The organism is Pseudomonas fluorescens (assembly GCF_902497855.1).
GTDB lineage: Bacteria > Pseudomonadota > Gammaproteobacteria > Pseudomonadales > Pseudomonadaceae > Aquipseudomonas > Aquipseudomonas fluorescens_BI.
This window is the reverse complement of sequence record NZ_CABVHU010000008.1, coordinates 173,015-230,567: the sequence shown is the minus strand read 5'-3', so window position 1 is coordinate 230,567 and position 57,553 is coordinate 173,015. Positions and strand designations below refer to the sequence as shown.

The following is a 57,553-nucleotide window of genomic DNA, read 5'->3' as shown; positions in this document are numbered from 1 at the left end:
TATCCACAGCGCCGTGCATGAAGTGCGTCATGATGTCGTTTGCGTACTGCACACTCACACGGCGGCCGGCGTCGCGGTGTCGGCGCAGAAGCAGGGCGTGTTGCCGATCAGCCAGCAGGCATTGTTTGTCCTGTCGAGCCTGGCTTATCACGCCTATGAAGGCGTTGCGCTCAACCATGAAGAGAAAGCCCGCCTGCAAGCGGACCTCGGTGACAACCATTTCCTGATGCTGCATAACCATGGTCTGCTGACCTGTGGCAGCACCATCGCCGACACCTTCCTGATGATGTTCAACTTTCAGCGCGCCTGCGATATCCAGGTGCTGGCGCAGAACGGTGGTGCCGAGCTGATCGCCATCGAGCCGCAGATTCTGGCGGGCGCCAAGGCGATGATCGCCGGCGTAACCAAAAGTGCTCAAGGAATGGGTGGCGCGCTGGCCTGGCCGGCGCTGCTGCGCAAACTCGATAAACTCGACCCGGGTTATAAACTCTGATGCCACTCGCCGAGATCCCCCTGTGTGTCTGGCGCAAGCGCGGCCAGTCTTTCGTGTTTCGTGGCCAGACCCTCCGTTACTGGACGGCGGGGCAGGGTGAGCCGCTGTTGCTCATTCATGGCTTCCCGACCGCCAGTTGGGACTGGCATTACCTGTGGCAACCCCTGGTCCAGCGGTATCGGGTGATTGCCTGTGACATGCTCGGCTTTGGCGACTCCGCCAAGCCGCAGCACCATGAATACAGCCTGCTCGAGCAGGCCGATCTGCAGCAGGCGCTACTGGCTCATTTGAACGTCGAGGAGCCGGTGCATGTGCTCGCCCACGATTATGGTGACAGCGTCGCCCAGGAACTGTTGGCCCGGCATTACGAAGCGCGCGTTCATATCGCCAGCTGCGTATTCCTCAACGGAGGCCTGTTTCCCGAAACCCATCGCCCTGTCCTGATGCAAAAACTATTGCTCAGCCCCTTGGGCTGGATGATTGGGCGGGCCTTTTCCCGGGAGGGGCTGGTGAAGAGTTTCCGACAGATCTTCGGTCCGCAGAGCCGCCCCACCGAGAGCGAAATGGATGATTTCTGGAGCCTGATCGAGAGCAATCAGGGGACACGGGTCATACACAAGCTGATCGGCTATATCCCCGAGCGGCGTGTGCAGCGTGAGCGCTGGGTCGGCGCGATGCAGCGCGGTGAAGTGCCGTTGCGGGTGATCGATGGCGAGGTCGATCCGGTCTCCGGAGGGCACATGGTCGAGCGCTATCGGGAGTTGATCCCGAACCCGGATACGGTGCTGTTGCCCGGTATAGGCCACTACCCGCAGACCGAAGCACCGGGGCTGGTGCTCAAGCACTATCTGGAGTTTCGCGATCAGCAGATATCGCCGCCGCGCAAGGTGGCATGTTCCTGAGTCATTATCCCCCAGCCTTATCGCACACCATTCAGCCTCCCCGTGTTCATTGTGACCAGCATCGCCGTGCCTGACACTCGGACCCATTGTCCCTGGCCTGCTGGAGTCCCCCCAATGAACGAGTCTGTGCGCTTCGAAGATAAAGTCGTGATTATTACGGGTGCAGGCGGTGGCCTGGGACGGGCGCATGCGCTGTTGTTCGCAAAACAAGGCGCCAAAGTGCTGGTCAACGACCTCGGTGGCTCGACCCAGGGCGAAGGCGCAAACGCTTCGGCGGCGGATCGGGTGGTGGCCGAAATCCGCGAGGCCGGCGGCATTGCCGAGGCCAACCATGACTCTGTCACCGATGGCGACAAAATCGTCCAGAACGCCCTCGACGCATTTGGCCGGGTCGACGTCGTGGTCAACAACGCCGGGATCCTGCGGGACAAGACCTTCCATAAAATGGACGACGGCGACTGGGACCTGGTTTACCGGGTGCACGTCGAAGGCGCCTACAAGGTCACCCGCGCCGCCTGGCCGCACCTGCGCGAGCAGAACTACGGTCGGGTGATCTTCACTGCCTCGACCTCGGGCATCTACGGCAATTTCGGCCAGTCCAACTACGGCATGGCCAAACTCGGCCTCTACGGCCTGACCCGCACCCTGGCCATCGAAGGCCGCAAGAACAACATCCTGGTCAACGCCATCGCCCCCACCGGCGGCACCCGCATGACCGAAGGCCTGATCCCGCCGCAAGTGTTCGAACAACTCAAGCCGGAACTGGTCAGCCCGCTGGTGGTGTACCTGGCCAGCGAAAACTGCCAGGAAACCTCCGGTCTGTTTGAAGTCGGTGGCGGCTGGATGGGCAAGGTCCGCTGGGAACGCAGCCTGGGCGCCGGGTTCGATCCGCGGGTGGGGTTCTCACCAGAGGATGTGGCGGCGCATTGGCAGCAGATCTGTGATTTCGAGGGGGCGGCGCATCCTAAGGACAATATTGAGGCGTTGAAGGAGATGATGGGGAATTTGCAGAGGTATTCGATTTAAAGACTGTGACACCCCAAGCCGCCTAAGACGGCTTGGGGGTATTGCTTTTTACTCGACGTAGCGTTTTTCTGTGACAAATTGAGGGGCTTTCCAGTTGGGTCCTTTTATTGGGACCGGTCCTTCTCCGTTAGCAAGCACACCTTCTTTGAAAAGTTGAGCATAGGTGCTCAGAAGTTCTCCACTGGCGATGACCTCAAACCGATATCGACTGAACATTCTGTCTAACGAAGGATATGCGAGGCCGACGCCGAACGCTGTCACGATATCCACAATGGGCTCATTTTTTACAATTTGCTCGATAGAGTTCACTGAAACTCTCCTTTAAGAAGATTTTTGTAAATTTGGTCGATCTGCTTGTTTCCGACCTCAATTGCCTCCTCGGAATACAGCAGTGACTCACTTGCACTAAGCTTAAAGTCTTCTAATGTGGCTGTATGAGTGTTATTCCATTCAGGCGAGCCTTCCTCAGGCATAAAATTGTCACTAAGTTCCATGGCTCTGAACCTTTCCAGTTCCCTAATTTCATGAGTATAGTATCGCCGATCTGTATCGGATATATCTAAAGCGCCTTTCAGTATATTTTCTAGACGTTGAATCATCACTTCATTGGCATCAGATTGATCGAGTCGCGCAATATGCAATTTAACTAAGTCAATCCCTTGTCGGGTGATCACTGCTGTTCGCCAGTCCAAATGAAGAATAGGTCCACCCGCTTGCTCCGGGTTGAAATCGCGCCCGCTGTATTTACCTTTGACAGTCGCCCCATCATAAGGACTGTTGAACACGATATAAAGAGGTGGAATGCCCGAATCAGCTGGGAATACATAGATGAATCCACCAAAGCTGTACAAATCCAATGCTGGAAAGGCATCAACTCTTCCTTCCAACGCGGTCGCGCTAGCGCCGTCATAGACGGCAATCTTCCGCTCACCCGCTGGCAACGTAGTGGACGCATCGTTCGGCTTCACGATTGGCGTCCATGTCATGCCAATGGACGGCACATCCGGGTTGTAGGTCTGGTAGGCGTTCAGACCTGGATCGAAAGCCGGGAGACGCACCGGCACTTTGGCAGGTACTGTCGTGCCGTTTGTGGCGGCAACGAAGAACTCCGTTGTGTTACCCACAGTCCTGGAGCCAATCGCGACTGGCAGTGCGATTTCCCCATTGGCCTGGGCAATCGCATGCAAGTCTTGGGAGTCGCGGGATGTGAGGTCCGTTAGCGGCACGCTCAGGGCGTAGCGATCGCTATTACCTAGCGGCGAGGGCCACAACAGTGCTGCGAATCCGCCGACAACCGCACCTGCCGATGCTGCCGCTGCCTCAAGCACAGCTAAGACTGCTGCGCGCAAACTGGTCTGGATGGCCAAGGTGCTCGCCGTGCTAGTGGCGATGGCTCCCGCCGCTACGGTAAATACCGGGCCATTTGCCGCCGCGGCGCCCGACACTGGAAACGGGCGATCACCTTGGGCAGCCTTCGCGGCCTCAACTGCATCACGGAGCGCTTTTTCTTCCGCTTGCCGTTGATTTTCAAGGAACAGTTGGTCGGCTTGTCGTTGGGCTTCGGCCTCGGCTTCGAGGCGAGCCTGTTCGGCAGCGAAATACTGTGCGGTAACCTCCGCGGCAATCCGGGCTTTCTCGAAGGCCAATCGTTCGGCCTCTGCCATCGCGGCTAGCCGAGCCTGCTCCTGTGCATGGGCCAGAGCGTTAGCTTCCGCCCTGAGGCGTGCCTGCTCAGCGGCGACACGCTGTGCTTCCTGTTCTGCTGCCAATCGCGCTGTTTCAGCGGCCTGCAACGTATTGAGGGTTTGCGTCAGATGGAGGTTGCGCTGGCCAAGCGAATGAAGGGTTAGCGACAACAATCTTGCATCGTTCGCGGCATTGAGTGATTGGTTCAAGGCCTGCGTGGCTAAACCGTTCGGCCCCGGCCATTGTTCCATTTTCGTGGCTTTTAACATGTAATCGTGAATATTCCAGTTAAAAGGATCACCTCCATAAAACGCGTTGGCAGTCGTTGTTTTATGATGGAGTTCAGCGGTTTTTCGCTGATGAAGTTTATTTAAAACCTGTAGCTCGCGAATGATTGACTGTATGGGTGCAACTGGATCACTAGGACCTTCTGATCGAACCGCAGCCAGATCTGCCTCGATGGATTGTGGCAGTTGACTGCTCCTGCTCTGATAGTCCTGTTCCAGTTCGTTGATTCTACGTACGATAACTGCCCGATTTTGAACGAAACTTTCTGCGCGGGCGATGCCAAATGGCCCGGCTTTAAGGTGACTTGATCCTCGAGGTGGGAGAGTAACGTGATCAGGCGCAATACCTCTTATGTCAACATAGGTGTCGATCTCAAGATATCCAGGCCTTGATGGATTTGGACGTGGCGGTCCAGGTGGCTTTTGCATATTCATATCCTTTTGAATTTGTGCGCAATTTGACGTGTGATTTTGTTGGTGTGCTTTAGCCGGCCGATGGTGACCGGTTTATTAAAATTTACATCAAAGTTTATAGCGGTGGGTCTGAGAGATGTGTAAGGCTTTACTTCGAGTTGCGAAGGATGTTTCCACAAGTATTGAATGGAGGCGATGTTGCTCTTCGCATAAAAATAAAATTCTTACACTGGTATAGGGAATCTCTTGTAGGATCGACTTGGATAGCAGCTTTCCGGCACTATCAATGCAGTCGAAATATTAGAAAAAGATCGCAGTGAATTCTGCGGTCAAGTCAACCGTTCATCAAGCAAAATACTTACGAACCAACGCCGCCAGATTCGCAGCCGTTTGCGCATCCATGACCCCATCATATTTTTCCGGGCGAAAGTGCAACTGAAACGCCCGGACAAGCTGGGTGAAGCCTTGTTCGATCTTCACGTCGGGCACGCCGGTCACGCCGGACACGTCGTACCCGTAAGTCTTGAACATCTTCAGCAGTTCCGCGCGGGCAGGAATGCCGGATTTGACATATTGCTGCTCAATGGCATTTCGAGTGGCATCGTCGAACCAGGCGCCGATACCTTTCAAGTACAGTGCATGCCACGGAAATTGTGGCCCCGGGTCACTCTTGCGGCCGATCGCAATATCGGAATGGCCAAGCACTTGGGTCGGAGTTATATCGGGATAGCGTTCAAGGATGTTCAGCGCCAGCGCTTCAATCGCCGTGATTTGTTTTGGATGATAGGGTGGAAAGGTGAACTTTCCTTGGTTGAAAGAAGCCACATTGACAATCTCTATGCCGATAGAGGTGTCATTCAGATTGCTCCGACTGCCCCATTGGCTGGGGCCCGCATGCCACGCGCGCTGAGTTTCATCGACAAGATTGAAGATTACCTGGTCGGAACGACCCGCTTTGAGATAGCTCTGATCCGTAATGTCAGGGACCAGATAGTGGGCACTGACATTCGGGCCGGTCAGGGCATTGACCGAACTGGAGAAGTTGCCAGCTGTGTAGTGAAGAATCAGAAAGCGGACCCGGCTGTTAAAGCCTTTGAGGGAGCGATAGGTGGTGGCATCAATAGGTATCATGAGGAAACGCTCTGAATTGAATAAGGTTGAAGTAGCATGCGATGCATACGAGTGCTTGCAGCTACTACCTTTAATCATCAGGTGCTTCGTATGTTTACCGATTCCTGTAGTCACTTTCCGAAAATAGTGTAGGCGCTAAAAACTCCGCCCATAAAAAAGGCCGCTGCAAACGCAGCGGCCAAAGGAAGACGTTGGATCAAGGAGCTACAAATCAACGTCAGTGAACATAGGGCGATGAGTTGAAAATTTCAATTCATCTAAAAATTGTCGCCAATGGAATGGAAGGATCACAGGCCATTCGCCGTGCTTTCAGGCCGTTTGCCGTGAAAGCCTGGCAAGAATAAGCCCTTGGCGGCAAATGAGGAATAGCGATTGCGGACATGCACTGTTGCAGTTTGTGTAACAGTCGCTGCCGCTGTGCCGGTGCACGCATGCTTTGCGTGATAACCCGCCATCCAGCTCATCCATATCCCGGGCAAAACCCCACCTGTTGCAGCCATTCATCCTTTAGAGCGACACCACGAATACCTCCTTGGTGCGCTTATCGCCTTCGGGATGCGGCAGTAGGGTGTGGCCTTCTGTCACTCACCGGGGAAGACGCATGACAAAAACAACAATGCGCGCCATCTTCACACCGCATGCGCTGGCCGCCGCGGTGGCCTTGGGTTGCTGCGCCCAGGCGCAGGCCGTTTCATTCAATATTGGCGAAATCGAGGGGACCTTCGATTCCTCGTTGTCCGTCGGCGCGAGCTGGGGCATGCGCGATGCCGACAAGGCGCTGGTGGGGACCGTCAATGGTGGGACAGGCCAGGCGTCGACCGGTGACGACGGGCGGCTGAACTTCAAGAAGGGCGAAACCTTTTCCAAGATCTTCAAGGGGATCCACGATCTCGAGCTGAAGTATGGCGACACCGGGGTATTTGTCCGTGGCAAGTATTGGTACGACTTCGAACTCAAGGACGAAGACCGCGAGTTCAAGCCGATCAGCGATAAAAATCGCAAGGAAGGTTCCAAGTCTGCCGGCGCGCAGATCCTCGACGCCTTTGTCTATCACAACTACTCCATTGCCGACCTGCCGGGCACTGTGCGTGCAGGTAAGCAGGTGGTCAGCTGGGGTGAAAGCACCTTCATCGGCAACTCGATCAACAGCATCAACCCGGTCGATGTGTCGGCGTTCCGCCGCCCTGGGGCGGAGATCAAGGAAGGTCTGATCCCGGTGAACATGCTGTTCGCCTCCCAGGGCCTTACCGACAAACTTACCGTGGAAGGCTTCTACCAACTGGAGTGGGACCAGACCGTTCTCGACAACTGCGGCACCTTCTTCGGCGGTGACGTCGCCGCAGACGGCTGCACCACGGGCTACACCGTGGGCAGCCCTGCCATCGCGCCATTGCAACCGATCGCCGCCGCGTTTGGCCAGGGTTTCCAGGTCGGCAAGGAAGGGGTGATTGTGCCCCGTGGCGGTGACCGCGACGCCCGCGACTCGGGGCAATGGGGCACGGCGCTGCGCTGGTTGGGCGACGATACCGAATACGGCCTGTACTTCATGAACTACCACAGCCGCACACCGAACGTCGGCACCACCACGGCCGGCCTGGGCACGTTGTCGCAAATCCCGGCCATCGTCGGTGCCGCCAATGCTGTTGCGCCCGGCACCGGATCGGCGCTGGCCCAGAGCGTGATGCTCGGTCGCGGCCAGTACTACCTCGAGTACCCGGAAGACATACGCCTCTATGGTGCGAGCTTCTCCACCACCTTGCCGACTGGCACCGCGTGGACCGGCGAAATCAGCTATCGCCCCAATGCGCCGGTGCAGCTCAACAGCACCGACCTGACGCTGGCGATGCTCAACCCGATCGCCGGTGGCGCGGCATCCCCGATCGCGTCTGCGGCTGGGGCGGACAACAAAGGCTATCGCCGCAAGGAAGTGACGCAGATCCAGAGCACCCTGACCCACTTCGTCGATCAGGTGATGGGCGCGGACCGGCTGACCCTGGTGGGTGAGGCGGCGGTTGTCCACGTTGGCGGGCTGGAGGGTCGCTCCAGGTTGCGTTACGGCCGCGACTCGGTGTACGGCCAATACGGTTTCGGCGGCGATACCGACGGCTTCGTCACATCGACCTCCTGGGGATACCGCGCCCGCGCCATCCTTGACTACAACAATGTCATCGCCGGGATCAATTTCAAACCCAACCTGTCCTGGTCCCATGACGTCGCCGGTTACGGCCCCAACGGGCTGTTCAACGAAGGCGCCAAGGCGATCAGCCTCGGCGTCGATGCCGACTACCGCAATACCTATACCGCGAGCTTGAGTTACACCGATTTCTTCGGCGGTGACTACAACATCCTGGAAGACCGCGACTTCCTGGCGTTGAGCTTTGGCGTGAACTTCTGATCTGGCTGAGAGGATGAAATCAATGCGCAAGACGATCCTGCAATGTGGCGCCCTGGCCCTGAGCCTGCTGGCCGTCAACGTCATGGCCGCGGTGTCGCCGGAAGAGGCGAACAAGCTCGGCACCAGCCTGACCCCGCTGGGCGGCGAGAAGGCCGGCAACGCCGATGGCTCGATCCCGGCCTGGACCGGTGGCCTGCCGAAAAACGCCGGTGCCGTGGACAGCAAGGGTTTCCTGGCGGACCCGTTCGCCAATGAAAAGCCGTTGTTCACCATTACCGCGGCGACCGTGGACAAGTACAAGGACAAGCTCTCCGATGGCCAGATAGCGATGTTCAAGCGCTATCCCGAGACCTACAGAATCCCGGTGTATCCAACCCACCGTACCGTGGCCGTGCCCGCTGACATCAATGAGTCGGCCAAGCGCAGCGCCCTGAACGTGACGCCGATCAATGACGGGAACGGTCTGGCCAATTTCACCGGCAATCGCTACTACGCCTTTCCGATCCCGAAGAACGGCGTCGAGGTGATCTGGAACCACGTCACCCGTTACCACGGCGGTAACCTGCGCCGCACCATCACCCAGGCAACCCCTCAGTCCAATGGTGATTTCACCGTCATCCGCTTCAAGGATGAGGTCGCGGTGCCCTCGCTGCTGGGGGACCTGAAACCGGGCAGCGACGAGAACGTGCTCAGCTATTTCAAGCAGGAAGTCACCGCCCCGGCGCGGCTGGCGGGCAACGTATTGCTGGTTCACGAGACCCTCGATCAGGTCCAGGAGCCGCGCAAGGCCTGGATCTACAACGCCGGCCAGCGCCGTGTGCGACGTGCGCCGCAAGTCGCCTATGACGGCGTGGGCACCTCGTCCGACGGGCTGCGGACCACCGACAACTTCGACATGTTTTCCGGTGCTCCGGATCGCTACGACTGGAAGCTGGTCGGCAAGAAGGAAATGTACATCCCGTACAACAGCTACAAGCTCGACTCGCCCAATCTCAAGTACACCGACGTGATCCGGGCCGGGCACATCAATCAGGACCTGACCCGGTATGAGTTGCACCGGGTCTGGGAGGTGGTCGCGACGGTCAAGCCGAACGAGCGGCACGTGTATGCCAAGCGTCACATGTACATCGACGAAGACAGCTGGCAAGTCGCACTGGCCGACCACTACGACGGTCGCGGCCAGCTGTGGCGTGTCGCCGAAGGGCATGCGCAGTTCTACTACGATCACCAGGTCCCGGCGTATACCGTTGAAGCGCTGTATGACCTGATTGCCGGTCGCTACATTGCCCTGGGGATGAAGAACGAGGAGAAGCGCAGCTTCGAATTCGGTGTCGTCGCCAAAGCAGGGGACTACACGCCGGCAGCCTTGCGGAGTACAGGGGTGAGGTAAGCTTTCCTACAGTCCTCCTACAGAAAAAGGTGACATAAGTCACCTTTTTTATAGGGGTCGATCAGTGTGTTGAATACTTCTTCAACAAGCTGTCGGGACAGGGCTAGGGTGGCGCCACAATTATAAAAAGGCGCACCACTATGACTGCCATGACGCTGTGTCTGGACCGTCCGGGACTCCTGCCCCGTTTGTCTTGCCACCACCAGTCGCGCGACCGCTTGATCGAACCCTTGCTGGCATCGACCGCACGGGTGAGATTGCTCTGCGCACCGGCGGGCAGTGGCAAGAGTGCGCTGCTCGTCGAATGCCTGTTGCAGGCGCCCGCGCAGTGTCAGGTCCATTGGCTGTCGATGGCGGGGGAGGCGATCAGCGTGGCCGATTTTCGCCAGCGCCTGGCGCAAACCCTGGGGCTGCCCACCTCGGATGAGCCCGCATTGCTGGCGCATCTGGCTCGACTGCAAACAGCCACCTGGCTGTTTCTCGATGACTATTGCCGTGTTCCCCATCTGGATCTGGATCTGTTGCTCGACCGGTTGCTGGCCATCAGCAGCCCGCGGGTCATCTGGTGGCTGAGCGGTCGGCGGCGTCCGCAATGCAATTGGCCACGCCTGCTGCTGGATGACGAACTGTACGATTGCGAACGCTCCACGCTGGCGTTCACCCAGGGTGAAATCCAACAACTGCTGCATCACCTGGAACCGACCCAGGCGGCGAAAGCCGCCGAGCGGATTTTCCAGCAAAGTGGTGGCTGGTGCGCCGGGGTACGGATGGCGCTGCTGCAAAAATGCGACTGGTCACGCAGCGACACACTCGACGGTCGGCCGGACACCCTGCACGATTACCTGGAACATGAGCTCTTCGCCGGCCTGACCCCGGAGCTTGCCGAAGCCTGGCGGGTGCTGGCCCATTTGCCACGCTTCAATGCCCGGCTTTGCGATCACCTGTTCGGCGCGGGCGAGGGCGCTCAATACTTGAGCGCGCTGCAGGAACTGGGCTGCTTCATCGAGCCCTGGCGAGACTCGACAGACTGGCTGCGGATGTTCGCGCCCCTGACCCGGTTGATGCGCGACGAGCGATGGCCGGCCGGGCGCTCCTGGCATCGACGTGCCTGTCAGTGGTTCGCCGCCGAGCTGGACTGGAAAGCCGCGTTCGAACAGGCCTTGCTGGCCGAAGAGTTCGAGGTCGCCGTCAGCCTGTTGCAGCATTTCAGTTTCGAGCAGCTGTTCGAAGAGCAGACCGTGGTGCTGCTGTTGCGTTTGCATGAACAACAAGGCGCGGAGCTGATGCTCGGCTCGCCCCAATTGGTCGGGCTGATCACTGCGGCCTTGTTGTTTGCCGGACGCTTCGAGCAGGCGGATGAATGCATCGGCCATTTGTCCCGCTTCCTGCCCCAGCCGTCAGCGTTCCATCAACGGCAATTGATCGCTCGCTGGCAGGCGCAACAAGGTTGGTTGCTGCACTTGCAGGGACGCATGGATGCTTCCCGGGCACACTTGCTCGAGGCGCTCGGCGAACTCGGTCCGCAGTTCTGGCCCGTCCGGCTGATGTGCCTGTCCGGATTGACGCAACAGGCGCTGGTGCGGGGCGAACTCGAGGTGGCGCAGGCGCTCAACCGTGACGCGTTGTGCCTGGCCCGGGCGCAAGGTTCGCTGGTGTTCGAGGGCCTGCTGGAACTCGATCACGCCCAGTTGCTAGAGCAACGGGGGGCCTGCGGCAGAGCCGAGCACGTGCTCGCCAACATGAACGGCCTGCTCATCCGGCAGCAACCGCTGGCCGAACCCTTGCTGGGAAGGATTGCCCTGCGTCGTGGGCGCCTGAGCCTGAGTCAGGGCCGGGAAACGGAGGCGGCGGGGTATTTTGAGAGCGGCCTGCGAATCTGCCGGCGCAACCAGGATAAACGAGCGCTGTATGGGTTCCTCGGCCTGGCACAATTGGCGGCCAACCGGCTGGATTATGCTCAAGCCTTCGTCCTGCTGCGTGACGCCGAACGGTTGATGCAGCAACGACGGATTCCAGACACGGTGTACCGCGGTGTCCTACTGCAAATGAGCTGCCATTTCTGGCTGCAGCAGGGCAGGCCGCACTTGGCTCACGAAGCCCTGACCCGGGTGCTCCGTCACTATCAGGGCCCCCTCGCACGTCAGGCGCCGCCGGCGACGCTGGAGCTGATTCCGATCCTGGAATATCTGCTGGTGTTGACCGAGGTTTATCTGGAACAGGCGCACAAGCCTTTGGCCCGGCTCGAGGCGCAATTGCAGTGGGCAAGGCAACGGGGGATGTCGGGGCTGCAGGCGCAATTGCACCTGGCGCTGGCCGAAGTCGCCTGGCTGATCGACAACCCGGCCGTTGCCCGGCAATCGTTGCAGGAAGGCCTGGCCCTGGTCGAGCGTTGCAGCCTGCAACAGGCCTTGCGCGATTTGCAGTTGCGCCAGCCGCGTTTGTCGCAGGCCATTGGACAGGCCGAAGAGGGTAAGGATCCTGAGGTGGTGGCCGCCACCGGGAGCCGATTGAGTCAACGTGAAATCGAAGTCCTCACGTTAGTGGCGCAGGGCAACTCGAACCAGCAAATTGCCGATCTGCTGTTCATCTCGCTGCATACGGTGAAAACCCACGCGCGACGCATCAATGGCAAGTTGGGGGTGGAACGCAGGACTCAAGCGGTGGCCAGGGCGAAAGTTCTGGGGATCGTTAGTTGAAGGCGGGTGACTCGTAGCCCATTCGCCAACTCACGGCCCGTGTCGCCGCCAGCAATCGCTGCGCCGCCGGGCCGTTTTCGTCGGCATGGAACAAGGACGCAGGGCCGACAATAGTCATGACCGCCGCCACCTGTCCGACCGCGTTGAACACCGGCGCCGACAATGCATCGACCCCCGGCATCAGCAAACCATGCACATGATGCAAGCCGCGCTCACGGATCTGCCCGAACAGGGTTTCGTAGGTCTGATCGTCGGCGAGGGCGTGTGCGCTGTCGTTTTGCAGTTCCTGCTCGCGCAAATCCACGGTTTCACGCTTGGGCAGGTAGGCGCCGAACACCAGCCCGGTCGATGAGCTGAGCAATGGCAGCACCGATCCCAATTGCGTGACCACCGTCACCGCGCGCACCGCCGGCTCGATATGCACCACGGTTGCACCCTGATTGCCCCACACCGCCAGAAAGCAGGTTTCGTTCAGTTCATCGCGCAACTCGGCCAGGGGCAGGGCCGCGACTTTCAGCACGTCCATACTGTTGAGTGCGGCCAATCCCACGCGCAAGGCTTCGCGGCCCAGACCGTAATGGTTGGTGGTGGTGTTCTGCTCGGCAAAACCGCTGGCGATCAAGGCCTGCAAATAGCGGTGAACCTTGCTCGCCGGCATCTGCACGTGTTCGGCCAAACGCGAAAGGGACGTCGAGGGTGACAATTGCGCCAATGCCTTGAGGATGTCTGTCCCCACCTCGGCCGAGCGGACTTTCTGTTTGCCGTTGCTTTCGCTGCCCATGGAGGTGATCCCGTTACAAATGGACGTCTTTATAGCTTGACGGTCAATACCAATCAAATTACGTTATGCGTAATCGAATTACGATAAAAATAACCCGGGCGCGCCGAGACCTCTTCAACGAAGCGACGGACGATTGCCCTCTCCCTGTTCAGGAGGCTCCATGAACTTCGATTCAACGGCGCCCGCGCTGGCTTATCAGTCAGGCTTTGGCAATGAATTCAGCAGCGAGGCGTTGCCCGGCGCACTGCCCGTCGGCCAGAACTCCCCGCAGAAAGCCCCCTATGGCCTATTCACCGAATTGTTCTCCGGCACTGCGTTCACCATGGCCCGCAGCGAAGCGCGGCGCACCTGGATGTACCGCATTCAGCCATCGGCCAATCACCCGGCGTTCGTCAAACTGGATCGGCAACTGGCCGGCGGCCCCCTGGGTGAAGTGACCCCCAACCGCCTGCGCTGGAACCCATTGGAGATCCCGAGCGAGCCCACCGATTTCATCGACGGGCTGGTGAGCATGGCGGCCAACTCGGGTGCGGAAAAACCGTCCGGGATCAGCATCTACAGCTACCGCGCCAACCGTTCCATGGAGCGGGTGTTTTTCAACGCCGACGGCGAACTGCTGCTGGTACCGCAACTGGGCCGCCTGCGCATCGCCACCGAGCTGGGCATACTGGACTTGGAGCCGCTGGAAATCGCCGTGTTGCCGCGCGGCCTGAAATTCCGTGTCGAGCTGCTCGACCCGCAAGCCCGCGGCTACATCGCCGAAAACCACGGCGCGCCATTGCGCCTGCCGGACCTGGGGCCGATCGGCAGCAATGGCCTGGCCAATGCGCGGGACTTCCTGACCCCGGTCGCCCATTACGAAAACCTCACGCAACCGACTACCCTGGTGCAGAAGTTCCTGGGGGAATTGTGGGGGTGCGAGCTCAATCATTCGCCGCTGAACGTGGTCGCCTGGCACGGTAATAACGTGCCCTACAAATACGACCTGCGCCGTTTCAACACCATTGGCACGGTGAGCTTCGATCACCCGGATCCGTCGATCTTCACCGTCCTGACCTCGCCCACCAGCGTGCACGGCCTGGCCAACCTCGACTTCGTGATCTTCCCGCCACGCTGGATGGTGGCCGAGAACACCTTCCGTCCACCCTGGTTCCACCGCAACCTGATGAACGAATTCATGGGCCTGATCCAGGGCGAATACGACGCCAAGGCTGAAGGCTTTCTGCCCGGTGGCGCGTCGTTGCACAGCTGCATGAGCGCCCACGGCCCGGACGGCGAAACCTGCACCCGGGCGATCAACGCCGAACTGGCGCCGGCGAAAATCGACAACACCATGGCCTTCATGTTCGAGACCAGCCAGGTGTTGCGCCCGAGCCGTTTCGCCCTGGATTGCCCACAATTGCAAACCACCTACGATGCCTGCTGGGCCACGCTGCCCGCCACTTTCGACCCGACCCGGAGATAAGCCATGACTCAGACTTCCATCACTCGCAGCTGGGTTGCCTCCGCCAACGGCCATGCTGATTTCCCGCTGCAGAACCTGCCATTGGGCGTATTCAGCGTGAAAGGCTCGGCGCCTCGCAGTGGAGTGGCCATCGGCGAACATATTTTCGACCTGGAAGCGGCACTCGATGCCGGGCTGTTCGACGGCGCGGCAAAAACTGCCGTCGAAGCCGCCCGTGGCGGCCAGCTGAATGCGTTCTTCGAATTGGGCCGCGACGCTCGTGTTGCCCTGCGCGAACGTCTGCTGGAACTGTTCACCGAAGGCAGCACCCTGCACGGCAAGATCGAAGCCCAAGGCGCGAAACTGCTGCCGCCGGCGGCGAATTGCGAGATGCACCTGCCGGCGAAAATCAATGACTACACCGACTTCTACGTGGGTATCGAGCACGCGCAAAACGTCGGCAAACTGTTCCGCCCGGACAACCCCCTGCTGCCGAACTACAAGTACGTGCCGATCGGCTACCACGGCCGCGCCTCGACCATTCGCCCGTCGGGCACCGACGTGCGCCGTCCGAAAGGCCAGACCCTGCCGGCCGGCCAGGCCGAACCGACCTTTGGCCCCTGCGCACGCCTGGATTATGAGTTGGAACTGGGCATCTGGATCGGTCAGGGCAACGAGATGGGCGAGGCGATCGCCATCGGCGACGCCGCCGATCACATCGCCGGTTTCTGCCTGCTCAACGACTGGTCGGCGCGGGACATCCAGGCCTGGGAATACCAGCCACTGGGGCCATTCCTGTCGAAAAGCTTCATCACCAGCATTTCGCCGTGGGTGGTGACCGCCGAAGCGCTGGAGCCGTTCCGTCGCGCGCAACCAGCCCGTCCCGAAGGCGATCCACAGCCGCTGCCCTACCTGTTCGACAAGCGCGATCAGGCTGCGGGTGCCTTCGACATCGAGCTGGAAGTGCTGCTGCTCACCGAAGCCATGCGCGAGCAGAACCTGCCGGCCCATCGCCTGACCCTGAGCAACACCCGGCACATGTACTGGACCGCGGCGCAACTGGTCGCCCACCACAGCGTCAACGGTTGCCAGCTGCAGGCCGGTGACCTGTTTGGTTCGGGCACCCTGTCGGGGCCGGAAAGCGGTCAGTTCGGCAGCCTGCTGGAAATCACCGAGGGCGGCAAAAAGCCGATCGAACTGGCGTCGGGCGAGGTGCGTAAATTTCTCGAAGACGGCGACGAAATCATCCTGCGTGCCCGTTGCAGTCGCGAGGGCTTTGCCTCCATCGGTTTCGGCGAATGCCGCGGCAAAGTACTGCCGGCGCGCTGAGAGGATCGGTTCATGGAACTCTATACCTACTACCGTTCGACCTCGTCCTATCGGGTGCGGATCGCATTGGCGTTGAAGGGCCTGGATTACCAGGCCCTGCCGGTCAACCTGATCGCACCGCCGGGTGGCGAGCACCGCCAGCCGCCGTACCTGGGCATCAATCCGCAAGGCCGGGTGCCGGCGTTGCGTACCGACGAAGGTGACCTGCTGATCCAGTCACCGGCGATCATCGAGTACCTGGAAGAACGTTATCCGCAGGTGCCGCTGTTGTCCAAGGACCTCACTGCACGCGCCCGTGAACGCGGCGTCGCGGCACTGATCGGTTGCGATGTGCACCCGCTGCATAACGTCAGCGTGCTCAACAGGTTGCGGCAGCTGGGCCAGGATGAAACCCAGGTGGTCGAGTGGATCGGCCACTGGATCAGCCAGGGGCTGGCGACGGTGGAGCAGTTGATCGGCGATGAAGGTTTTTGCTTTGGTCCGCAGCCCGGATTGGCGGATACCTACCTGATCCCGCAGCTCTACGCCGCCGAACGCTTCAACATCTCGCTTGAGGCCTATCCGCGGATTCGTCGAGTGGCGTCACTGGCCGCGACACACCCGGCGTTCATCAAGGCGCACCCGGCGAACCAGCCCGACACCCCGTGAAGCCTTCACGCTATCCCTTGTGGGAGCGAGCCTGCTCGCGAAGAGGGAGCATCAGTGACATTGATGTAGCTGACACACCGCATTCGCGAGCAGGCTCGCTCCCACAAGGTTTCTGAGATCAATGGACTATGGAGTTGGGCCCTTACAAGGGACCTGCGTTCAATGGACGATAGAGTTGGGCGGAAGGTGCCCCAGCCGTTCCGTCAGCCGAATCCGCTGGATCGGGTCGTCGCTGAGCAGCAGCGCATGCTCAAGGTCGAAGCGCTCGGCGTTCGGGCAATCCAGTCGTTGATAAAGGCTGGCCCGGGCCAGGTAATCGGCGGCGCTGGCGTTGCCCAATTCCAGCACCCGTTCGGCATCGATCAGGGCGCCGATGTAGTCATCGTTGGAAAGGTGCAACTGGCGCAGGTTGCGTGACAGCCGTTGCAGCATGTGCACCGGCTCGGCGGTCAGCAAGTGCTCGGCGCTGAGTTTCATGTTCGGGCCATATTGGCGCAGCAGCAATTCCCGGCAATCGTTGGGGTACAGGCGCCGGCCACCGCAGGGGTCGAGCAGGTGATCGGCACCCGGTACGCGCAGCAGGAAATGCCCGGGAAAGTTGACCCCGACCATGGGGATCTCCAACCTCCTGGCCAGCTCCAGCGCGATCAACCCCAGGGCCAGCGGCTGCCCGCGCCGGCGTTCCAGCACCTTGTTGACCAAGGCCACGTGCGGGCGCAAGGGCGTGAAGTCATCCTGGGCGAAGCCCAGGTCATTCATGCGGCGCAACAGCGGCTGGGCCAATTCGCTGACCGGTAACATCGGCAGGCCATAACTGACCCGCTGCTGCAGATCCTTGAAATCGTTGAGAACCGCCTCGGCATTCACCCCATTGTCGTGTTCGGCCGCGATCCACAGCGCCGCCTCGAACAGCGCGGGCGGTGATCGTTGCAGGCAGGCGAAGAAACTTTGGCGCGGCGTCATCAAAATCTCCGGGGTATGCCTCGTTTTAGCCTCGTCTGCGACATTCGTCCAGTACCCCACGCAAGCCACCTCAGGTTATTTCCGAAAGCCTGCTTGGCGGCTGTGCTTATTCCGGTGCGCTTCTGCAATTTTTGAGCGCAAGCCTATACTGGCGACTACGAGTAGTCATTCGGGAGCCCTGCAATGTTCGCTCTCATGCAAAGCACTCGCCTTGAATCGCTGCATTTGAGCGTCGACTCGGTCACCGGGTTGAAGGCGGTGATTGCCATTCATAACAGCCGTCTCGGACCTGCCCTGGGAGGCTGTCGTTACCTCGCCTATCCTGACGACGAGTCCGCGGTCGAGGACGCTGTTCGCCTGGCGCAAGGCATGAGTTACAAGGCGGCGCTCGCTGGCCTGGCTCAGGGCGGTGGCGTGGCGGTGATCATGCGACCGGTGCATGTGGAAAGCCGCGCCGCGTTGTTCGAGGCCTTCGGGCGCTGCATCAATCAGCTCGACGGCCGCTACATCACGGCCATCGACAGCGGCACCTCGGTGGCGGACATGGATTGCATCGCCCAACAGACTCAACACGTCACCAGCACCACCTCGGCGGGCGACCCTGCACCCCACGCGGCCATGGGTGTGTTCACCGGCATTCGTGCCACTGCCATGGCACGCCTGGGCAGCGATAACCTCGAAGGCCTGCGGGTGGCGATCCAGGGGCTGGGCAATGTCGGTTACGCCCTTGCCGAGCAGCTGCATGCCGCCGGTGCCGAACTGTTGGTCAGCGACATCGATCACGGCAAGGTGCAATTGGCGATGGAGCAGCTGGGCGCTCACCCGATCGCCAACGATGCGTTGCTCAGCACACCCTGCGACATCCTCGCGCCCTGCGGCCTGGGCGGCGTGCTCAACAGCAACAGTGTGACGCAACTGCGCTGCGCGGCGGTGGCCGGCTCCGCCAACAACCAATTGATCCACCTGGACGTTGCCGATCAACTGGAGCGGCGGGGCATCCTGTATGCGCCGGACTATGTGATCAATGCCGGCGGGCTGATCTACGTCTCGCTCAAGCACCGCGGCGAAGCGCTGACGACCATCACCGCACACCTGTCGAAAATCAGCTCGCGCCTGACCGAAGTCTTCGCCCATGCCCAGGCGGAAAAACGTTCCCCGGCGCGTGTGGCGGACGAGTTGGCGGAGAAAGTGCTTTACCGCTAACCGCTGAATGATGGAAAAAGCCCCCTGTAGGAGCCGGCTTGCCGGCGAAGGCGGCCTTGAGCCTTGCATCTCCCCAGAGGACGTCTTCGCTGGCAAGCCAGCTCCTACATGATCACCTGCATACCGCTGCTTTGTGAGAAACGCCACCCTTGTAGGAGCCGGCTTGCCGGCGAAGGCGTCGTCATGGGCGCTGCAGGCTCAAGACAGGGTACAGACGATCTTTTGATTTTCGGACATTAAAAAGGCCCTGAGCCATTCGACTCAGGGCCTATTCAATTCGGGCGCTGCTTACTTCGGCGTCTTGGCAGCTTTGGCTGGCTTGGTCGGCGCAGCGCTCGGCACGTCGGCCGGTGCAGTCGCTTCAACAGGTGCTACCGCTTTAACAGGTGCAGTCACTTCGACAGGCTCAGCGACTTCAGCAGGCGCATTCAGCAATTCGGACAACGCATCCGGCTGGCTCTTGAACGCCTTGGCGAACACGTCGCGATTTTTCGCCATGTAGATCCCGGCTTCTTCCACTTGCTGTTCAGTCAGGGACGGAACGGCTTTTTGCAACACCTCGGCCAGCAACTCAGCCAGTTCGAGCATTTTGTCATGACGGTCAGCTTCGGCTTTATCCATGAACAAACGCTCCAGATCTCGGCTGCTGCGGTATACCACTTCGACGGCCATTCACCACCTCACATGCCTTCACATTAAGTTGTCTGTATCGACTACTGTATCTATATACAGCGAAAGGATAAGCGAATCCTGTCGCTTTGGGTAGTAGCTTTTCAATTTAGACCGGATTCAGGGTTTTTCAGGTAAACCGCGTCAAGCGGTTCGCGGGCAAGCCTCGCTCCTACAGCGAAGGCGTCCGTCCAGACACCACAGACGTGCCTCGTTTCACGCAGCCATCATCTCACCCAACATCCCTGGCCTTTTTTCTGCATGCAGAACAACCGTCACGTCCAACCCGCATCATCCGCTCGAACCGAGCTAAGGAAGAATCATCGTGAAAATCAACTGGGCCGAGAAGCTGCGGCAGAACGTGCACCAACTGGCCGAGTCCCTGGGCAACCTGTTTGTCGAAACCTTCCACTACCTGGCGCTGTTCGCCATCGGTGCGGTGACCGCGTGGGCGGCGGTGATGGAGTTTCTGGGGATGCTCGAAGAAGGGCACATCAAGATCGATGACATCTTGCTGCTGTTCATCTACCTGGAGCTGGGGGCGATGGTCGGGATTTACTTCAAGACCAACCACATGCCGGTGCGCTTCCTGATCTATGTGGCGATCACCGCGCTGACGCGGCTGCTGATCTCCAACGTCTCGCACCACAATCCGCCGGACGTGGGGATCATCTACCTGTGCGGCGGGATTTTGCTGCTGGCGTTTTCGATCCTGGTGGTGCGGTATGCCTCGTCGCAATTCCCTTCGGTGAAGATCGAGCACCCGCAGCGCAAGATCGGTGCGGGTTCCGGTGAACATCCCGAAGTGGAGAAGGGCGAGATCTAAAGCCCCATGGCCGGCCGGCCGTGGCTTTTGACCGTGGGTGGCGGCAGGTTGCGATTGTCGCCGTCGGTCATGGCTTCGAGGATGGCGACGGCGCTGTGGCCCTGTTCGATGGCAATGCCGAACTGAATGCTTTCCACCAGGCGTTTGAGGCGCTTGGGGTCATTGCGTTGTTCGGTGCTGATCATCCGTTTGGCGACCACGTGGCCGTTGTTGGACAGGGTCAGCATGATGCTGCCGTCCAGCCCCTGAATGCTCAGGTTGATCTGGTAATCCGGTGCAAAGGCATCGGTAATGAGCTGAAAGGGATTGTCCATGATGCGTCACCGCCTGATTTGAACGTGCAGTTGTTGACCGGCCGGGATCGGATTGGTTCGCAACACCGGACCATTGGCATTCCATTGCCATGAAGCAAAGCAAGGGGCATGCCGGGAACATTGTCGGACAATGAGTGCGGCGGGGGACTGTTGGTTGATTCCTGTAGGAGCGAGGCTTGCCCGCGAAGAACGATAACGCGGTGCATCAGGTACACCGCGTTATCGTTCTTCGCGGGCAAGCCTCGCTCCTACAGGGGAGCTGCCCGTTTCAGGGCATGAATGAATAAATGATCGCAGACAGTGCAATCAGACCGATCAGCACCACGAACACGTTCGAGACCTGGCCCGAGTACTGGCGCAATGCCGGCACGCGACGGATGGCGTACATCGGCATCAGGAACAACAGGCACGCGATGATCGGCCCGCCGAGGGTTTCGATCATGCCCAGGATGCTCGGGTTGAAGGTCGCCACGGCCCAGCAGCTGAGGATCATGAACAGCGCCGTCACGCGGTTCAGCCAGCTCGACGACATTACCCGGCCACGGCCGCGCAGGCTCTTCACGATCAGGCCCTGGAAGCCTTCGCTGGCACCGATGTAATGGCCGAGGAAGGATTTGGTGATTGCCACCAGCGCAATCAGCGGCGCTGCGTAAGCAATGACCGGGGTCTGGAAGTGGTTGGCCAGGTACGACAGGATCGAGATGTTCTGTGCCTTCGCCGCAGCCAGGTCGGCCGGGGACAGCGCCAGCACGCAGCTGAAGCAGAAGAACATCACGGTAACGACCATCATCCCGTGGGCGATGGCCAGGATGCCGCTGCTCTTGCGCTCGGCCTGTTCGCCGTAGCGTTGCTTCTGGTCGACGGCGAAGGCGGAAATGATCGGCGAGTGGTTGAACGAGAACACCATCACCGGGATCGCCAGCCACAGCGTCTGGAAGAACATCGGCAGCGGCATGCCTTCACTGGCGGTGGCGAAGAAGGCGCCGTTCCAGTTCGGGATCAGGCTCAGGCCGAGCAGCAACAACGCCGCAACGAACGGGTAAACCAGCACGCTCATGCATTTGACGATGACACCCTGGCCGCAACGCACGATGGCCATCAGGCCTAGGATCAACCCCAGCGACAGAATCGCCCGCGGTGGCGGGGCGATGTGCAACTGATGCTCCATGAAACTGCTCAGGGTGTTGGTCAGCGCCACGCTGTACACCAGCAGGATCGGGAAGATGGCGAAGAAGTACAGCAGGGTGATCAGCTTGCCGGCGCCGATGCCGAAGTGCTCTTCCACCACTTCGGTGATGTCCCCGGAGCGGCCGGACAACACGAAACGGGTCAGGCCACGGTGGGCGAAAAAGGTCATCGGAAACGCAAGGACGGCCAGGATCAGCAAGGGCCAGAAACCACCGACCCCGGCATTGATCGGCAGGAACAGCGTACCGGCGCCGATGGCCGTGCCGTAGAGCCCGAGCATCCAGGTGGTGTCGTGTTTGCTCCAGCCCTTGTGGGTTATTTCGCGATTGCGTGTCAGGTCTACAGCGGGATTTTCGGCAACAGGTGTACGTACATCGGTCATCGTTCAGGCCTCGTTATTGTTCTTGCTCGGGCTCACGCGTTGCGGACGGTCAGGGAATGCGCCTCAGCATTCCACCCAGCTCACCGCCAAACCGCCCCGTGAAGTCTCTTTGTATTTGTCATGCATGTCGGCGCCGGTATCGCGCATGGTGCGGATCACCCGGTCCAGGGAAATGAAGTGCTTGCCATCGCCGCGCAGGGCCATTTGCGTGGCATTGATCGCCTTCACCGCGGCGATTGCATTGCGCTCGATGCAGGGCACCTGCACCAGGCCGCCGACCGGATCGCAGGTCAGGCCGAGGTTGTGTTCCAGGCCGATTTCAGCGGCGTTCTCCAGTTGCTCCGGGGTGGCGCCAAGCACGTCTGCCAGGCCGGCGGCGGCCATCGCGCAAGCTGAGCCGACTTCGCCCTGGCAGCCGACTTCGGCGCCGGAGATCGACGCGTTTTTCTTGCAAAGGATGCCGACCGCAGCAGCGCCCAGAAAGAACGCGACCACGTCGTCGTCCGACGCGTCCGGGTTGAATTTCATGTAATAGTGCAGCACCGCCGGGATGATCCCGGCCGCGCCGTTGGTCGGTGCCGTGACCATGCGTCCGCCGGCGGCGTTTTCTTCGTTCACGGCGAGGGCGAACAGGTTGACCCACTCCATGGCGGACAGGGTCGAGGTGATGACATTCGGCTTGCCGATTTCCAACAGGCTGCGATGCAGTTTCGCCGCGCGACGCGGCACATTCAGACCGCCGGGCAAGATGCCTTCGTGAATCAAGCCTTGCTCTACGCATTCGCGCATCACCGACCAGATGTGCAGCAGGCCCTGGCGGATTTCACTTTCGCTGCGCCAGGCCAATTCATTGGCCATCATCAACTCGGAAACCCGCAACCCATGTTGGTTGCAGAGCTTGAGCAGTTCGGCGGCGCTGGAAAAATCGTACGGCAGCACTACATCGCTGGCCGGCGCGATGCCAGATTCGGCTTCGGCCGCCTCGATGATGAAACCGCCGCCGATCGAGTAATAGGTTTGTTCCCACAGCTCACCGGTGTCGCCGAAGGCGCTCAGGGACATGGCGTTGGGGTGATAGGGCAGGCTTTCGTCCAGCAGCAGGAGATCGTGCTGCCAGCTGAAGGCGATGGTGGTTTTGCCGGCCAGGTTTAGCTCGCCGGTTTCGCGCAGGGTCTGGATTCGGCTATCAATGGACGCGGGGTCGATGCTGTCCGGCCATTCGCCCATCAGGCCCATGACACAGGCGCGGTCGGTGGCGTGACCGACGCCGGTTGCCGACAGGGAGCCATAAAGACGGATTTCTACCCGCCGTACGTCGTCCAGTAGGCGCTGGTCAATCAGAGCCTGGGCGAAGGTCGCGGCGGCGCGCATCGGACCGACGGTGTGGGAACTGGAGGGACCGATGCCCACTTTGAAAAGATCGAAAACACTGATAGCCATGCTAAAGCCTATACAAGCAATGGAGGAGAAATCGCTGCCATTTTTGTAGGACAAGCGCAATCTCGGTGATACTGCCTCCCTCGGTCCTACATGACCAACGAAACTTCCTAAGACAGCCTTTAGCAGGACTAAACGATGAGTCGTCAATTGCACGCCCAGACTTATGTCTGGCTGCACGTGTTTTCCTGTGCCGCGCGGCACTTGTCGTTCACCCGATGCGCCGAAGAACTGCACATCACGCCGGGTGCGGTCAGTCAGCAAATCCGACAGCTGGAAGAGCGGCTGGGTTTTCGCCTGTTCCATCGGCGCGCGCGCGGTGTGGAATTGAGCGCCGAAGGCCAGCGACTGGCCATCACCGTCAACGAGGCTTACGGCAGCATCGATGCGGAGCTACGCCGACTGGACGCGGGAATGATCAGCGGGATTTTGCGGCTGCGCTCGATCCCCTCCTTCCTGAGCAAGTGGTTGACGCCGCGGTTACCGCGTTTACAGCAGCGTTTCCCGGATGTTCAATTGCGCCTGGTGGCCGAGGACAGCAGCGTGCCCTTGCACGAGGGCGACTTCGACCTGGCCATCGACCTGAACGACGGCAGTTATCCTGGCTTGTTATCCACAGCCTTGCTCGACGAGCAGATCTTTCCGGTGTGTGCCCCGAGCCTGTTGCGGGGCCGTCCGCCGCTGCATGGCCCGGCGAGCCTGGTGCACTTTCCGTTGCTGCACGACATCACCGCCTGGCGCGGCAGCTACGAGTACGCGGAATGGGAGTTCTATCTCAATGCCATCGGTTTTGAAGGCGCGGACGTCCGGCGCGGGCATACCTTCAATCGCAATCACCTGACCATCGAAGCGGCGATTGCCGGCATGGGCGTGGCGATTGCGCGGCGAACGCTGCTCAACGATGAGCTGGAGCGCGGGACGCTGATCGTGCCGTTTGGCCTGGCGGTGCCCAATCACAAACGGTACGTGCTGCTCTATGCGCCGGGCGCGTTGAGTCATCCTGGCGTGCGTGCGGTGCATGACTGGCTGGTGGAAGAGGCGGGGATGTTTCGGAGCCTGCACCCGCTGGGGGAGGGGCAGATGTGAGCCGTTCGGGACATCGAGCGACGCGACCCAACTCCCGACCTTAGCAGCGCTTTTACCGGTTGTCCGACTTTTTTTGCAAATCCATATTTATCTTTATTCAGGGGTTGAATTGTTTCGCGCGCACACCGATTGTGTAAGTAAGAGGTCACGGTGATGACGCCCAAGGGCCAGCCGATGTGCCTCTCGCGAGCTAGCTGAAATAAGGGATGAACTATGCAAATCCAAGTCAACAGCGATAACCATATTCAAAGCAGCATCCGACTGGAGGAGTGGGTACGTACTACCATTGAGAGCACGCTCGAACGTTATGAAGAGGACCTGACCCGTGTCGAGGTTCACCTGCGGGACGAAAACGGCGACAAGCCCGGACCGCACGACATGCGCTGCCAGCTGGAAGCGCGGCCAAAAGGCCACCAACCGATTTCTGTAACCCATAAAGCCGCTAACCTGGAACTGGCCATCGATGGCGCGGCTGAAAAACTCGAACATGCGCTGGAACATCTATTCGGCAAACTGCGGGGCAAACCGCGTGCCGCCGTGGTGCCGTTCGAGCGACCAACTGCCGATGCGCTGCTGGAAGACGAGTTTCTCGAGAACGAACAGGCTGCGCAAAACGGCTGAAGCCTGATTCACTTTTACCGTCCCACACAGAACGGGCCTGCTGATGCAGGCCCGTTCGCGTTTGTGCGCCATGCATGATCGTGACTTGTCTTTCAAAACGCCCAGGATCCACTGATCGACAGTGACGATCTCATCGGATCTGTTTTGCGTATGAGAATATTTATCATTAATATTGCGACCTTGCAGGTCCCGTGACTTCACGCGATCCCACCCTCGCTTCAAGGTCGAAACATGAAAGGCAAAAGTCTCCCCGTTTCCTATCGACTGGCGGTCACTTCGCGGGTGCTGGCCGCCGTGTTGGGCGGTTACCTCGTGGCGGCGCTGGCCAGTGTCAGCCTGAGCCTGTGGTTGCCTATGGCCCGCGCCGAAGCCGTGGTGATCGGGATGATGACCTCGTTTCTGGCCTACCTCGTCGCGGTGCTGTGGTGTTTTGCCTGTCGCAGCGCATGGCAGGCCTGGCTGGGACTGATCGTGCCGAGCCTGGTGCTGGCAGCGTTGTCGGGCCTGGCGTACTGGGTGGGCCATTGATGAAAGAGGGCTTTCGTCAGGCCATGGCCTGGCTGCACACCTGGGCCGGGCTGATCTTCGGCTGGCTGCTGTTTGCCATTTTCCTGACCGGCACCCTGGCCTATTTCAAGGACGAGATCAGTCACTGGATGCAGCCGGAAATTCCCGCCCGATCCGTTAGCTCCGAGGCCAGCCTGACGCTGGCCCAGGACTATCTGCAGCAACACGCCGCCGGTGCTTCGCGCTGGCTTATCGATCTGCCCGATGCACGGGAACCCGGCCTTTCGGTGCGGTGGCAGCAAACTCCGGCCAAGCGTGGCGAGCGGGGTCAATTCACCGAGAAACTCCTCGACCCGCAAACCGGTGCCGAAGTGCAGGGCCGGGAAACCAGGGGCGGCGATTTCTTCTATCGCTTCCATTTCCAGCTGCAGATGCCGTATCCGTGGGGGCGCTGGTTGTCGACCATCGCGGCCATGGTGATGTTCGTCGCGTTGATCAGCGGGATCATCACCCACAAGAAAATTTTCAAGGACTTCTTCACCTTTCGCCCGCGCAAAGGCCAGCGTTCCTGGCTCGACGGGCACAACGCCGTGGGCGTGCTGGTGTTGCCGTTCCACCTGATGATCACCTACAGCAGCCTGGTGATTTTCATGTCGATGGTGATGCCGGCAAGCATCCTTGCCTCGTACAAGGGCGATGTCCGGGTGTTTTACGATGAGGTATTTCCGGCCGCCAATACGCCTGAGCCCACGGGTAAACCGGGTCAGCTGACAGCGATGGCGCCACTGCTGGAACAGGCCCGCGAACAATGGTCGGGCGGTGGGGTGGGGCGGCTGACGGTCAATAATCCGGGTGATGCGAATGCCACGGTCGTGCTTTTCCGTGATGGCGCCGACCGCGTGGTCCACGACTTCGGCAGCGCGCTGACCTTCAATGGCGTCACCGGCCAGTTGCTCGGCACGACCGCGCAACAGCCTTTGCCTATGGCGATTTCCGGCGCCTTCTACGGTTTGCACATGGGCCATTTCGCCGGCCCGGTCTTGCGCTGGCTGTACTTCATTTGCGGGCTGGCAGGCACGGCGATGATCGGCACCGGGCTGGTGATCTGGCTCGGCAAGCGTCAGCTCAAACATGCGAAAAGCGCGGTGATGCCGTTCGAGTTGCGGCTGGTGGAAGTGCTGAACATCGCCAGCATGTCGGGGTTGGTGGCTGCAGTGGCGGCGTTCTTCTGGGCCAATCGCTTGTTGCCGGTCGACATGGTCGGGCGCGCGGATTGGGAGGTGAACAGTTTCTTCATCGTCTGGGGCTTGAGCGTGCTGCATGCCATGCTCCGTCGTGGTCGTGCGGCGTGGATCGATCAATTGGCACTGGCCGCGTTGCTGTTTTGCGCGGTGCCGCTGTTGAACGCCATTACCACCCCCTATCACTTGGGTGTCACGTTGGCGCAGGGGGACTGGGCCATGGCCGGTGTTGATCTGACGTGCCTGGGCAGCGGTGTGTTCCTCGCCTGGGCGGCGTGGAAAATGCAGCGCTCCGGGCAGACTGAAAGGGTTCCCCGGACACAACGTGCGCGAACGATCGCACTCGAGCGGGGGGCGCGCTGATGTTGCTGGTGTTTTTGCTGTGCTATGGCGGGTTCACCGCGCTCTGTTTGTCGATGGATCGGCATCACACCGATCTGCTGGGCCGCAAACCCTCGGTCCGACGCCGCCAAGGCATGCGCATCAGTGGCTGGCTGTTGCTGGCCTTGTCCTTGTGGGCGGCGGTGTCGGCGACGGGGTGGGGACTCGGGCTGGTGCAATGGTTTGCGGTGTTGATGCTCAGTGGGTTGTTGCTGGTGCTGTTGCTGCCGTATCGCCCGCGCCTGGCGCTGTCGTTGGCCGGGGTGAGCCTGCTCGCCAGCCCCGTTGCCGCGTTTGTGCAGTACTGAGCGGATGATCGCCCGCCCTCCGGAATCCCGCGATGATGAGCATCGGGGCGCCCGTGCGCATTTCCTCCAGGTATTTCTTTCCCAGCGCTCGCAAATGGAAGCGCTGGTGAGTCGGCGCGTCGGTTGTCGGGCGACGGCGGCGGACCTGGTGCAGGATTTGTTCCTGCGCTTCTGGCGCCGGCCGCTGGTGCAGGTCGAAGAGCTCAGCACCTACCTGTTGCGTTGCGCCGGCAACATTGCCATCGACCATTTGCGCAGCGAAGGCACGCGGGTGCGGGTCAACGAAGGCTGGATGCCGGATGCGCCGGACAGTCACGGCAGTGAGCCGCAAGCCGCACTCGAGGCGGGCAACGATTTGCGTCACGTCGAAGCCGCGTTGCGCGCCTTGCCCGAGCGCACGCGGCAGATCTTTTTGCTCAACCGCATCCACGGGCGCAAATACGCCGACATCGCCAAGGCCATGGGTTTGTCCCAAAGCGCCGTGGAAAAACATATGATGCGCGCCCTCGAAGCCTGCAAGGCCAGCCTTCGCGAACCCCAACCGCGCACGCCAGGGAAAGCACCGTGAATACCATTGAACGCGTCACCCCGACGCCCGCTCAGGAGCAGGCGGCATTGGCCTGGCTGAGTCTGTTGCATGACCGGCCGAGCAGCGGCGATCAGGCCACCTTCAGCCATTGGTTGCAGGCCGACCCCGCCCATGCCGAGGCGTATGCCCGGGCGCAAGTGGTGTGGGAATTGACCGAAGCACCGGCGCGAACCCTGGCCGATGAAGAAGCCCTGGCCCTGCAGGGTTACCTCAACGCCATGAACCGCTCGCGCCGGCCCGGCGTGCGGCGTTGGTCCGGTGCGTTGGCAATGGCGGCGTGCCTGGTGCTGATGATCAGCCTCGGCGCTGGCTGGCAGCCGTCGCGCTGGGTGGATGACCTGGGGGCGGACTATGTCTCGGCGCCGGGGGAAATCCGCACCGTCACCCTGGCGGATCAGTCGCAAGTCACCCTGGATGCCGACAGCGCGATTGCCGTGGATTTCAGTCATGGCGAGCGGCATGTCCAGTTGCGTCGCGGTGCCGGTTTTTTCAAGGTAACGCACACTGGCGATCCGTTTGTGGTGGACGCTGAAAAGGGTCAGGCGCGGGTGCTGGGCACGCAGTTCGAAGTCCGCCTGCAACCCCACGGCGCGCAAGTCACGGTGTTGTCCGGGCGGGTTGGCGTCACGGCGGATAAACAGGCCGGGCAACAGATTCTCACCGCCGGCCAGCAAGTGGCTTATGGCGATGGTTTGGCGGAAAAACTCCACAGCGTCGACAGCGAAGCACAGTTGGCCTGGCGTCAGGGTTGGCTCAATTACTACAAGGCGACACTGGCGGAAGTGGTCCAGGACCTGGGGCGTTATTACCCGGGGCGGATCCTGTTGCTTAACGATGAACTGGCGGCACGGCGGGTCAGTGGCAGTTTTCCGAGCAAGGACCCGCAGGCGGTGTTGAGTTCGTTGCAGGGGGTGTTGGGGTTTGAGCAGCACAGCGTTCTGGGGCATTTGATTATTTTGCGGTGAAGCATAGGGCCCCTTCGCTGGCAAGCCAGCTCCTACATTTGGAATGCATTCACCTCGCGACGGCGCCGTCCCATCTGGAATGCAATCCCCTGTAGGAGCTGGCTTGCCAGCGAAGGCGTCAGATCACACACCAGATCACTCCCGATAGAAATATTTTCAACTTTCTAGTGAGGTAAACCCGATCCCCATCCGTGTAGTGACTGAAACTGCGATTCATTCGCATCCAGTAGGTTCCACACAGGTCATGAGCAATGAAGTCCAGGGCAAAATCGGGTTCGGTCAAACAATGGTTGGGTGTGTCTGCCTTGAGCTTTTCGACGCTGGCGTTGCTGCCGTTGAGCATGGCGCTGGCCGCTGAGGCCGGCACTGACCAGCAGCGTACCCAATTCAGCTTTGCGCTGGCCGCCAAACCACTGCCCCAGGCCTTGAGTGATTTCAGCCGGGTCACCGGCATCAGCGTGGTCTACACCGATGAGGCGCCTTACGGCATCACCGCCCCGGCGGTCAGCGGACAGATGAGTGCCGAGCAGGCGCTGCAGCGTTTGCTCGGCGGCTCGGGCTTCACCTTCCGTCGCACCGACGGCCACACCCTGGTGCTGGAGCCGTTGCCCACCGCAGGCACCTTGAACCTGGGCGCGACCACCATCACTTCGGTGACGGATCAATCCATGAGCTACCAGCCGCCGCCCACCAGCTCGGTGATGCGCTCGTCGGCCTTGCTCCAGGAAATCCCCCAGACCGTCAACGTGATCCCGGCCCAGGTCATTCGCGATCAGGCACCGCGCAACCTGGACGATGCGCTGGCCAACGTCAGCGGCATCACCCAGGGCAATACCCTGGGCAGCACCCAGGATTCGGTGATGACCCGCGGCTTCGGCGACAACCGCAACGGCTCGATCATGCGTGATGGCATGCCGGTGGTGCAGGGCCGTGGCCTCAATGCCAGCGTCGAACGTATCGAAGTGCTCAAGGGCCCGGCCTCCTTGCTCTATGGCATCCAGGACCCGGGCGGTGTGGTGAACATGGTCAGCAAGAAGCCCGAGCTTGAGCAATACAACGCGCTGACCCTGCGCGGCTCGACCTATGGTGAAGGCAAAAACGGCAGCGGTGGCGGCCTCGATAGCACCGGGGCCCTGGGCGATTCCGGGTTGGCGTATCGCATGGTCCTGGACCATGAGGACGAAGACTACTGGCGCAACTTCGGCACCCATCGCGAGACCCTGGTGGCGCCGTCCCTGGCCTGGTTCGGTGAAAGCACCACGCTGTTGTTCGCCTATGAACACCGTGAGTTCCTGACCCCCTTCGACCGTGGCACGGTCATCGATCCGCGTGACAACCATCCGCTGGGCATCTCCCGTGATCGTCGCCTGGATGAGCCGTTCAACAACATGGAAGGGCGCTCTGACCTGTATCACTTCGAGGCCGACCACGCGCTCAACGACGACTGGAACGCCCACTTCGGCTACAGCTGGAACCGCGAAACCTACGATGCCAGCCAGGTGCGCATCACGGCCATCGACACCAATGCAGGCACGCTGACCCGGAGCATGGATGGCACGCAGAACGCCATCAGCACCGACCGCTTCACCACTGCCAGCCTCGAAGGCAAGGTCAACGTTGCGGGCATGCAGCATGACCTGGTGTTCGGCATCGATGACGAGTACCGCAAGATCTACCGCGAAGACCTGATCCGCCAGAGAAGCCTGAGCACCTTCAGCTACACCAACCCGGTTTACGGCCGCGAAGTCGCCGGTACCACCGTGAGCCCGGCCGACAGCGCGCAGACTGATAAGCTGCGCAGTGATTCGGTGTTCGTGCAGGACTCGATCCACCTCACCGACCAGTGGATCCTGGTGGCTGGCGCACGCTTCCAGGAATACGACCAGTACGCCGGCAAAGGCGTACCGTTCCAGGCCAACACCGACAGCAACGGGCAGAAATGGGTACCGCGCGCCGGCCTGGTCTATCGCTACACCGATGCGTTGTCGTTCTACGGCAGCTACACCGAATCGTTCAAACCCAACTCGACCATCGCCCCGCTGAGTGGCAGCAGCACGGTGCTCGACGGCAGCATCGCCCCGGAAGAAGCCAAGTCCTGGGAAGTGGGGGCCAAGCTCGATATCCCTGGCCGGGTGACCGGTAACGTCGCGCTGTTCGACATCAAGAAGCGCAACGTGCTGGTGGCCAACTCCGAAGGCCCGGTGACGATCTATAGCGCGGCCGGCGAAGTGCGTTCCCGCGGCCTGGAAGTGGATTTGACCGGGCAACTGAGCGACCGCTGGAGCATGATCGGCAGCTATGCCTATACCGATGCAGAGGTCACTGAAGACCCGATCTACAAAGGCAAAAAGCTGCAGAACGTCGCCAAAAATACTGGCTCGCTGTCGGCGGTCTACGACTTCGGCACTGTCATCGGCGGCGATCAACTGCGGGTGGGCGCTGGGGCGCGGTATGTGGGGGAACGGGCGGGTAACGCGGTGAACGATTTCGACCTGCCGAGCTACACGGTGGCCGATGCATTTGCCAGCTACGACACCAGGGTTGAAGGGCAGAAGGTCAAGTTTCAGCTGAATGTGAAGAACCTGTTTGACCGTACTTATTACACGTCGGCGGCGAGCCGGTTTTTTGTGTCGATGGGGGATTCGCGGCAGGTGACGCTTTCCAGCACTTTGGAGTTTTGATTAGAAACCGCGTTATCGTTCTTCGCGGGCAAGCCTCGCTCCTACAGTCGACCGAGTTGTTTGAATGAATGCGATCACTGTAGGAGCGAGGCTTGCCCGCGAAGGCGGCCTGACAGGCGCCGAAAACCCCGGGTCTAGCGCAAAAACGCCTGCCGATACTCCCCAGGCGTCCCACCCAGCGCCTGACGAAACCGATGGGTAAAATGACTGGCACTGGCAAACCCGCACGCCAGGGCAATGTCCCCCAGCGGTTGCGACGTCGTGCGCAGTAATTCCCGCGCCCGGCTCAGTCGTCGAGCCAATACATACTGATGCGGCGGCAAGCCGAAACTCTCCCTGAACATCCGCGCAAAATGATACTCCGACAGCGCACACAACCCTGCCAGTTGCCCCAGGCTGATGGCTTCTGCCAACTGGCTGTCGACGAACTCGACCAACTGCCGACGCTGATGCGCCGCCAATCCACCCTTGAGCCGCAAGCCCTCGCGCATTCCGACCTGTCCGAGCAACACGTGGCTGAGCATCTCATGGGCCAGGCTGCTGGTGAGCAGGCGTTCGCCGGGCTCCTGCCAATCGAGCGTGATCAACTGCCGAAAGCGTCGGGCTTGCTGCGGGTCATCGAGGAAGGTGCGTTCACGCAACTGAAGTTCGCGCGGTTCACGGTCCAGCAGCGTGACGCAGCCGAGGGCAAACTGTTCCGGGCTGAAATAAACATGGGCGAGGCGAATGTCGCCGTTGATCACCCAGGCTGACCGGTGTTCGGCCGGCAGGATGCACAGCTTGTCCGGGCCGCCCTTGGTGCCGGGCCGGTCGCGGCGAAAGGTGCCGGTGCCGCCAGCGATATAGCAGGACAGGGTGTGGTGGCTCGGGGCTTCGTAATCCTGAGCGTCGTGGTGGTTGCTCCACAAGGCTGCTGCCATGCCGTCACCGAGCTCGGCGCTGTGCTCGAGGCGAGCATTGGGCGAGCGGTTGAGGGCTTGAAACACTTGCAGGCTTTCCAGTGCGGACATGATCGATTCTCTCCAACGCCTTGCATCCTACTCCGTAGGCGTTGGCCTGCCAGCCTTGGCCTGACAAAAGCGCAAGTTTATGCAAGTGCGAAAAGGTTTGGCGCAGGACACTGGGCACCTGCCCAGGCAATGTCCTGTGGCGAGGGAGCTTGCTCCCGCTTGAGTACGCAGCACTCACAAAGGGCCGCTGCGCAGCACTCACAAAAAGGGCTGCTTCGCAGCCTGCGCGAGCAAGCTCGCTCGCCACAGAAGCTAACAGCGTTGCCCCATCCCGGAGCCTTTGTCATGAACCTTTCGTTGTATTTGCTGACCGTGCTGATCTGGGGCACCACCTGGATTGCCCTGAAATGGCAACTGGGCGTGGTGGCCATCCCGGTGTCGATTGTCTATCGCTTCGGCCTCGCCGCGCTGGTGTTGTTCGTGATATTGCTGCTCAGCCGCAAGCTGCAAGTGATGAACCGCCGCGGGCATCTGATCTGCGTGGCGCAGGGGTTGTGCCTGTTTTGCATCAATTTCATGTGCTTTCTCACCGCCAGCCAGTGGATCCCCAGCGGCCTGGTGGCGGTGGTGTTTTCCACCGCCACCCTGTGGAATGCCTTCAATGCGCGGGTGTTCTTTGGCCAGAAAATCGCGCGCAATGTGCTGATGGGCGGTGCGCTCGGGTTGCTCGGGCTCGGCCTGTTGTTCTGGCCCGAACTCGCCGGTCATACCGCCAGCCCGGAAACCTTGCTCGGGCTGGGGCTGGCCCTGCTCGGCACCCTGTGCTTTTCGGCGGGCAACATGCTGTCGAGCCTGCAGCAGAAGGCCGGTCTCAAGCCACTGACCACCAACGCCTGGGGCATGGCCTATGGCGCGGCGATGCTCGCGGCCTGGTGCCTGGTCAAAGGCATTCCATTCGATATGGAGTGGAATGCCCGTTACATCGGCTCGTTGTTGTATCTGGTGATTCCTGGTTCAGTCATCGGGTTTACTGCCTACCTGACCCTGGTCGGGCGCATGGGGCCGGAGCGGGCCGCCTATTGCACGGTGTTGTTCCCGGTGGTGGCACTCAATGTGTCGGCCTTCGTCGAGGGTTATCAGTGGACCACCCCGGCACTGGCGGGCCTGGTGCTGGTCATGCTGGGTAATGTGCTGGTTTTTCGCAAACCCGATGCGAGAGGCAAACCGCTGACAGGCAAATTGGCATGAACTGAAACGTGTTCATTTGTCATGCGCCAGTACCAGGTATATCAGTGCGAAGAACATGTATTCAATGTTACTTCGTGCCCAATAAAAGGCATTGCTTTGGGCGGAATACTCCATGTCGAACCATTCGTTAAGTATGACGACGTACAGGACGTAGTAAACAAAGATAGCGGTGGTCAAACCGGCTATGGCGAACTTCTTGGCCTCGTGGAAGTCGTTGCGTGGCGCATTGAGTTTTCGAAAAAGCTGATAAGTCCCGTACAGACAACTGAAGGTGTAGATAATCTCGAGCGTGATGATTGCCCAGTAAAACCGGTGGTGGAACAGGGTTGAGGTGACTGCCCGGTAGCGTCGGGAATCGTTACCCTCGGTATGGCTCATGCTGATGATTCGTCCGATATACTCGGTGTAGGCCGTATAGTCGGTGAAGTTATTGATCAGGGTGGCTATGCCGAACAGTGCCGCCATCAAGACAATCAGTACTTTGCTCCGTCTGATTGCGCAGACGGTGGTGAATTGATTCATTCAGGTGTGCTCCAAAATCCGTTTGGTACTGCTCCAGGTTTTTTGGAGTTTATAACGTTTGTGAATAAGCCCGACGATGAACTGAGTTGCAACTTATGTCTCTTGTGGTGAGTCAGGCTAAGTCGCGCAGTAGACGAACCAGGAAGTGGTCCGTCGCCGAACATTGATGCAGCCGTTATGGAAATGGCACGTCCATCCAGACGTGCCGTGGGTCATTCAGCCCTTCCAGACTTGTGGATTGACCAAATCCTGCGGTCGTTCACCCAGCAAGGCGCTGCGCAGATTGCTCAAGGCCCGATTGGCCATCGCTTCGCGGGTTTCATGGGTTGCAGAGCCGATGTGCGGCAAGGTGACAGCGTTTTTCAACTGGAACAGCGGCGACTCGGCCAGCGGTTCTTTCTCATACACATCCAGGCCGGCGCCGCGAATACGGTTGTTCTGCAGGGCTTCGATCAATGCCGGCTCGTCGACGACCGGACCGCGAGAGATGTTGACCAGGATGGCGCCCGGTTTCATCAATGCCAGTTCGCGGTGGCTGATCAGGTGTCGGGTCTTTTCGCTGAGCGGCACCACCAGGCAGACGAAGTCGGCTTCGGCCAACAATTGGTCCAGGCTGCGCAACTGGGCGCCAAGTTCATGTTCCAGTTCGGTCTTGCGGCTGTTGCCGCTGTAGATGATCGGCATGTTGAAACCCAGGCGCCCGCGACGGGCAATGGCGGCGCCGATGTTGCCCATGCCGACGATGCCCAGGGTCTTGCCGTGTACGTCGCAACCGAACAGCGGTGCGCCGACGGTAGCTTGCCATTGGCCGGCCTTGGTCCAGGCGTCCAGTTCCGCGACGCGCCGGGCGCTGCTCATGAGCAGGGCGAAGGCCAGGTCGGCGGTGCTTTCGGTGAGGACGTCGGGGGTGTTGGTGAGCATGATCCCGCGTTCGTTGAAGTAGGCGACGTCGTAGTTGTCGTAACCAACGGAGACGCTGGAGACGACCTCCAGTTTTGCGGCATTTTCCAGCTGGGCGCGACCGAGTTTGCGACCGACACCGATCAGGCCGTGGGCGTGGGGCAGGGCTTCGTTGAACTGGGCGTTGATGTCGCCGTTTTTCGGATTGGGCACGATGACGTCGAAGTCTTGCTTGAGGCGTTCGATCATTGCCGGGGTGACGCGGCTGAAGGCGAGGACGGTCTTTTTCATGGGGGAAGGGCTCGTCGGGCTTGGTGAATGCCAAGCACGCTAACATTCTTCCCTGGGGTTGTGCGAGATGGCTGGGATCTTTTGGACTTGGCGGCCTTTGGGCCGACCATGTTGTGGGTTGACTGGGTACATATCCGTTGCTGCGGTAACGGCTACTTAGGGTTTCGCCCTTACGGCGACTCACTTTTTTTTCAAACGCCAAAAAAAAGTAAGCAAAAAAAGGCTCGCCCCAAGCGTCCGGCCCCTCGCTAAGGCTCGGCGTTCCTTCGCTCCGGTGTCCATCCGGGGACACTGCCCTCCGGTCTGCTTCGCGACGACCTACATGCAGCGTGTTCGACTGCGTCGAACGGCGCTGCGCGCCACTCCCCGGATGAACACCTCCACTCAGCCTCCCGACGGGGCGGGTGGATCAAGATCAAGATCAAGAGCTGCAGGCGAGCTAACGCTCGGCCTGATGAGTGGTGGGGAGTGGTGGTGTGCGCCGATCTTTTGTAGGAGCTGGCTTGCCAGCGAAGGCGGCCTGCCAGCCAACCAATCTCTCTCAGAAATACGCTGACCCAAGGTAGGAGCTGCCGAAGGCTGCGATCTTTTGATCTTGATCTTGGCGGCCCGACAGCCGACCTGTTTCTGCGGATGTCCCCCATAACCCCCTGTAGGACCTGGCTCGCCAGCGATAGCGGCCTGCCAGCCGACCAATCTCTTACAGATGTACCCAGATCAAAATGTGGGAGCGAGCCTGCTCGCGAAGGCGGCCCGAAAGCCGACCTGATTTCCCGGATGTACTCGGAACCCTTGTAGGACCTGGCTCGCCAGCGATAGCGGCGTGTCAGGCACACCTCGTTGTAGCGATCGCCGGGCAGCTAGCTCCTACAGGGCCTGGCGCGGATTTTTAATCCTGCGGATCGACATTGTCCAGCGCGCGATTGACGGCCAGTTCACCCAGCATGATCACCTGCTGGATGCCCAGCATGGTGTTGCGATGCGGGCCTTCGAGGAATCCGGCGAGGTCACTGGCCATGACACTGGCCGAGGCGAGGGATTCGCTGGCGTGGACGAGTAGGGTTTCGGTCTTGATGTTGGGGGCGACGACGAATAGATGGCTGGGTGTGTGGGGCGGGAAGGAGGCTTTGAAGGTGAGTGGTTCTGGTGAGGAAATGCAGTCAGCTTCAGGGGGATTAGGCGTCGGCTTAAACATGAGGGCGTATCTCTATGGTCTGCGTGTCAGGACCGCCACTTTTCGTTTTCCAGACGATAGGGTGGCAGCTGTGCGCGGACTGGAAAAACCGGACCACAGACCAAAGCCGGCAGACCCGAAGGTCTCCCGCGCACAGCCGCCATAACATTGCGAGCATAAAAAAGCGCCGCAGTATGCCATGAGCTGTGGTAGTGGTCAGGTTTTCCAGGCCTGATCGCTGATTCGTCAGCGACCCCCAAAGCCTACCTATTTCGCTTCCCACACGACAACCGACAGAACATGTGGGAAACATCCTCAGACATCACGCCCCTTGTAGGAGCGAGCTCGCTCGCGAAAAACGTGAGGCCAGCACTGGATGTCTGGTTTACAGCGTTATCGTTAACGACCATCGCGAGCAAGCTCGCTCCTACAGTAGTCGGTGGTCGGTACGCCAATAGTCGGTGGTCAATTCGCCAACCGAACCCCACCCAGGCTCCCGCTCAACTCATACGCCGCCAGTTCCGCCTGATGTGCCGCCAATATCTCCGGCAACGACCCGCGCAAGTATTCGACCCAGGTCTTGATCTTCGCATCCAGGTACTGGCGCGACGGGTAGATCGCATACAGGTTCAATTCCTGGGAGCGGTAGTTCGGCATCACCCGCACCAGCGTGCCATTGCGTAGTCCTTCGATGGCCGCGTACACCGGCAACACGCCAACCCCCATGCCGCTGATGATCGCGGTGGTCATCGCGTCGGCGGAATTCACCAGAAAGGGGGAGCTGTTGATGGTGACCATTTCCTGGCCTTCCGGGCCGTCGAAGGTCCATTTTTCCAGGGGAATCACCGGGCTGACCAGGCGCAGGCAGGCGTGATTGAGCAGGTCGCTGGGTTTATGGGCGCAGCCGTTGGCTTTTACATAGGCCGGCGAGGCGCAAACGATGCTGTAGGTGATGCCCAGGCGCTGGGAGACGAAGCCCGAATCCGGCAGTTCGCTGGCGAGGACGATGGACACGTCATAGCCCTCGTCCAGCAGGTCCGGTACGCGGTTGGCCAGGGTCAGGTCGAAGGTGACGTCGGGGTGGGTTCTGCGGTAGCGGGCGATGGCGTCGATCACGAAGTGCTGACCGATGCCGGTCATGGTGTGCACCTTGAGTTGCCCGGCCGGACGCGCGTGGGCGTCGCTGGCTTCGGCTTCGGCTTCTTCGACATAGGCCAGGATCTGCTCGCAGCGCAACAGGTAGCGTTTGCCGGCCTCGGTCAGGGCGATGCGGCGGGTAGTGCGGTTGAGCAGGCGGGTTTGCAGGTGGGCTTCCAGGTTGGAGACCGCGCGCGACACGTTGGCCGTGGTGGTGTCGAGTTGCACGGCGGCGGCGGTGAAGCTGCCGGCCTCGGCCACGTAACTGAAGGCGCGCATGTTTTGCAAAGTGTCCATGGGGTGCTCTCGGGTTCGATGGCAAATTGTGACACGAAGTTTCAGTGGCTGAGACCCCGACAAAGGGATTATCGCGTTAACGGTAACAAAGATTCACAAGAATCCCGACTTATCGCCCTTCCAGCCGCCCCCTAGAATTGCGTGCACCCTGTAGGAGCCAGGCTTGCCGGCGAAGAACGATGACGCGATGCATCTGTTGCACCGCGTCATCGTTCTTCGCCGGCAAGCCTGGCTCCTACAGGGGCACCCCTTCTTTCAGGAAATCGCAGCAGTGCCGCGTCGCATCAACAGAGCGCTAAAGACGCTCAGTGTTTTGGCTTTAACCCTGGCAATCAGCGGCTGCATCGGAACTGCCGGCATTGCCCCGCAGGGCAAGGCACTGGAGGCCAATTCACTGGCCACCGACCAAGCCATCCAGAGCGCTGCGCAGGACGCCCACTGGCCCGCCGCGCAATGGTGGCAGGCGTATGGCGACCCGCAACTGAACCGCTGGATCGACCTCGCCGTGCAAGGCAGCCCGACCATCGCCATGGCCGCCGCCCGGGTGCGCCAGGCCAGATCCATGGCGGGCATCGCGCAGTCCGCCGAATCGCTGCAGGTCAATGGCGAGTCCACCCTCAAGCGCCACAACTGGCCCACCGATCAGTTCTACGGCCCCGGCGATCTGGCCAACACCACCACCTGGGACAACAATGCGGCGCTGGGCTTCAGCTACGCGCTCGATCTCTGGGGGCGCGAAAGCAATGCCACCGAACGCGCCGTGGACCTGGCCCACATGAGTGCCGCCGAAGCCCGCCTGGCCCAGCTCGAATTGCAGAACAACGTGGTGCGCGCCTACATCGAACTCTCGTTGCACTACGCGCAACGGGACATCGTCGCCGCCACCCTGAAACAGCAACAACAAATCCTCGACTTGGCGCAAAAGCGCCTCGACGGCGGAATCGGCACGCATTTCGAAGTCAGCCAGGCCGAAACGCCGTTGCCGGAAACCCATCGCCAGATCGATGCGCTGGACGAGGAAATCGCCCTGAGCCGTAATCAACTGGCCGCCTTGGCTGGCAAAGGGCCGGGCGAGGGCGCGCAGTTGCAACGGCCGACATTGTCGTTGGGCGCGGCGCTGAAATTGCCGTCGTCGCTGCCGGCGCAACTGCTCGGTCAGCGTCCGGACGTGGTCGCCAGCCGCTGGCAAGTGGCGGCGCAGGCGCGGGGAATCGATGTCGCTCACGCGGGTTTCTATCCCAACGTCGACCTGGTCGGCAGCCTCGGCTACATGGCCACCGGCGGCGGGGCGCTGGAGTTTTTGACCGGCCAGAAACTCAACTACAGCGTCGGCCCGGCGATCTCGTTGCCGATCTTCGACGGCGGTCGCTTGCGTTCGGAGCTGGGCGAGGCCTCGGCCGGTTATGACATTGCCGTGGCCAGGTACAACCAGACGCTGGTCAATGCGCTGAAGAACATCTCCGATCAGTTGATCCGTCGCGAGTCCATGGACAAGCAGCAAAGCTTTGCCGCCGAGTCGGTGGCCACTGCGCAGAAGACCTACGACATCGCGATGATCGCTTATCAGCGTGGGCTGACTGACTACCTCAACGTGCTCAACGCCCAGACCCTGTTGTTCAAGCAGCAGCAGGTCCAGCAACAGGTGCAGGCCGCGCGGCTCAGTGCTCATGCCGAACTGGTGACGGCGCTCGGCGGTGGGTTGGGCGCAGGTAACGATGTGCCGAAAGACAGCCAGACCACCGCACCGAAAACCCCGGCCATCCTCACGAGCCTCTCGAATTGAACACAAAACCTGTAGGAGCTGGCTTGCCAGCGAAGGCGTCCTGTCGGACAACACATATGTTGAATGTGCTACCGCCTTCGCTGGCAAGCCAGCTCCTACAGGGGATCAGTTTTCGCCGTGCCACCTTCGACCATTGAGCAGGATTCCATGACTCCCTTGCCCGCACCCTTGCGCTGGCTGTATTCCCTGGAATGGCGCCGGGGGTTTTTCGACTGGGCACGCAGCGATGGCGTGACCTGGGTCTACATTTTCAAAGTGCTGTTCGCCGCGTTCCTGACGCTGTGGCTGGCGATGCGCCTGGAATTGCCGCAACCGCGCACGGCGATGATCACCGTGTTCATCGTCATGCAGCCGCAAAGCGGCCAGGTGTTCGCCAAGAGTTTTTATCGCTTCCTCGGCACCCTGGCCGGGTCGGCGGTGATGGTCGCGCTGATTGCCTTGTTCGCACAGAACACCGAACTGTTCCTCGGTTCGCTGGCGATATGGGTGGGCATTTGCTCGGCCGGCGCGGCGCGTTATCGCAACTTTCGCGCCTATGGTTTTGTACTCGCCGGGTACACCGCCGCGATGGTGGGCTTGCCTGCGCTGGCACACCCGGATGGCGCATTCATGGCTGCTGTGTGGCGGGTGCTGGAAATCTCCCTGGGGATTCTCTGCGCCACCGTGGTCAGCGCCGCGATCCTGCCGCAAACCGCCAGCGCCGCGATGCGCAATGCCCTGTATCAGCGCTTCGGCGTGTTCGCGTTGTTCGTCACCGATGGCTTGCGCGGCCGCAGCCAGCGTGACGCGTTCGAAGCGAGCAACGTGCGCTTTATCGCCGAGGCTGTCGGCCTGGAAGGGCTGCGCAGCGTCACGGTATTCGAAGATCCGCACATGCGTCGGCGCAACGGTCGGCTCAGTCGCTTGAACAGTGAGTTCATGGGCATCACCACCCGGTTCAACGCCTTGCACCAATTGCTCGAACGCTTGCGCAGCAATGGCACCGATCACGTTGTCGCGGCGATCAAGCCGGGTCTGCAGGATCTCGCCGAATTGCTCGACGGTTTCAGCGGTCGCGCCCTGACCAGTCCCGACGCCGCACGGCTGACATCTGCATTGACGAGTTACAAGGCAGACTTGCCGGCGAAAGTCCGCAGCCTGCGGGCGACGTTTGAGCAGAGCGATCCGAGCGATGCCGAGCAGCTGGATTTTCACACCGCCTACGAATTGCTTTATCGCTTCGTCGACGACTTGCACAGTTATGCACAGACCCATGCCTCCCTGGCCGATCACAGCCACGAGCGGGAACGCTGGGACGAACCGTTCACCCCGCAAACCAACTGGCTGGCATCAGCCGCCTCGGGAATTCGCGCCGCGTTCATTCTGCTGGTGCTGGGCAGCTATTGGGTTGCCACGGCGTGGCCTAGCGGGGCGACCATGACCCTGATCGCCGCCGCCACCGTGGGGCTGTCCGCCGCGACACCGAACCCGAAACGCATGGCGTTCCAGATGGCCTGCGGCACCCTGCTCGGGGCGCTGATCGGCTTCGTCGAGATGTTTTTCATCTTCCCGTGGATCGATGGTTTTCCCTTGCTCTGCGTGATGCTCGCGCCGGTGATTGTGCTGGGTTCGTTCCTGTCGTCGCGGCCGCAATACGCCGGTGTCGGTCTGGGTTTGTTGATCTTCTTCAGCACCGGTTCAGTGCCGGACAACCTCACTGTCTACAACCCCTACGCCTTCATCAACGATTACATCGCCATGGTGCTCGGCATGCTGGTCTGCGCCGCGGCCGGGGCAATCATCCTGCCGCCCAACAGCCGCTGGTTATGGCGTCGGCTGGAGCAGGATCTGCGCGGGCAAGTGGTGTATGCGATCAGCGGCAAGCTCAAAGGCCTGGCGTCGGGTTTTGAAAGCAGCACGCGGGATTTGCTGCACCAGGCCTATGGCCTCGCCGCGGGTCAGCCGCAGGTGCAACGGCACTTGCTGCGCTGGATGTTCGTGGTGCTGGAAGTCGGCCACGCGATCATCGAGTTGCGCAAGGAACAGGCGATCCTGCCGGTGCATCCGGCCTACGCCGAATCCCAGCCGTGGCGCCAGGCAATCCGGGTGATGGGCCGCTCGCTGGTGCGGCTGTTTCTGCAGCCGAGCCAGAGCAATCTGCAGCGCGCTCTGATCGCCGTGGACCACGCCATCAGCCGCGTGCAAGCCACCGACGAACCCTTCGCCCCGCACTTCGACACCTCGGCATTGCGCCGGGTGAAGAGCTACCTGCACTTCATCCGCACCTCGTTGCTCGATCCGCAATCGCCGCTCGCCGCGTACGTGAACACCCCGCCTCAAGGACTTGAACATGCCCCGTGAAATCGCCTTCCACGGCGTCTACATGCCCACCATGACGCTGATGTTTTTCATCGCCGCGGCGCTGGCCTGGGCGCTAGACCGATTCCTGTCCGGGTTCGACCTGTACCGTTTCTTCTGGCACCCGGCGCTGTTGCGCCTAAGTCTGTTTACCTGTCTGTTCGGCGCCCTGGCGCTGACTATCTACCGTTGACTCTCTATCACTGAAGAAGGCCCTGATGAAAAAGCTTTTCAGTCTGCTCGCCACCTTGCTGGTGCTGGTCCTCGCGATCTGGATCGGCCGCACCCTGTGGGAGCACTACATGAATACGCCATGGACCCGTGATGGCCGGGTGCGCGCCGACATCATCAATGTCGCCGCCGACGTCACCGGGGAAGTGGTGGACGTACCGGTGCGCGATAACCAGCTGGTGAAGAAGGGCGATCTGTTGATGCGCATCGATCCCGAGCATTACCGCATTGCGGTCAAACAGGCGCAGTCCCTGGTGGCCTCGCGCAAGTCGACCTGGGAAATGCGCAAGGTCAACGCCCATCGTCGCGCCGACATGGACAACCTGGTGATCTCCCGGGAAAACCGCGACGACGCCAGCAACATCGCCGACTCGGCCCTGGCCGATTACCAGCATGCCCAGGCCCAGCTCGAAGCCGCGCAATTGAACCTCAAACGCACAGAAGTGCGCGCCGCGGTGGACGGCTACGTGACCAACCTCAACGTGCATCGCGGCGACTACGCGCGCATCGGCGAAGCGAAAATGGCCGTGGTCGATATGAACTCGTTCTGGGTGTATGGCTTCTTCGAAGAAACCAAACTTCCGCACGTGCGGGTCGGCGATCAGGCCGACATGCAGTTGATGAGTGGGGAAGTGCTAAAGGGACATGTGGAGAGTATTTCCCGCGGTATCTATGACCGTGATAACCCTGAGAGCCGTGAGCTGATCGCGGATGTGAACCCGACCTTCAACTGGGTGCGCCTGGCACAGCGAGTGCCGGTGCGGATTCATATCGATGAAGTGCCGGAGGGGGTGCTGTTGGCGGCGGGGATTACGTGTACGGTGGTGGTGAAACAAGCAGATGTGAAATAAGGGTCCTAGAGCTGCCCCCGCAACCCGAACCGCTTCATCAACCCCGACTCCAGCAGCCCCTTGGGCACCAACCCCGCCAGCAACGGCAACGCCCGGCTGCCATTGCCCAGGCGAACCAGCCTTGGCGGTTTATCCTGTTGCACGGCCTTGAGCAAACCGGCGGCAAATTCACCCGCCGGGGTCGGGTTGTCCTGGGACGCCTTGGCCCGAGCCCGGATGCCTTCACGCAGCGGCCACCAGGGCGATTGTTCGCTGATCAATTGCTCGGCCTCATGCCCGGCATTCCTGGCGAAACTGGACGCGATAGCCCCCGGCTGCACTTCCATGACGCGAATACCCATGGGCGCCAGTTCCATGCGCAGCGCATCGCTCAAGGCATGCACCGCCGCTTTCGAGGCACAGTAGGCGCCGGCGAACGGCGTGACCAACACGCCGGACACACTGCCGATGTTCACCACCAGACCCTTGGCCCGGCGCAACGCCGGAAACAGTGCCCGGGTCACGCCGACGATGGCGAACACGTTGGTTTCGAACTGGCGCTGCATGGCCGGCACTCCGCCGTCGAGCAGTGGGCCCATCGCGCCATAACCGGCGTTGTTGATGAGCACATCGAGACCACCCAGTTGCTGATCGATGCGCTCGCCCAACCGTTCAAGTGCCACGCCATCGTTGACGTCCAGTTGCACGGCGGTAAACCCGGCCGCCGCCAGGGTCGCTACGTCTTCAGCCCGGCGGGCGGTGGCCCAGACTTGGTAACCGGCACCTTTGAAGGTGTCGGCCAGGGCGCGGCCAATGCCGCTGGAACATCCGGTAATCAACGCAACGGGCATGGCGCGGTCCTTGAGCAATGGAAAATGTGTAGGCGCGAGCGGTGCGGCGATCCGACGGGCCCGCGACAAACGATAACGCGGTCAGTCAGAGAAACTACCCTGCAATCGCTCGGCGCGAAACTCCAGGGTTTGCGGGCGATAACCGGGACGCAACGGCGGTATCGGCAAGCAGTCGTCCCAGCTCGCACCGGCCTGCAGTTCCCCAGGCCCACGATAGCGGGGCGCGGCGTATTGATTGTCGGCCAGGTTCACCGTATCGCCTGGCGCGTAAGCCGCAACACGCCAGCGCAACTCGGTCAGGGGCACGTCGTTGCCATTGTTCATGGTCAGCTTCAGCGGGCGATCTGCCGGGCAGTGCTCCGGCGCATACGTGATGCGCAGTTCCAGGCGCGCCAGTTGCTTGACCTCGCGGTCAGGTGACTGTAGCCCAATGGACTGGCCCTGAACTCCAGTAACAGGCGCTGAACCAGCACCGGTGTTGCCCCCAGTTCACTGGGGAAATGATGAAACATCAGCACCTGTCGACACAGGCGCCGGGTGCCCAGTTCGAACCCGTAGGCACAATTCCAGAATGCGTCGCTGCGAGTGGTCCACGCTTGGGTTTCATCGAAAGAGGGCGCCGTCTCGAGCTCAGTGCTGCGCTCGCCGTAGTCGAACACCAGGTGAAAGTGCCAGTGCTGGTCTTTCCAGCTATCGGCACTCCACGCATACAGATGCGGATGGGCTTTTTCATTGCCATAGCAAACGCGGCTGAGGTAGCGCTGTGCGCGGAAGTCACGCTGCTGTGGCGGCGCGGGGGCGTCCTCTTCAGGCTTGTACTCATAAACAATGTGCTCGCCTCGCGTGTTGAGGCTTTCATCGATCATCCACACGCCGACATGGGTTTCTTCGTTCGGGTCCGCCCGGCGCGAGTGTCGGGTTTTACCGTAGAGATGCAAACTGCCATCTGCCCCATGGATCAGCCAGAAACCAGCAGGGTCGGCGGGGGTGGACCAATGCTCGATCAAGGCAAATTCGCCCTCGATCCTCGGCCAGTGGCGCACCACTCTATGTTCGTCGCCCAGCGGCAGACCCTTGTAGGTGGTTTCGCCTCGGGAGATCAGCGAGCCATCGCTTTCGTTGCGCTCGGGCATCCACACCTCGCCACCAGGGCCGACCACTTGATCGTTACCCGCGTAAGCCGGTACCCCTTTGGTGGTGCGCAGGGAAATGGCATTGTCCGTCTCGCGCCAACCCATTCCAAACGGGCTGTTGCCCCCATCGCTGCTGTAGCCCAACGCCAGCGCCGGGGCAAAGCCGCGCCCGGGTGAAATCGGCAAAGGCAGTTCCAGTGATGCCGCCCCGCTGGTCCCCACCGCGCCCCAGCCTTTGCCAATGCTTTGTATGGCACCACCGCCCTTGGGCAGGGAAGGCGCATTGATTTGAATCAGGGGCTGCGGCTGTTCGTTCATAGCGAACCGCCCTCACACCTGGCCGTATAGCTCACATGCACGATGATATCGGTGAGGGATTCGATCATGGGCATCTGGGCGTCATGATTAGGGAAGGTCAGGCGCCAGCATGAGATGGCGCCGGTGTATTCGAACGGCAGGTAACGCTCATCCTGGAAGTTGAGCTGGAACTGGCCGTTGTCATCGACACCGTGAGAGAGGGCGATCTGCTGGCTCGCTCTCAGGTTTTCCTTGACGGTGCCCGGGGTGGCGGCCATTTCAACTTTGCTGGAGGTCTGACTCAGGATGGCGCGGATATCTTGATAGGGACCGACGATAACAGGCAAGGTCACGCTGATGGTTTTGATTCGTCGCAGGTAATGTTGCTGATCCTTGTAATCGTCGTTGAACATCTTTTGCGTCAGCTCAAATACGCAACTGCCTGCCTTCAGATCGCATTGAATCTCCTCCCATTTTTTGTTGATTTTTGATTCTGTATCCTTGTCCAGCAGCCACTTCAGCGACACGGTTTTGCGAATTTCCAGGTCTCGCTTGTTGTTTTTCAAATACTCACGGTGCATCTGCAACAGGTTCATTTTCAGCGCTTCCCCGGCACCGAGGCCCCGGTAGCTGCTGTTCCACGCCCCGGGACGGATAAAGGTCTGAGTGAAATCGCCCATCTCGTACTGCCAGCAGGCTTCGGCTGCCTGGCATAACGATTGAGCGGTGTTGTAGGCGCTGTAATAGAAACTGGCGAACTTGCTGTTCAGCCAGTCATAGGTCTGGGATTTGCTGAAGCGGTTGCTGCTCAGCAGGAAATCATGGGTGGCCTTGGCTTGGTTCAAGGCGGTTTGCGCCTGGCGCAATTGCAGTTGGGTGGCTTTGTGTTGCTCATCGAAGACGGCGAGTTGCGCCTTGATTTGCGCGGCTTCGAGTTTTGCCTGGTCTCGGGCCTGGGTCCATTCCTGAGTACGGCGGCGCAGACTTTCGACACGAGCCACCAGCCAGGGCAAGTACAGGAACAGTTCGAGAAAATACAGGGAGTACGCACCGGAAAAATCCATGGGCTGCGCGCCGAGGCCGTTGGGAATGGGCGGCTCTTTCATCTGCTGGGTGTCCCAGCTCAGCAGCGATTCCATGCCGGATTCGGCACGATTGATCAACTGTCTGGCAAAAACGGTATTCATGCGGATCGGCGCCCGCAATACCATGTCTTTGGTGTATCCCTCACTATCCTCGATGCTTGAATCCGTAAAATCAATGAACTGAGCTTTACCCAGTGACGGGCTATCCCCCAGGGTTGGATCGATCACGCTGTCGATACTGGGGGCCTTTTGCGGTGTTGCTTCAAGTGCCTCTCGACCTGTTCGGCGTGCAGACCGGTGCGCTGCATGAAGTCGTTCAGGTCAGCCATTTGCCATAGCGGCGAGCCGTCTGACAGTTCGACACCGTAGGATTTTTTGAAGAAGTCCTTTTCCGCAGTTGTCAGGTTGTATTGCTCGTCCAGAGTGAGGGTGAAGCGTTGCAGGGCCAGATTCACCGGGGCGGCAACGGGGCCGGTGGCGGTGATCAGATCGAAGGTGGCGGTATACCCCTCTTCGGTTAGCTCGGGGAGCGCCGCATTGGCTTGAATGATCGAGGTGATAGTTAACTCAGATGCCTTGTGCAACCCATTCAGCAGCCATTTGTGGGTGTTGGTAGGTGTAGCGGAGTTCAGTTTCAGGGTCACTGTTTCGGTGTGGGTTTGTCCCGCCTTATGGAAGGTCACGGGCGCAAGGTTTGTCGTAGCAGTCGCTGAGCCAGGAATATGTGCCTCGGGGTCAACTGTACCGATGTCGTCCTGCTTTAACGGCAGCAAAAAACAGGTTCCCAGTGGCGTGTGAGGGCACAGATAAGTACTACCGGGGCTCTTCCAGCCGTCGGTCAAATCACTGCGGGTCAGATAAAAATTGCTGAACACCGAGGGCTCGATCAGCAACTTCTGCTGCTGTGGGCTCAACCCCGACAATAACTGTTGCGCTTGCAGCACCGGACATTGCACTTCGCCGTAATGGTTGGTCGATGACAACGGCGAGCTGATGCTCAATCCCGACGGTACGCCCCAGGAGGCTGACGTGCCGCGTCGCTGGCGGATCAGTGAACCGGTCGAGTACAACAACAAGGGAGATAAGGTGCGGATCTACAGATCGTACTTCGCCGACCGACCGCGTTACGTCAACGACCGGTCGATGCGCGAACGTGCCTGTCACGACCAGCAGTTTTATGACGCCGCAGGCCGTCCGACCGAAACGATATTGGCCAGGCAAATGCCGCAAGGAACGCCGCCACAATTGAAACCGTTGCGTCGAGAGACTTGGTATTGGGTCTGGTGCAGCGTCGCCTTCGATGAGAACGATCTGTTTGAGCCACCGCTCCAGAAGCGGAGCCCGTCATGCAGTCATTAAACCCATGCATTCATTCACATACTCCACGATTGGCGGTCATCGACAATCGCAGCCTGCCGGTACGTCAGGTGGCGTACTGGCGGCAGGATACCCGTCTGCTTCCCGAGGCGCGGGTGACTGTCCGGCAGCATGACGCCGCGGGGCGAGCGATTGCCCAGCGGGACCCGCGGTTGGTGACGGACACTTTGGCCCCCGCCAACCTGGCCACGATTTACTCCCTGTCCGGCAAGGTCCTGAGCACGACCAGCGTTGATGCCGGGTGGCGTGTCAGTCTGTTGGGTGAAGCGGATCAGGCCGTGCAGGAGTGGGATGGCAGAGGCAGCCAGCGCTGGATGGAATACGACGAACAATTGCGTGCGCAGGCAGTGTTCGAGCAGAGGGCTGATGACCCGCGCGAGTGCACGGAGCGATACCGCTATGGCGGCGCTGATCCTGCCTGCGCTTCGCACAACCAGTGTGGAAAATTGATTCGTCACGATGATCCGGCGGGTACGCAGTTGTTCGCGGAGTATGGGGTGATCGGTGGGGTGTTGCAGCAAACCCGACAATTGCTGCGTGACCTGGCGTCCCCCGACTGGCCTGAACGGGAGACGGATCGCGATGCCTTGCTGGAACCCGACACAGAGGCAATGACCCGGTCGAGCTACAACGGGCTGGGCGAGGTGATTGCCCAGACTGATGCCAAAGGCAACCGGCAGTTGTTCAGTCAGACCATCGCCGGTCAATTGCGCGAGGTTCGCCTGCAAGTGGCGAGCGAAACGGCACCGATCACCTTGGTCAGCGCCATTGAGTACAACGCCCACGGCCAGACCGAACGGGAGGTCGCCGGCAATGGCGTGATCACCACGCTGGACTGCGCGCCCGAGGACGGTCGCCTGAGCCGGCTGCTAGCCAAGCGTGGCAACACCACCCTGCAAGACCTGCGCTATGAATACGACGCGGCGGGTAATGTGCTGAGTATCGAAGACGCCGCGCAGCCGATTCGTTACTTCGCCAACCAGCGTATAGAGCCCATCAGCCGGTATGGCTATGACAGCCTGTATCAGTTGGTCGAAGCCACCGGGTGGGAGGCGGGGGAGGCCAATCGAGGTCCAGGGTTTTCGCCGTTCAGCGATCCTGCCCCCCGTGCCAATTACCGTCAGACCTACCATTACGATGCGGGCGGCAATTTGTTGGAGTTGATTCACGAAGGCCCGCAAAGCCATGGCCATCGCCTGGTCGCGGAAGCACACAGCAATCGTTGTTTGCCGGTGCACGATGGTGTGGAGCCGGGTGAAGAAGATTTTCACCGAGGCTTTGATGCCAATGGCAACTTGCTAAGTCTGCAACCGGGGCAAGCCTTGAGTTGGGATCTGCGTAACCAGTTGCGCGAAGTGCGACCGGTAGCGCGCGACGCCAGTCCTGATGACGTTGAATGTTATGTCTACGGTGCCGACGGCATGCGTGTGCGCAAAGTGAGTTTGACGCAAACCAACGCGCTCACACTGCGCGCCGAGGTACGTTATCTCCCCAACCTGGAGCTGCGCACCCACAGCGGCACGGGTGAAGTGTTGCAGGTGATCAGCGTCCAGGCCGGGCGCAGCACTATACGGGTGCTGCACTGGGAACAAGCGCCTTCCAGGGCCACGGTCAGCGATCAATACCGCTACAGCCTGAATGATCATCTGGGCTCCTGCAGCCTGGAGCTCGACAGCGCGGGCGAGGTGATCAGCCAGGAGGGTTATCACCCTTTTGGCACGACGGCCTGGTTTGCTGACAGAGGGGAGGTCGAGGCCAGTTATAAAACCGTGAGGTACTCGGGCAAGGAGCAGGATGCGACGGGGCTTTATTACTATGGGTTCAGGTATTACGTGCCGTGGTTGCAGCGGTGGGCTAATCCTGACCCGGCGGGGTATGCAGATGGCATAAACCTTTATCAGATGGTTGGGAACAACCCAGTTAACTTCATAGATCAACGGGGCCTTGCCGCTAGTCAGTGGTTTATGTATGCAGACGGTGGTGAGCGGGAGTTGAACGACCTTGAGGTGCAACACGCTTTTTCTGATCGATCGCCTAAAATAATTTTGTCCGGCGATGGCCACTCCATTCCACCTTTACAGTTTGCATCTGATATCCCTGATGCAATGAGAGCCTATAAGGAAGCAACGCTTGGTATCTATGTTGAAGGTGTAGATAGTGAGGTCCAAAAAAATATTCGGAAATTTGTTCCCGGATTTTTTGACCCTCAGAGGGTTGGGGTTATAGGTTGGGAGCCTGAACACTTGGTTAGGGATATACTGGCTCTGTTCGAGCTGGTAGCGTCTCATGAGGATTCAGCCAAAATTACGTCGGTTGATCTTCAGGAAAAGGCTGACAGGCTGGGTGCTTCTATTGTTAGTAATCTGTTTTCCAAATCCGAAAAAACGGCACTTAAGGTCAGTGCGCTGGTGGCAAAATTTACGAGCGAGGCGGGGTTTGAGAAAGACACTATCAGAAACTTGTCAAGGGTGCTGACAGGTGAATGGCGAGACGAATATATTAACCCATACCTTGCGGAAAAAATCGCTTCCATAGCAAGCCAGCAACCGGGGCAGACCCTATTGGTCTCGGTGGGCGATGCTCATCTTGACTCTGGAAACAATCCAGTTCAAGTATTGTTGAATCTGGAAAGAAAAGGTTCGGCGTTTCCGCATAAAATTCTCTTCAATAGATCAAAAACCCCTCGAGTTAATCAGCCAAGAAGATCTAACTAGCGGGCTTGGATCGTCGTCATGTTTATAAGTTCAGGTGGTGTGGGAAGTTAGAATCATAAAAAAAGCCCCCGACTCACCGACTGCAAATAGGGACGCAGTCGGCTGGACGAGGGCTTCTTGTTTAGCGGTATTGCCGATCAATCACTGCGCGATGGTTTTCACCGACACGCCACGCTCGATCGGGTTGGAACGACCATAGATATCTTCAAACCGCTCGATATCGTCTTCGCCCAAATAGCTGCCCGATTGCACTTCGATGATCTCGAGTGAAATCTTACCTGGGTTGCGCAGGCGGTGGACCGAAGCGATCGGGATGTAGGTCGACTGGTTTTCAGTCAGCAGGAACACGTTCTCGTCGCAGGTCACTTCGGCGGTGCCGCTGACCACGATCCAGTGTTCGGCGCGGTGGTGGTGCATCTGCAGGGACAGGCAGGCGCCCGGCTTGACCGAGATGCGCTTGACCTGGAAGCGGCCGCCCATGTCCACCGAGTCGTAGGAACCCCACGGACGATAGACTTCGCAGTGGGTCTGGGTTTCGCTGCGGCCCTGCGCGTTGAGGGTGTTGACCATCTGTTTCACGCCCTGGACCGAGTCCTTGTGGGCGATCATCATGGCGTCCTTGGTTTCGACGACCACGATGTTTTCCAGGCCGATCACCGATACCAGCTTGCCGTTGCCGTGGATCATGCAGTTCTTGCTGTCCTGGATGACCACGTCGCCTTTGGTGACGTTGCCGTTGGCGTCTTTCTTGTTCACTTCCCACAGCGACGACCAGCAGCCGACATCGCTCCAGCCCGCTGTCAGCGGCACGACGCAGGCGCGCTGGGTTTTTTCCATCACTGAGTAGTCGATGGAGTTGTCCGGGCAGCAGGCGAAGGTCGCGGAATCGATGTCGACGGTGTCGGCATCCTGCTGGCTGCGTTCCAGGGTCAGGACGCAGGTGTCGTAGATGTCCGGATCGTGTTTTTTCAGCTCTTCGAGGAAGCGGCTGGCGCGGAACAGGAACATGCCGCTGTTCCAGAAGTAACCGCCGGACTGGACGAACTCGGTGGCGCGTTTCACGTCCGGTTTTTCGACGAAGTGCGAGACACGGCTGACGCCTTCGGGCAGCAGCGAGTCGTTGGTCGACTTGATGTAGCCGTAACCGGTTTCCGGTTTGGTGGCCGGTACGCCGAACAGCACCATTTCGCCGTTTTCGGCAGCGACGGTGGCCAGGGCCAGGGCGCGTTGCAGGGCTTTCTGGTCTTCGAGCACGTGGTCGGCCGGCAGCACCAGCATCAATTCATCGCGACCTTCATTGACCAGCATCATCGCGGTCAGGGCCACCGCCGGCGCAGTGTTGCGACCGAAAGGCTCCATCAGGATGCGCTGGGTGTCCAGGTTACGGGCCGCCAGCTGCTCGTTGACGATGAAGCGATGGTCCTTGTTGCAGACCACGATCGGGGTGTCCATGCCTTCGAACACCAGGCGTTCCAGGGTTTGCTGGAACAGCGTGTGTTCGCCGGTCAGGGCGAGGAATTGCTTGGGGAACTGCTTACGCGAAAGCGGCCAAAGACGTGAGCCGCTACCGCCTGACAAGATCACCGGAATCATGTTGTTACTCCTTGAAAATCGTTTGGGTCAGAGCTACTGCGTTCTGTCGTTTCACTCTTTTTCTTGTTTCGTGTCCGGATTGCCTTCGCCCTGTGTAGGAGCCGGCTTGCTGGCGATGGCGTCCTTGAGGGCGCCTTCGCTGGCAAGCCAGCTCCTACAGGGACCGCGTTTATTCAGCGGTCCTGTGGGTGAAATCCCGGCAATCGGGCAAATGTATTAGCGCGTCGAAACCGGGCGTTTTACCCAGACTGGCGACAGGCTGCTGCCGGTGCCGGTGACGTACAGCACGGCGGCTTCACCGCGTTCCAGGGCAACCGGTTTCACGTCGCCGACTTTCTTGGTGCCATCGTATAGCGCCAGGCTGACTTTGACCGGGTTGATTTCTCGCTCGCCACGGCCCTTGGCGGCCACGTTCGGCACCACTTCGGTCTTGCCGTCGGCGGTTTTCAGGGTCAGGGCCTTGTCGCTCAGGTTCTGGACGCGAACCAGGGACTTCTGCTTGTTCTTGAATGGCGGCTCTTCGATCAGTTGCGGCGCGCCGCTGGCGTTGTTGACCAGGGTGTAATAGTGGTCACCGGCCAGTTTCACCGGCAGGGTCTGGCTGCCGACCTTGGCGCTGTAGTCGCCGCCAGGCATGAAGCTGAAGTCGGTGCTGGACAGCGGCGCGACTTCGGCCAGGTTGGTGCTGCCGACCGTAGCGCTGACTTCAGCGTTACCGGCGTTGTAGACACGCACGAAGCTCGAGCCTTTTGGCGCGGTCGGGCCATAGAGCGCAGCGTCACCGGCGAAAGCCTGCATCGACAGGACGCTCATGCCTGCGACAAGAGCAAAAGTCTTAGCGAGACGGCGAGGAGTAGTAGTGAAAGTCATGGTGTACCTCTCTTTCAGTTTTGCGCCCGGTCGGGCGTCTCGGATTTAGTGTTTGCGGCTACGTTTTGTTGGCGAACGCCGGCTTCTTTGAGCTCTGCGACCCACTGCGGGTCGGCGTCACCGATTTCGTTGTTCACAGGCAGATAACGTTCAGGAAACTCCCAGATCAGCACCTGTGGCGGGCTGTTCTTGAAAGCATCACTTTTCAGATAGGTGAGCATCGGCAGAATCGGGCCGTGGCCGTCTTCGGCGTAATTGACCACGTCGCTGTGCAGGGCTTCTTTGAGAGCACCGACGAAGTTCCAGTTAGGGTTGGCGCTGTAGCTGGTGCCGATCAGGGCCACCGGTACTTCGGTGTTGGCAAACAGCGCGTCATCGCCGCCAGCCTGGCCATCAGCAACCACGGTGTTGCGCTTCTGCAACGGCTCGGTGGCCGGCATCAGGTTTTCGAACAACGGATCCAGCGGCAGGAACAGGCGCAAGTCGCCCTTGTGCGTGACCTTTTCCGCAGGTTCAGTCACGAAGTTTTGCGGCTCACCGCTCAGCGGCGTCTTGTCGGCAATGGTCTTGGCCAGGGTCTGGGCGGCGATTTGCGCGCCTTCCGGAGTCCAGTGGGTGTCGGTGCGCAGGAACACTTGCTGACCGTCCAGCTTGCCCTTGAGCAGCGGGCCGAGCAGGTCGGGGGCAATCACCTTGTTGGCCGCGACCTGGGCGTGGAAGTCCTGATAGAGATTGGCGTGGATGCTCGAAGGCTTCACGTCACCCAGGTGTTCCGGGTACAGGCGAGTCTTGGCCGGCACGATCGCCATCACCAGTTTCACGCCTTTCGCTTTCAGGGTCTGGCGCACGCCTTCGACCAGCGCGTAGTTGCCTTGCAGGTTCAGCTCTTCGTTGACGATCGGGTTGAATTCCTCATCGCTGTACAACCACTGGTCGCGACCGAGCACGACGCCCGGACGACCTTCGTTGAACAGTTTGAAATCCAGCGCGGCCCAGAGGTTGGTGCCCAGGCGCTTGATCGGGAACTCTTCGTCGTAGTGGGTTTCCACGGCTTTGGACCAGCGGCCGTTGAGCACCGTCGCATCGGCGTTGGTGCTGAAGCCCAGGAAGCTGCGCGTGGACCACAGGCCCAACGCCAACAGGGTCAGCATGAACAGGGCGATGTAGAAAATGCGTAATGAGCGGGTCATGGTCAGATCCCTCAGAACTGGAAGTAAAGGAACGGCGAGAAGCTTTGCGCCGAGAGTTTTAGGATCGAGGCGATGAACAGCAGCAGGACCAGGGCGCGCATCACATAACGCGACCAGTTGGCGGTCCAGTAGGCCGGTTGCACGGTCGCTTCAACGCCGACGGTGTAGCCCGGTTCATGGATGCTGGCCGGGTTGTCGCCCGGTACGGCCTTGATCATTCCTGGCTGTGCAGTGGCCGGGCCATTGGCTTCGACGTTCACGGCAGGCTTGGTCTTTTCCGGTGGCAGGTTGCTGTAGAAATCACGGATGCCGAAGAACGCCAGGGTTGCGTACGCCACCACCAGGGTCGCCACTTGCAGGCCGGTCAGGCTGGCCTGGTTGAGTTCCGACAGCGACCATTCGCCGAAGCTGAACATCGCACCGTACATACGGCCGGCGACGTGCAGGTTTTCCGCGCGGAAGATTACCCAGCCCATGACCACGAGCAGGAAGGTCAGCGCCCAGCGGATCGGGTTGATGCTGCGTGGCGAAGTGTTCAGGCCCAGGGCCTTTTCGATCGCCAGCCACATGCCATGCCAGGCGCCCCACACGATGTAAGTGATGTTCGCACCGTGCCACAGGCCACCGAGCAGCATGGTCAGGAACAGGTTGCGATAGGTCATCAGCGTGCCCTTGCGGTTACCGCCGAGGGTGATGTACAGGTAGTCACGCAGCCAGGTGGAGAGGCTGATGTGCCAGCGCCGCCAGAACTCGGTGATCGACTGGCTGATGTACGGCTGCTTGAAGTTTTCCATGAAGCGGAAACCCATCATCAAGCCCAGGCCGATGGCCATGTCGCTGTAGCCGGAGAAGTCGAAATACAGCTGCGCGGTGTAGGCCAGGGCGCCGAGCCAGGCATCGCCCGTGGTCGGGTTCTGCAAGGCGAAGCAATGGTCCGCCACCACCGCCAGGGTGTCGGCGATGAAGACTTTCTTGATGAAACCCTGCATAAACCGCGTGCAGCCCTCGGAGAACTTGTCGAGGGTGTGGGTGCGGTTGTTGAACTGGTCGGCGAGGTCGCGAAAACGCAATACCGGTCCGGCGATCAGGTGCGGGAAGATCGCCACGAACGCCGCAAAGTCGATCAGGTTGCGGGTCGCCGGGGTGTCACCACGGTAGACGTCGATGATGTAGCTGATGGACTCAAAGATGTAGAACGAGATCCCGATCGGCAACAGCACGTGGGTCAGGATGAACGGCGACAGACCGACCGACGTCATCATCGCGTTGATGCTGTCGACGCCGAAGTTGGCGTACTTGAAGTAGCCGAGAATGCACAGGTCGACGCCCACGCCCAGGAGCAACCAGCGCTGTGCCGGTTTGGTCCTGACGCCTGCCGCACCGACTTTCAGGCCGATCCAGTAGTTCCACAGCGTGACGGCGGCGAACAGCGCCAGAAAGTCCACACGCCACCAGGCATAGAACACATAGCTGGCAATCAGCAGCAGCAGGTTGCGATAGCGTATTCCGCTCAGGTAATACATGCCGAGAAAGATCGGCAAGAACAAAAACAGGAATACATTGGACGAAAATACCATCCCGATCTCTCCGTGTTTAACCAACAGTCAAGGGCCGCAGCCCCCCCAAACCCCCCACCAGAAAACGGGGGAATATCACTTAACTCAAATCTTGCACTGACCCTGTAGGAGCGTGGCTTGCCCGCGAAGGCCGTTACGCGGTTGAACGGATGAACCGTGTCATCGTTCTTCGCGGGCAAGCCTCGCTCCTACAGGGGTGTGTTTGCTCTAAGAACCTTTGCCTTTCTCGTAAGCCGGGTCGTAGACCTTGGTCAGGTCACCCCCGAGGCGGAAGGTCTTGAACGGCTGCATCTCGTGTTTCTTCTCGAGCACATCCGGCGAGCAGGTGTAGAGCGAGCAGAACGGTTCGAGCCAGGCGAATTTCGAGTCGACCTTGAGGTCGGTCATGTCCTGTTCCTTGCCGCTTTTCTCTTCGAACTCGTCCTGGTCTTCAACCCCGGCGAGCACCCGGTCACCCAGACGTTTCAACGCGCCGTTGTTTTCCTGACGCAAGTCCACACCGTTGACCTGGGCGAAGCTGGCGATCATCGCCAGCGGCGGCAGGGCATAGTTGTGATAGGCGAGGGCGCGTTGCCGGCGCTTGAGCTCGTTGGGCAGGAAACCCTGGGCGTCGATTTGATTGGCGCCGACCTTGAATTCCTTCACCGACCAGTCGAACAGGTCGCGGCGGTTGGTGGCGATGGAGGTTGCCATCACCGACCAGGCGGACCAGTACGAGTGGTTGTTGGTTTTTTCCAGCGGCAGGTTGTCCCAATCGCTCACAACCTGATCAGCCATCTTGCTGAACCAGGCTTCGATCAGTTGCGACTCCTGCTGATGGTTCGCCAACGGATGAGAGTCGGAGAACTTCAGGCGGACATAGGACGATGCCATGCTGCCCAGCGCCCATTTGCGCATGGACTTGCCGGTGTGGTTGAAGTCCTTGGACATCAACGCATCGGCCTTGGCCCAGGCGGTCAGCCAGTTCAGGGTGCATTCCAGCTGTTCCGGACGACCGTCACGCATGTACTGCATCACATGCTTGCTGGTGGCGCGCTCGATCTTGGTGATATCGGCCGTGGTGTCGCGGAAAGCTTTTTCCGAGGCCTCGTTCAGGGTCGAACGGGCCTTGTCGGAGCCTTCGTACTTGCTGCGAAACTGCAACGAGCCGGTGTAGGGCGTCGGCATGGCATCACAGCCTTCG

At 60.2% G+C, this 57,553-nt stretch carries 48 protein-coding genes and 2 pseudogenes (2 of these 50 cut by a window edge); 26 read left to right on the top strand and 24 right to left on the bottom strand.

All coding sequences use genetic code 11. The annotated features are described in order from the left end of the window. From F8N96_RS17890 to F8N96_RS17880, 3 genes are all read left to right on the top strand, one after another. Positions 1-493, top strand: partial view of a class II aldolase/adducin family protein gene (locus F8N96_RS17890; RefSeq protein WP_150798907.1) — the 3' portion only. The gene continues 290 nt to the left of window position 1, outside the view; 493 of the gene's 783 nt are visible here — the last part of the coding sequence; the start codon falls outside the window, past its left edge; its stop codon occupies positions 491-493. Next, the gene (locus F8N96_RS17885; RefSeq protein WP_150798906.1) at positions 493-1,395 is read left to right on the top strand and encodes an alpha/beta fold hydrolase; all 903 of its coding nucleotides are present in this window, start codon (positions 493-495) and stop codon (positions 1,393-1,395) included. Before F8N96_RS17890 ends, F8N96_RS17885 begins: the two co-directional genes overlap by 1 nt. 114 nt (positions 1,396-1,509) lie before the next feature. Then, positions 1,510-2,421 carry an SDR family oxidoreductase gene (locus tag F8N96_RS17880; protein ID WP_150798905.1) on the top strand — a complete coding sequence of 304 codons (912 nt, stop codon included), beginning with the start codon at positions 1,510-1,512 and terminating at the stop codon, positions 2,419-2,421. Between the two features lie 48 nt (positions 2,422-2,469). Here F8N96_RS17880 and F8N96_RS17875 read toward each other — a convergent pair whose 3' ends face one another. From F8N96_RS17875 to F8N96_RS17865, 3 genes are all read right to left on the bottom strand, one after another. Continuing rightward, positions 2,470-2,730 carry an immunity protein gene (locus F8N96_RS17875; RefSeq protein ID WP_150798904.1) on the bottom strand — a complete coding sequence of 87 codons (261 nt, stop codon included), beginning with the start codon at positions 2,728-2,730 and terminating at the stop codon, positions 2,470-2,472. Beyond that, a complete protein-coding gene (locus F8N96_RS17870; protein ID WP_224794107.1) occupies positions 2,727-4,823 on the bottom strand; it encodes an S-type pyocin domain-containing protein in 2,097 nt (698 codons plus the stop codon). Before F8N96_RS17870 ends, F8N96_RS17875 begins: the two co-directional genes overlap by 4 nt. 330 nt (positions 4,824-5,153) lie before the next feature. After that, entirely contained in the window at positions 5,154-5,939 is a 786-nt protein-coding gene (locus tag F8N96_RS17865; RefSeq protein ID WP_150798903.1) for an N-acetylmuramoyl-L-alanine amidase, read from the bottom strand. A 601-nt stretch (positions 5,940-6,540) separates the two neighbouring features. Between F8N96_RS17865 and F8N96_RS17860 the strand changes: the two genes are divergently transcribed. The 3 genes from F8N96_RS17860 to F8N96_RS17850 all read left to right on the top strand — a co-directional run bounded on the left by F8N96_RS17860 (position 6,541) and on the right by F8N96_RS17850 (position 12,420). Further along, positions 6,541-8,334, top strand: a complete 1,794-nt coding sequence (locus tag F8N96_RS17860; RefSeq protein ID WP_150798902.1) for a DUF1302 domain-containing protein — start codon at positions 6,541-6,543, stop codon at positions 8,332-8,334. A gap of 22 nt (positions 8,335-8,356) precedes the next feature. Next, the gene (locus F8N96_RS17855) at positions 8,357-9,724 is read left to right on the top strand and encodes a DUF1329 domain-containing protein (protein ID WP_150798901.1); all 1,368 of its coding nucleotides are present in this window, start codon (positions 8,357-8,359) and stop codon (positions 9,722-9,724) included. Between the two features lie 140 nt (positions 9,725-9,864). Beyond that, positions 9,865-12,420, top strand: a complete 2,556-nt coding sequence (locus tag F8N96_RS17850; protein WP_150798900.1) for a helix-turn-helix transcriptional regulator — start codon at positions 9,865-9,867, stop codon at positions 12,418-12,420. Here F8N96_RS17850 and F8N96_RS17845 read toward each other — a convergent pair. Continuing rightward, on the bottom strand, positions 12,413-13,201 hold the full coding sequence (locus F8N96_RS17845) for an IclR family transcriptional regulator (protein ID WP_150798899.1): 789 nt from the start codon (positions 13,199-13,201) through the stop codon (positions 12,413-12,415). The genes F8N96_RS17850 and F8N96_RS17845 overlap by 8 nt on opposite strands. Positions 13,202-13,361: 160 nt before the next feature. Between F8N96_RS17845 and hmgA the strand changes: the two genes are divergently transcribed. The 3 genes from hmgA to maiA are packed head-to-tail and all read left to right on the top strand — an operon-like array spanning position 13,362 to position 16,622. After that, positions 13,362-14,666, top strand: coding sequence for a homogentisate 1,2-dioxygenase (gene hmgA, locus F8N96_RS17840; protein WP_150798898.1), 1,305 nt, complete (start codon positions 13,362-13,364; stop codon positions 14,664-14,666). Positions 14,667-14,669: 3 nt separating this feature from the next. Next, positions 14,670-15,974 (top strand): fumarylacetoacetase, encoded by a 1,305-nt coding sequence (fahA, locus tag F8N96_RS17835; RefSeq protein WP_150798897.1) that lies wholly within the window; start codon positions 14,670-14,672, stop codon positions 15,972-15,974. Between the two features lie 12 nt (positions 15,975-15,986). Next, on the top strand, positions 15,987-16,622 hold the full coding sequence (gene maiA, locus F8N96_RS17830; RefSeq protein ID WP_150798896.1) for a maleylacetoacetate isomerase: 636 nt from the start codon (positions 15,987-15,989) through the stop codon (positions 16,620-16,622). Between the two features lie 159 nt (positions 16,623-16,781). On the opposite strand, the gene F8N96_RS17825 is transcribed toward maiA, so the two are convergent. Then, positions 16,782-17,585, bottom strand: coding sequence for a SirB1 family protein (locus F8N96_RS17825; protein WP_150798895.1), 804 nt, complete (start codon positions 17,583-17,585; stop codon positions 16,782-16,784). 183 nt (positions 17,586-17,768) lie between these two features. Here F8N96_RS17825 and F8N96_RS17820 point away from each other — a divergent pair, with 183 nt between their 5' ends. Continuing rightward, entirely contained in the window at positions 17,769-18,788 is a 1,020-nt protein-coding gene (locus F8N96_RS17820) for a Glu/Leu/Phe/Val dehydrogenase family protein (protein WP_150798894.1), read from the top strand. 417 nt (positions 18,789-19,205) lie between these two features. Here the strand turns inward: F8N96_RS17820 and F8N96_RS35440 are convergent. Continuing rightward, positions 19,206-19,460 (bottom strand): annotated as a pseudogene (locus F8N96_RS35440) (YebG family protein); the annotation flags it as partial. 322 nt (positions 19,461-19,782) lie between these two features. On the opposite strand from F8N96_RS35440, the gene F8N96_RS17810 reads away from it, so the two are divergent. Beyond that, positions 19,783-20,283, top strand: a complete 501-nt coding sequence (locus F8N96_RS17810) for a phosphate-starvation-inducible protein PsiE (RefSeq protein WP_064679662.1) — start codon at positions 19,783-19,785, stop codon at positions 20,281-20,283. Here F8N96_RS17810 and F8N96_RS17805 read toward each other — a convergent pair. The 3 genes from F8N96_RS17805 to F8N96_RS17790 all read right to left on the bottom strand — a co-directional run bounded on the left by F8N96_RS17805 (position 20,280) and on the right by F8N96_RS17790 (position 23,607). Then, positions 20,280-20,597 (bottom strand): DUF3509 domain-containing protein, encoded by a 318-nt coding sequence (locus F8N96_RS17805; RefSeq protein ID WP_150798892.1) that lies wholly within the window; start codon positions 20,595-20,597, stop codon positions 20,280-20,282. The genes F8N96_RS17810 and F8N96_RS17805 overlap by 4 nt on opposite strands. 268 nt (positions 20,598-20,865) lie before the next feature. Next, positions 20,866-22,167 (bottom strand): serine/threonine transporter, encoded by a 1,302-nt coding sequence (locus F8N96_RS17795; RefSeq protein WP_150798890.1) that lies wholly within the window; start codon positions 22,165-22,167, stop codon positions 20,866-20,868. 63 nt (positions 22,168-22,230) lie between these two features. After that, the gene (locus F8N96_RS17790) at positions 22,231-23,607 is read right to left on the bottom strand and encodes an L-serine ammonia-lyase (protein WP_150798889.1); all 1,377 of its coding nucleotides are present in this window, start codon (positions 23,605-23,607) and stop codon (positions 22,231-22,233) included. A 135-nt stretch (positions 23,608-23,742) separates the two neighbouring features. Between F8N96_RS17790 and F8N96_RS17785 the strand changes: the two genes are divergently transcribed. The 8 genes from F8N96_RS17785 to F8N96_RS17750 all read left to right on the top strand — a co-directional run bounded on the left by F8N96_RS17785 (position 23,743) and on the right by F8N96_RS17750 (position 31,983). Further along, positions 23,743-24,690, top strand: a complete 948-nt coding sequence (locus tag F8N96_RS17785) for a LysR substrate-binding domain-containing protein (protein WP_150798888.1) — start codon at positions 23,743-23,745, stop codon at positions 24,688-24,690. A gap of 213 nt (positions 24,691-24,903) precedes the next feature. Beyond that, a complete protein-coding gene (locus F8N96_RS17780; protein ID WP_008070486.1) occupies positions 24,904-25,311 on the top strand; it encodes an HPF/RaiA family ribosome-associated protein in 408 nt (135 codons plus the stop codon). 231 nt (positions 25,312-25,542) lie between these two features. Further along, a complete protein-coding gene (locus tag F8N96_RS17775) occupies positions 25,543-25,839 on the top strand; it encodes a DUF3649 domain-containing protein (RefSeq protein WP_150798887.1) in 297 nt (98 codons plus the stop codon). After that, entirely contained in the window at positions 25,839-27,422 is a 1,584-nt protein-coding gene (locus tag F8N96_RS17770; protein ID WP_150798886.1) for a PepSY-associated TM helix domain-containing protein, read from the top strand. The genes F8N96_RS17775 and F8N96_RS17770 overlap by 1 nt, the downstream gene beginning before the upstream one ends. Next, positions 27,422-27,748: a DUF3325 domain-containing protein gene (locus tag F8N96_RS17765; protein WP_150798885.1), complete on the top strand. Its 327-nt coding sequence runs from the start codon at positions 27,422-27,424 to the stop codon at positions 27,746-27,748. The genes F8N96_RS17770 and F8N96_RS17765 overlap by 1 nt, the downstream gene beginning before the upstream one ends. A gap of 4 nt (positions 27,749-27,752) precedes the next feature. Beyond that, positions 27,753-28,316 (top strand): RNA polymerase sigma factor, encoded by a 564-nt coding sequence (locus F8N96_RS17760; protein ID WP_150763904.1) that lies wholly within the window; start codon positions 27,753-27,755, stop codon positions 28,314-28,316. Beyond that, positions 28,313-29,302 carry a FecR family protein gene (locus F8N96_RS17755; protein WP_150798884.1) on the top strand — a complete coding sequence of 330 codons (990 nt, stop codon included), beginning with the start codon at positions 28,313-28,315 and terminating at the stop codon, positions 29,300-29,302. Before F8N96_RS17760 ends, F8N96_RS17755 begins: the two co-directional genes overlap by 4 nt. Positions 29,303-29,553: 251 nt before the next feature. Next, positions 29,554-31,983: a TonB-dependent siderophore receptor gene (locus tag F8N96_RS17750; protein WP_150798883.1), complete on the top strand. Its 2,430-nt coding sequence runs from the start codon at positions 29,554-29,556 to the stop codon at positions 31,981-31,983. A gap of 134 nt (positions 31,984-32,117) precedes the next feature. Here F8N96_RS17750 and F8N96_RS17745 read toward each other — a convergent pair whose 3' ends face one another. Next, on the bottom strand, positions 32,118-32,993 hold the full coding sequence (locus F8N96_RS17745; RefSeq protein ID WP_150798882.1) for an AraC family transcriptional regulator: 876 nt from the start codon (positions 32,991-32,993) through the stop codon (positions 32,118-32,120). A 285-nt stretch (positions 32,994-33,278) separates the two neighbouring features. Here F8N96_RS17745 and F8N96_RS17740 point away from each other — a divergent pair, with 285 nt between their 5' ends. Next, on the top strand, positions 33,279-34,181 hold the full coding sequence (locus F8N96_RS17740) for a DMT family transporter (RefSeq protein ID WP_150798881.1): 903 nt from the start codon (positions 33,279-33,281) through the stop codon (positions 34,179-34,181). A gap of 12 nt (positions 34,182-34,193) precedes the next feature. Here the strand turns inward: F8N96_RS17740 and F8N96_RS17735 are convergent, their stop codons facing one another. From F8N96_RS17735 to F8N96_RS17715, 4 genes are all read right to left on the bottom strand, one after another. Beyond that, on the bottom strand, positions 34,194-34,703 hold the full coding sequence (locus F8N96_RS17735) for a DUF2165 domain-containing protein (protein ID WP_150798880.1): 510 nt from the start codon (positions 34,701-34,703) through the stop codon (positions 34,194-34,196). A gap of 216 nt (positions 34,704-34,919) precedes the next feature. Continuing rightward, on the bottom strand, positions 34,920-35,894 hold the full coding sequence (locus tag F8N96_RS17730; protein ID WP_150798879.1) for a 2-hydroxyacid dehydrogenase: 975 nt from the start codon (positions 35,892-35,894) through the stop codon (positions 34,920-34,922). Positions 35,895-36,783: 889 nt separating this feature from the next. Next, entirely contained in the window at positions 36,784-37,089 is a 306-nt protein-coding gene (locus F8N96_RS17720) for a DUF6124 family protein (protein ID WP_150798878.1), read from the bottom strand. 444 nt (positions 37,090-37,533) lie between these two features. Then, complete coding sequence (locus F8N96_RS17715; protein ID WP_150798877.1) at positions 37,534-38,502, bottom strand: LysR family transcriptional regulator; 969 nt, start codon at positions 38,500-38,502, stop codon at positions 37,534-37,536. Positions 38,503-38,773: 271 nt separating this feature from the next. Between F8N96_RS17715 and F8N96_RS17710 the strand changes: the two genes are divergently transcribed. From F8N96_RS17710 to F8N96_RS17690, 4 genes are all read left to right on the top strand, one after another. After that, on the top strand, positions 38,774-40,285 hold the full coding sequence (locus F8N96_RS17710) for an efflux transporter outer membrane subunit (protein ID WP_150798972.1): 1,512 nt from the start codon (positions 38,774-38,776) through the stop codon (positions 40,283-40,285). 147 nt (positions 40,286-40,432) lie between these two features. Beyond that, complete coding sequence (locus F8N96_RS17700) at positions 40,433-42,625, top strand: FUSC family protein (protein ID WP_150798876.1); 2,193 nt, start codon at positions 40,433-40,435, stop codon at positions 42,623-42,625. After that, positions 42,615-42,815, top strand: a complete 201-nt coding sequence (locus F8N96_RS17695) for a DUF1656 domain-containing protein (RefSeq protein ID WP_150798875.1) — start codon at positions 42,615-42,617, stop codon at positions 42,813-42,815. Before F8N96_RS17700 ends, F8N96_RS17695 begins: the two co-directional genes overlap by 11 nt. Before the next feature lie 25 nt (positions 42,816-42,840). Beyond that, positions 42,841-43,704: an HlyD family secretion protein gene (locus tag F8N96_RS17690; protein ID WP_150798874.1), complete on the top strand. Its 864-nt coding sequence runs from the start codon at positions 42,841-42,843 to the stop codon at positions 43,702-43,704. A gap of 5 nt (positions 43,705-43,709) precedes the next feature. Here the strand turns inward: F8N96_RS17690 and F8N96_RS17685 are convergent, their stop codons facing one another. The 5 genes and pseudogenes from F8N96_RS17685 to F8N96_RS17665 all read right to left on the bottom strand — a co-directional run bounded on the left by F8N96_RS17685 (position 43,710) and on the right by F8N96_RS17665 (position 48,050). Beyond that, positions 43,710-44,534, bottom strand: coding sequence for an SDR family oxidoreductase (locus tag F8N96_RS17685; protein WP_150798873.1), 825 nt, complete (start codon positions 44,532-44,534; stop codon positions 43,710-43,712). A gap of 81 nt (positions 44,535-44,615) precedes the next feature. After that, positions 44,616-44,945: pseudogene (locus F8N96_RS17680) on the bottom strand (multidrug transporter); the annotation flags it as partial. Beyond that, positions 44,867-45,985 (bottom strand): SpvB/TcaC N-terminal domain-containing protein, encoded by a 1,119-nt coding sequence (locus tag F8N96_RS17675; RefSeq protein ID WP_150798872.1) that lies wholly within the window; start codon positions 45,983-45,985, stop codon positions 44,867-44,869. The pseudogene F8N96_RS17680 and the gene F8N96_RS17675, both read right to left, overlap by 79 nt. After that, positions 45,982-47,151 (bottom strand): hypothetical protein, encoded by a 1,170-nt coding sequence (locus tag F8N96_RS17670; protein ID WP_224794106.1) that lies wholly within the window; start codon positions 47,149-47,151, stop codon positions 45,982-45,984. Before F8N96_RS17670 ends, F8N96_RS17675 begins: the two co-directional genes overlap by 4 nt. A 122-nt stretch (positions 47,152-47,273) precedes the next feature. Continuing rightward, positions 47,274-48,050, bottom strand: a complete 777-nt coding sequence (locus F8N96_RS17665) for a hypothetical protein (protein WP_191635366.1) — start codon at positions 48,048-48,050, stop codon at positions 47,274-47,276. On the opposite strand from F8N96_RS17665, the gene F8N96_RS17660 reads away from it, so the two are divergent. After that, positions 48,043-48,408, top strand: coding sequence for a hypothetical protein (locus F8N96_RS17660; RefSeq protein ID WP_412071814.1), 366 nt, complete (start codon positions 48,043-48,045; stop codon positions 48,406-48,408). The genes F8N96_RS17665 and F8N96_RS17660 overlap by 8 nt on opposite strands. After that, positions 48,396-51,140: an RHS repeat domain-containing protein gene (locus tag F8N96_RS17655; protein WP_150798871.1), complete on the top strand. Its 2,745-nt coding sequence runs from the start codon at positions 48,396-48,398 to the stop codon at positions 51,138-51,140. The genes F8N96_RS17660 and F8N96_RS17655 overlap by 13 nt, the downstream gene beginning before the upstream one ends. A gap of 141 nt (positions 51,141-51,281) precedes the next feature. On the opposite strand, the gene F8N96_RS17650 is transcribed toward F8N96_RS17655, so the two are convergent. The 5 genes from F8N96_RS17650 to F8N96_RS17625 all read right to left on the bottom strand — a co-directional run. Then, the gene (locus F8N96_RS17650) at positions 51,282-52,733 is read right to left on the bottom strand and encodes a mannose-1-phosphate guanylyltransferase/mannose-6-phosphate isomerase (protein WP_150798870.1); all 1,452 of its coding nucleotides are present in this window, start codon (positions 52,731-52,733) and stop codon (positions 51,282-51,284) included. Between the two features lie 216 nt (positions 52,734-52,949). Further along, entirely contained in the window at positions 52,950-53,603 is a 654-nt protein-coding gene (locus F8N96_RS17645) for an alginate O-acetyltransferase AlgF (protein WP_150798869.1), read from the bottom strand. Positions 53,604-53,617: 14 nt separating this feature from the next. Further along, positions 53,618-54,793: an alginate O-acetyltransferase gene (locus F8N96_RS17640; RefSeq protein WP_150798868.1), complete on the bottom strand. Its 1,176-nt coding sequence runs from the start codon at positions 54,791-54,793 to the stop codon at positions 53,618-53,620. A gap of 11 nt (positions 54,794-54,804) precedes the next feature. Next, complete coding sequence (locus F8N96_RS17635) at positions 54,805-56,370, bottom strand: MBOAT family O-acyltransferase (protein WP_150798867.1); 1,566 nt, start codon at positions 56,368-56,370, stop codon at positions 54,805-54,807. Between the two features lie 207 nt (positions 56,371-56,577). Beyond that, positions 56,578-57,553: the 3' portion of a mannuronate-specific alginate lyase gene (locus F8N96_RS17625; protein ID WP_150798866.1), read on the bottom strand. It continues 155 nt past the right edge of the window; the window shows 976 of its 1,131 coding nt (coding positions 156-1,131); the start codon falls outside the window, past its right edge; it ends in the stop codon at positions 56,578-56,580.

What these genes read in the sequence shown, in the direction of transcription:
- F8N96_RS17885 (WP_150798906.1), top strand. Translation starts at nt 493, where the DNA reads ATGCCACTCGCCGAGATCCCCCTGTGTGTCTGGCGCAAGCGCGGCCAG.
- F8N96_RS17880 (WP_150798905.1), top strand. Translation starts at nt 1,510, where the DNA reads ATGAACGAGTCTGTGCGCTTCGAAGATAAAGTCGTGATTATTACGGGT.
- F8N96_RS17870 (WP_224794107.1), bottom strand. Translation starts at nt 4,823, where the DNA reads ATGCAAAAGCCACCTGGACCGCCACGTCCAAATCCATCAAGGCCTGGA.
- F8N96_RS17865 (WP_150798903.1), bottom strand. Translation starts at nt 5,939, where the DNA reads ATGATACCTATTGATGCCACCACCTATCGCTCCCTCAAAGGCTTTAAC.
- F8N96_RS17860 (WP_150798902.1), top strand. Translation starts at nt 6,541, where the DNA reads ATGACAAAAACAACAATGCGCGCCATCTTCACACCGCATGCGCTGGCC.
- F8N96_RS17855 (WP_150798901.1), top strand. Translation starts at nt 8,357, where the DNA reads ATGCGCAAGACGATCCTGCAATGTGGCGCCCTGGCCCTGAGCCTGCTG.
- F8N96_RS17850 (WP_150798900.1), top strand. Translation starts at nt 9,865, where the DNA reads ATGACTGCCATGACGCTGTGTCTGGACCGTCCGGGACTCCTGCCCCGT.
- F8N96_RS17845 (WP_150798899.1), bottom strand. Translation starts at nt 13,201, where the DNA reads ATGGGCAGCGAAAGCAACGGCAAACAGAAAGTCCGCTCGGCCGAGGTG.
- hmgA (WP_150798898.1), top strand. Translation starts at nt 13,362, where the DNA reads ATGAACTTCGATTCAACGGCGCCCGCGCTGGCTTATCAGTCAGGCTTT.
- fahA (WP_150798897.1), top strand. Translation starts at nt 14,670, where the DNA reads ATGACTCAGACTTCCATCACTCGCAGCTGGGTTGCCTCCGCCAACGGC.
- maiA (WP_150798896.1), top strand. Translation starts at nt 15,987, where the DNA reads ATGGAACTCTATACCTACTACCGTTCGACCTCGTCCTATCGGGTGCGG.
- F8N96_RS17825 (WP_150798895.1), bottom strand. Translation starts at nt 17,585, where the DNA reads ATGACGCCGCGCCAAAGTTTCTTCGCCTGCCTGCAACGATCACCGCCC.
- F8N96_RS17820 (WP_150798894.1), top strand. Translation starts at nt 17,769, where the DNA reads ATGTTCGCTCTCATGCAAAGCACTCGCCTTGAATCGCTGCATTTGAGC.
- F8N96_RS17805 (WP_150798892.1), bottom strand. Translation starts at nt 20,597, where the DNA reads ATGGACAATCCCTTTCAGCTCATTACCGATGCCTTTGCACCGGATTAC.
- F8N96_RS17795 (WP_150798890.1), bottom strand. Translation starts at nt 22,167, where the DNA reads ATGACCGATGTACGTACACCTGTTGCCGAAAATCCCGCTGTAGACCTG.
- F8N96_RS17790 (WP_150798889.1), bottom strand. Translation starts at nt 23,607, where the DNA reads ATGGCTATCAGTGTTTTCGATCTTTTCAAAGTGGGCATCGGTCCCTCC.
- F8N96_RS17785 (WP_150798888.1), top strand. Translation starts at nt 23,743, where the DNA reads ATGAGTCGTCAATTGCACGCCCAGACTTATGTCTGGCTGCACGTGTTT.
- F8N96_RS17780 (WP_008070486.1), top strand. Translation starts at nt 24,904, where the DNA reads ATGCAAATCCAAGTCAACAGCGATAACCATATTCAAAGCAGCATCCGA.
- F8N96_RS17775 (WP_150798887.1), top strand. Translation starts at nt 25,543, where the DNA reads ATGAAAGGCAAAAGTCTCCCCGTTTCCTATCGACTGGCGGTCACTTCG.
- F8N96_RS17770 (WP_150798886.1), top strand. Translation starts at nt 25,839, where the DNA reads ATGAAAGAGGGCTTTCGTCAGGCCATGGCCTGGCTGCACACCTGGGCC.
- F8N96_RS17765 (WP_150798885.1), top strand. Translation starts at nt 27,422, where the DNA reads ATGTTGCTGGTGTTTTTGCTGTGCTATGGCGGGTTCACCGCGCTCTGT.
- F8N96_RS17760 (WP_150763904.1), top strand. Translation starts at nt 27,753, where the DNA reads ATGATCGCCCGCCCTCCGGAATCCCGCGATGATGAGCATCGGGGCGCC.
- F8N96_RS17750 (WP_150798883.1), top strand. Translation starts at nt 29,554, where the DNA reads ATGAAGTCCAGGGCAAAATCGGGTTCGGTCAAACAATGGTTGGGTGTG.
- F8N96_RS17745 (WP_150798882.1), bottom strand. Translation starts at nt 32,993, where the DNA reads ATGTCCGCACTGGAAAGCCTGCAAGTGTTTCAAGCCCTCAACCGCTCG.
- F8N96_RS17740 (WP_150798881.1), top strand. Translation starts at nt 33,279, where the DNA reads ATGAACCTTTCGTTGTATTTGCTGACCGTGCTGATCTGGGGCACCACC.
- F8N96_RS17735 (WP_150798880.1), bottom strand. Translation starts at nt 34,703, where the DNA reads ATGAATCAATTCACCACCGTCTGCGCAATCAGACGGAGCAAAGTACTG.
- F8N96_RS17730 (WP_150798879.1), bottom strand. Translation starts at nt 35,894, where the DNA reads ATGAAAAAGACCGTCCTCGCCTTCAGCCGCGTCACCCCGGCAATGATC.
- F8N96_RS17720 (WP_150798878.1), bottom strand. Translation starts at nt 37,089, where the DNA reads ATGTTTAAGCCGACGCCTAATCCCCCTGAAGCTGACTGCATTTCCTCA.
- F8N96_RS17715 (WP_150798877.1), bottom strand. Translation starts at nt 38,502, where the DNA reads ATGGACACTTTGCAAAACATGCGCGCCTTCAGTTACGTGGCCGAGGCC.
- F8N96_RS17700 (WP_150798876.1), top strand. Translation starts at nt 40,433, where the DNA reads ATGACTCCCTTGCCCGCACCCTTGCGCTGGCTGTATTCCCTGGAATGG.
- F8N96_RS17695 (WP_150798875.1), top strand. Translation starts at nt 42,615, where the DNA reads ATGCCCCGTGAAATCGCCTTCCACGGCGTCTACATGCCCACCATGACG.
- F8N96_RS17690 (WP_150798874.1), top strand. Translation starts at nt 42,841, where the DNA reads ATGAAAAAGCTTTTCAGTCTGCTCGCCACCTTGCTGGTGCTGGTCCTC.
- F8N96_RS17685 (WP_150798873.1), bottom strand. Translation starts at nt 44,534, where the DNA reads ATGCCCGTTGCGTTGATTACCGGATGTTCCAGCGGCATTGGCCGCGCC.
- F8N96_RS17675 (WP_150798872.1), bottom strand. Translation starts at nt 45,985, where the DNA reads ATGAACGAACAGCCGCAGCCCCTGATTCAAATCAATGCGCCTTCCCTG.
- F8N96_RS17670 (WP_224794106.1), bottom strand. Translation starts at nt 47,151, where the DNA reads ATGAATACCGTTTTTGCCAGACAGTTGATCAATCGTGCCGAATCCGGC.
- F8N96_RS17660 (WP_412071814.1), top strand. Translation starts at nt 48,043, where the DNA reads ATGCTCAATCCCGACGGTACGCCCCAGGAGGCTGACGTGCCGCGTCGC.
- F8N96_RS17655 (WP_150798871.1), top strand. Translation starts at nt 48,396, where the DNA reads ATGCAGTCATTAAACCCATGCATTCATTCACATACTCCACGATTGGCG.
- F8N96_RS17650 (WP_150798870.1), bottom strand. Translation starts at nt 52,733, where the DNA reads ATGATTCCGGTGATCTTGTCAGGCGGTAGCGGCTCACGTCTTTGGCCG.
- F8N96_RS17645 (WP_150798869.1), bottom strand. Translation starts at nt 53,603, where the DNA reads ATGACTTTCACTACTACTCCTCGCCGTCTCGCTAAGACTTTTGCTCTT.
- F8N96_RS17640 (WP_150798868.1), bottom strand. Translation starts at nt 54,793, where the DNA reads ATGACCCGCTCATTACGCATTTTCTACATCGCCCTGTTCATGCTGACC.
- F8N96_RS17635 (WP_150798867.1), bottom strand. Translation starts at nt 56,370, where the DNA reads ATGGTATTTTCGTCCAATGTATTCCTGTTTTTGTTCTTGCCGATCTTT.